At 68.7% G+C, this 54,033-nt stretch carries 61 protein-coding genes (2 of these 61 only partly in view); 19 read left to right on the top strand and 42 right to left on the bottom strand.

The features are described 5' to 3' along the window. The 3 genes in view from AB0I34_RS18435 to AB0I34_RS18425 are tightly spaced (at most 36 nt apart) and all read right to left on the bottom strand, a layout consistent with a single transcriptional unit that may run on beyond the window. Positions 1-780 carry the 5' portion of a DUF5937 family protein gene (locus tag AB0I34_RS18435; protein WP_360446472.1) on the bottom strand. Its footprint begins 276 nt before the window's first position, so only the first 780 of its 1,056 coding nucleotides appear in the window; its start codon is at positions 778-780; its stop codon lies beyond the left edge, outside the window. A 26-nt stretch (positions 781-806) separates the two neighbouring features. Further along, positions 807-1,280 (bottom strand): GyrI-like domain-containing protein, encoded by a 474-nt coding sequence (locus AB0I34_RS18430; protein WP_360446470.1) that lies wholly within the window; start codon positions 1,278-1,280, stop codon positions 807-809. Positions 1,281-1,316: 36 nt separating this feature from the next. Then, on the bottom strand, positions 1,317-1,712 hold the full coding sequence (locus AB0I34_RS18425; RefSeq protein ID WP_360446468.1) for a nuclear transport factor 2 family protein: 396 nt from the start codon (positions 1,710-1,712) through the stop codon (positions 1,317-1,319). An 87-nt stretch (positions 1,713-1,799) separates the two neighbouring features. On the opposite strand from AB0I34_RS18425, the gene AB0I34_RS18420 reads away from it, so the two are divergent. Next, positions 1,800-2,309 (top strand): helix-turn-helix domain-containing protein, encoded by a 510-nt coding sequence (locus tag AB0I34_RS18420; protein WP_360446466.1) that lies wholly within the window; start codon positions 1,800-1,802, stop codon positions 2,307-2,309. Between the two features lie 42 nt (positions 2,310-2,351). Next, positions 2,352-3,650, top strand: a complete 1,299-nt coding sequence (locus AB0I34_RS18415; protein ID WP_360446465.1) for a glycoside hydrolase domain-containing protein — start codon at positions 2,352-2,354, stop codon at positions 3,648-3,650. A gap of 1 nt (position 3,651) precedes the next feature. Here AB0I34_RS18415 and AB0I34_RS18410 read toward each other — a convergent pair whose 3' ends face one another. Beyond that, positions 3,652-4,023, bottom strand: a complete 372-nt coding sequence (locus AB0I34_RS18410; protein WP_360446463.1) for a cupin domain-containing protein — start codon at positions 4,021-4,023, stop codon at positions 3,652-3,654. A 64-nt stretch (positions 4,024-4,087) separates the two neighbouring features. Between AB0I34_RS18410 and AB0I34_RS18405 the strand changes: the two genes are divergently transcribed. Beyond that, the gene (locus AB0I34_RS18405) at positions 4,088-4,552 is read left to right on the top strand and encodes a MarR family transcriptional regulator (RefSeq protein WP_360446461.1); all 465 of its coding nucleotides are present in this window, start codon (positions 4,088-4,090) and stop codon (positions 4,550-4,552) included. A gap of 9 nt (positions 4,553-4,561) precedes the next feature. On the opposite strand, the gene AB0I34_RS18400 is transcribed toward AB0I34_RS18405, so the two are convergent. The 4 genes from AB0I34_RS18400 to AB0I34_RS18385 form a co-directional block, all read right to left on the bottom strand. Beyond that, positions 4,562-5,068: a hypothetical protein gene (locus AB0I34_RS18400; protein ID WP_360446459.1), complete on the bottom strand. Its 507-nt coding sequence runs from the start codon at positions 5,066-5,068 to the stop codon at positions 4,562-4,564. Positions 5,069-5,186: 118 nt separating this feature from the next. Then, positions 5,187-6,458, bottom strand: a complete 1,272-nt coding sequence (locus AB0I34_RS18395; RefSeq protein WP_360446458.1) for a serine hydrolase domain-containing protein — start codon at positions 6,456-6,458, stop codon at positions 5,187-5,189. Positions 6,459-6,530: 72 nt separating this feature from the next. Then, a complete protein-coding gene (locus AB0I34_RS18390; RefSeq protein ID WP_360446456.1) occupies positions 6,531-9,350 on the bottom strand; it encodes a DEAD/DEAH box helicase in 2,820 nt (939 codons plus the stop codon). Positions 9,351-9,359: 9 nt separating this feature from the next. Beyond that, positions 9,360-10,250: an alpha/beta hydrolase gene (locus AB0I34_RS18385; RefSeq protein ID WP_360446454.1), complete on the bottom strand. Its 891-nt coding sequence runs from the start codon at positions 10,248-10,250 to the stop codon at positions 9,360-9,362. Positions 10,251-10,345: 95 nt separating this feature from the next. On the opposite strand from AB0I34_RS18385, the gene AB0I34_RS18380 reads away from it, so the two are divergent. Then, positions 10,346-10,819: a MarR family winged helix-turn-helix transcriptional regulator gene (locus tag AB0I34_RS18380; RefSeq protein ID WP_360446452.1), complete on the top strand. Its 474-nt coding sequence runs from the start codon at positions 10,346-10,348 to the stop codon at positions 10,817-10,819. Here the strand turns inward: AB0I34_RS18380 and AB0I34_RS18375 are convergent. Continuing rightward, on the bottom strand, positions 10,816-12,168 hold the full coding sequence (locus AB0I34_RS18375) for a DHA2 family efflux MFS transporter permease subunit (RefSeq protein ID WP_360446450.1): 1,353 nt from the start codon (positions 12,166-12,168) through the stop codon (positions 10,816-10,818). The two genes, AB0I34_RS18380 and AB0I34_RS18375, sit on opposite strands and share 4 nt — an antisense overlap. A 96-nt stretch (positions 12,169-12,264) precedes the next feature. On the opposite strand from AB0I34_RS18375, the gene AB0I34_RS18370 reads away from it, so the two are divergent. Further along, entirely contained in the window at positions 12,265-12,864 is a 600-nt protein-coding gene (locus AB0I34_RS18370) for a TetR/AcrR family transcriptional regulator (protein WP_360446448.1), read from the top strand. A gap of 95 nt (positions 12,865-12,959) precedes the next feature. Here the strand turns inward: AB0I34_RS18370 and AB0I34_RS18365 are convergent, their stop codons facing one another. The 5 genes from AB0I34_RS18365 to AB0I34_RS18345 form a co-directional block, all read right to left on the bottom strand. Beyond that, entirely contained in the window at positions 12,960-13,784 is an 825-nt protein-coding gene (locus AB0I34_RS18365) for a chitosanase (protein ID WP_360446446.1), read from the bottom strand. 96 nt (positions 13,785-13,880) lie between these two features. Further along, complete coding sequence (locus tag AB0I34_RS18360; protein ID WP_360446444.1) at positions 13,881-14,753, bottom strand: YegS/Rv2252/BmrU family lipid kinase; 873 nt, start codon at positions 14,751-14,753, stop codon at positions 13,881-13,883. Continuing rightward, positions 14,753-15,577 carry a twin-arginine translocase subunit TatC gene (gene tatC / locus AB0I34_RS18355; protein WP_360446442.1) on the bottom strand — a complete coding sequence of 275 codons (825 nt, stop codon included), beginning with the start codon at positions 15,575-15,577 and terminating at the stop codon, positions 14,753-14,755. Before tatC ends, AB0I34_RS18360 begins: the two co-directional genes overlap by 1 nt. Before the next feature lie 22 nt (positions 15,578-15,599). Beyond that, the gene (locus AB0I34_RS18350) at positions 15,600-15,905 is read right to left on the bottom strand and encodes a twin-arginine translocase TatA/TatE family subunit (protein ID WP_360446440.1); all 306 of its coding nucleotides are present in this window, start codon (positions 15,903-15,905) and stop codon (positions 15,600-15,602) included. A 60-nt stretch (positions 15,906-15,965) separates the two neighbouring features. Continuing rightward, the gene (locus AB0I34_RS18345) at positions 15,966-16,157 is read right to left on the bottom strand and encodes a hypothetical protein (protein ID WP_131356273.1); all 192 of its coding nucleotides are present in this window, start codon (positions 16,155-16,157) and stop codon (positions 15,966-15,968) included. 141 nt (positions 16,158-16,298) lie between these two features. Between AB0I34_RS18345 and AB0I34_RS18340 the strand changes: the two genes are divergently transcribed. Beyond that, the gene (locus tag AB0I34_RS18340; RefSeq protein ID WP_360446438.1) at positions 16,299-17,525 is read left to right on the top strand and encodes a winged helix DNA-binding domain-containing protein; all 1,227 of its coding nucleotides are present in this window, start codon (positions 16,299-16,301) and stop codon (positions 17,523-17,525) included. Between the two features lie 547 nt (positions 17,526-18,072). On the opposite strand, the gene AB0I34_RS18335 is transcribed toward AB0I34_RS18340, so the two are convergent. Next, positions 18,073-19,044: a WYL domain-containing protein gene (locus AB0I34_RS18335; protein WP_360446436.1), complete on the bottom strand. Its 972-nt coding sequence runs from the start codon at positions 19,042-19,044 to the stop codon at positions 18,073-18,075. Continuing rightward, positions 19,041-19,997: a WYL domain-containing protein gene (locus AB0I34_RS18330; RefSeq protein ID WP_360446435.1), complete on the bottom strand. Its 957-nt coding sequence runs from the start codon at positions 19,995-19,997 to the stop codon at positions 19,041-19,043. The genes AB0I34_RS18335 and AB0I34_RS18330 overlap by 4 nt, the downstream gene beginning before the upstream one ends. 87 nt (positions 19,998-20,084) lie before the next feature. On the opposite strand from AB0I34_RS18330, the gene AB0I34_RS18325 reads away from it, so the two are divergent. Together AB0I34_RS18325 and AB0I34_RS18320 are read left to right on the top strand one after the other, a co-directional pair. Then, positions 20,085-21,185, top strand: a complete 1,101-nt coding sequence (locus AB0I34_RS18325; RefSeq protein WP_360446433.1) for a DUF3866 family protein — start codon at positions 20,085-20,087, stop codon at positions 21,183-21,185. A gap of 31 nt (positions 21,186-21,216) precedes the next feature. Continuing rightward, entirely contained in the window at positions 21,217-21,663 is a 447-nt protein-coding gene (locus tag AB0I34_RS18320) for a hypothetical protein (RefSeq protein WP_360446431.1), read from the top strand. 53 nt (positions 21,664-21,716) lie between these two features. On the opposite strand, the gene AB0I34_RS18315 is transcribed toward AB0I34_RS18320, so the two are convergent. Both AB0I34_RS18315 and pafA read right to left on the bottom strand, forming a co-directional pair. Then, positions 21,717-22,682 (bottom strand): FKBP-type peptidyl-prolyl cis-trans isomerase, encoded by a 966-nt coding sequence (locus AB0I34_RS18315; protein WP_360446429.1) that lies wholly within the window; start codon positions 22,680-22,682, stop codon positions 21,717-21,719. 169 nt (positions 22,683-22,851) lie between these two features. Then, on the bottom strand, positions 22,852-24,213 hold the full coding sequence (pafA, locus tag AB0I34_RS18310; RefSeq protein WP_360446427.1) for a Pup--protein ligase: 1,362 nt from the start codon (positions 24,211-24,213) through the stop codon (positions 22,852-22,854). A 230-nt stretch (positions 24,214-24,443) separates the two neighbouring features. Here pafA and AB0I34_RS18305 point away from each other — a divergent pair, with 230 nt between their 5' ends. Further along, positions 24,444-25,124 carry a DinB family protein gene (locus tag AB0I34_RS18305; RefSeq protein ID WP_360446425.1) on the top strand — a complete coding sequence of 227 codons (681 nt, stop codon included), beginning with the start codon at positions 24,444-24,446 and terminating at the stop codon, positions 25,122-25,124. Positions 25,125-25,144: 20 nt separating this feature from the next. On the opposite strand, the gene AB0I34_RS18300 is transcribed toward AB0I34_RS18305, so the two are convergent. From AB0I34_RS18300 to ald, 7 genes are all read right to left on the bottom strand, one after another. Further along, a complete protein-coding gene (locus AB0I34_RS18300) occupies positions 25,145-25,879 on the bottom strand; it encodes a pseudouridine synthase (RefSeq protein WP_360446569.1) in 735 nt (244 codons plus the stop codon). Next, positions 25,869-27,602 (bottom strand): SMC-Scp complex subunit ScpB, encoded by a 1,734-nt coding sequence (scpB, locus tag AB0I34_RS18295; RefSeq protein WP_360446423.1) that lies wholly within the window; start codon positions 27,600-27,602, stop codon positions 25,869-25,871. The genes AB0I34_RS18300 and scpB overlap by 11 nt, the downstream gene beginning before the upstream one ends. After that, entirely contained in the window at positions 27,599-28,549 is a 951-nt protein-coding gene (locus tag AB0I34_RS18290) for a segregation/condensation protein A (RefSeq protein ID WP_360446568.1), read from the bottom strand. Before AB0I34_RS18290 ends, scpB begins: the two co-directional genes overlap by 4 nt. 2 nt (positions 28,550-28,551) lie before the next feature. Then, positions 28,552-28,917 (bottom strand): hypothetical protein, encoded by a 366-nt coding sequence (locus AB0I34_RS18285; RefSeq protein WP_131356301.1) that lies wholly within the window; start codon positions 28,915-28,917, stop codon positions 28,552-28,554. After that, on the bottom strand, positions 28,902-29,912 hold the full coding sequence (locus tag AB0I34_RS18280) for a ParA family protein (RefSeq protein WP_360446421.1): 1,011 nt from the start codon (positions 29,910-29,912) through the stop codon (positions 28,902-28,904). The genes AB0I34_RS18285 and AB0I34_RS18280 overlap by 16 nt, the downstream gene beginning before the upstream one ends. A gap of 193 nt (positions 29,913-30,105) precedes the next feature. Then, the gene (gene xerD, locus AB0I34_RS18275) at positions 30,106-31,038 is read right to left on the bottom strand and encodes a site-specific tyrosine recombinase XerD (protein ID WP_360446567.1); all 933 of its coding nucleotides are present in this window, start codon (positions 31,036-31,038) and stop codon (positions 30,106-30,108) included. After that, positions 31,035-32,150, bottom strand: a complete 1,116-nt coding sequence (gene ald / locus AB0I34_RS18270) for an alanine dehydrogenase (RefSeq protein WP_360446419.1) — start codon at positions 32,148-32,150, stop codon at positions 31,035-31,037. Before ald ends, xerD begins: the two co-directional genes overlap by 4 nt. Positions 32,151-32,507: 357 nt before the next feature. Here ald and AB0I34_RS18265 point away from each other — a divergent pair, with 357 nt between their 5' ends. The 3 genes from AB0I34_RS18265 to AB0I34_RS18255 all read left to right on the top strand — a co-directional run bounded on the left by AB0I34_RS18265 (position 32,508) and on the right by AB0I34_RS18255 (position 35,014). Beyond that, positions 32,508-33,254 carry a phosphotransferase gene (locus AB0I34_RS18265; protein WP_360446417.1) on the top strand — a complete coding sequence of 249 codons (747 nt, stop codon included), beginning with the start codon at positions 32,508-32,510 and terminating at the stop codon, positions 33,252-33,254. Positions 33,255-33,361: 107 nt separating this feature from the next. After that, positions 33,362-34,192: an LLM class F420-dependent oxidoreductase gene (locus tag AB0I34_RS18260; RefSeq protein WP_360446415.1), complete on the top strand. Its 831-nt coding sequence runs from the start codon at positions 33,362-33,364 to the stop codon at positions 34,190-34,192. Positions 34,193-34,318: 126 nt separating this feature from the next. Next, positions 34,319-35,014, top strand: coding sequence for a DUF4386 family protein (locus tag AB0I34_RS18255; RefSeq protein WP_360446413.1), 696 nt, complete (start codon positions 34,319-34,321; stop codon positions 35,012-35,014). A 4-nt stretch (positions 35,015-35,018) separates the two neighbouring features. On the opposite strand, the gene AB0I34_RS18250 is transcribed toward AB0I34_RS18255, so the two are convergent. Together AB0I34_RS18250 and AB0I34_RS18245 are read right to left on the bottom strand one after the other, a co-directional pair. Next, complete coding sequence (locus AB0I34_RS18250; RefSeq protein ID WP_360446411.1) at positions 35,019-35,438, bottom strand: cupin domain-containing protein; 420 nt, start codon at positions 35,436-35,438, stop codon at positions 35,019-35,021. Positions 35,439-35,442: 4 nt separating this feature from the next. Beyond that, positions 35,443-35,790 (bottom strand): BlaI/MecI/CopY family transcriptional regulator, encoded by a 348-nt coding sequence (locus tag AB0I34_RS18245; RefSeq protein WP_360446409.1) that lies wholly within the window; start codon positions 35,788-35,790, stop codon positions 35,443-35,445. Between the two features lie 140 nt (positions 35,791-35,930). On the opposite strand from AB0I34_RS18245, the gene AB0I34_RS18240 reads away from it, so the two are divergent. Next, positions 35,931-36,584 (top strand): hypothetical protein, encoded by a 654-nt coding sequence (locus tag AB0I34_RS18240; protein ID WP_360446407.1) that lies wholly within the window; start codon positions 35,931-35,933, stop codon positions 36,582-36,584. Here AB0I34_RS18240 and AB0I34_RS18235 read toward each other — a convergent pair. The 3 genes from AB0I34_RS18235 to AB0I34_RS18225 are packed head-to-tail and all read right to left on the bottom strand — an operon-like array spanning position 36,578 to position 39,425. After that, the gene (locus tag AB0I34_RS18235; protein ID WP_360446405.1) at positions 36,578-37,546 is read right to left on the bottom strand and encodes an AAA family ATPase; all 969 of its coding nucleotides are present in this window, start codon (positions 37,544-37,546) and stop codon (positions 36,578-36,580) included. The genes AB0I34_RS18240 and AB0I34_RS18235 overlap by 7 nt on opposite strands. A gap of 3 nt (positions 37,547-37,549) precedes the next feature. Continuing rightward, positions 37,550-37,975, bottom strand: coding sequence for a ribulose bisphosphate carboxylase small subunit (locus tag AB0I34_RS18230; RefSeq protein ID WP_360446403.1), 426 nt, complete (start codon positions 37,973-37,975; stop codon positions 37,550-37,552). Between the two features lie 13 nt (positions 37,976-37,988). Further along, entirely contained in the window at positions 37,989-39,425 is a 1,437-nt protein-coding gene (locus tag AB0I34_RS18225) for a form I ribulose bisphosphate carboxylase large subunit (RefSeq protein ID WP_131356326.1), read from the bottom strand. Positions 39,426-39,523: 98 nt separating this feature from the next. Here AB0I34_RS18225 and AB0I34_RS18220 point away from each other — a divergent pair, with 98 nt between their 5' ends. Together AB0I34_RS18220 and AB0I34_RS18215 are read left to right on the top strand one after the other, a co-directional pair. Beyond that, entirely contained in the window at positions 39,524-40,423 is a 900-nt protein-coding gene (locus tag AB0I34_RS18220; protein WP_360446401.1) for a LysR family transcriptional regulator, read from the top strand. 35 nt (positions 40,424-40,458) lie between these two features. Beyond that, positions 40,459-41,454: a class I fructose-bisphosphate aldolase gene (locus AB0I34_RS18215; RefSeq protein ID WP_360446399.1), complete on the top strand. Its 996-nt coding sequence runs from the start codon at positions 40,459-40,461 to the stop codon at positions 41,452-41,454. Here the strand turns inward: AB0I34_RS18215 and AB0I34_RS18210 are convergent. Both AB0I34_RS18210 and AB0I34_RS18205 read right to left on the bottom strand, forming a co-directional pair. Continuing rightward, entirely contained in the window at positions 41,451-42,617 is a 1,167-nt protein-coding gene (locus AB0I34_RS18210; protein WP_360446397.1) for a GAF domain-containing sensor histidine kinase, read from the bottom strand. The two genes, AB0I34_RS18215 and AB0I34_RS18210, sit on opposite strands and share 4 nt — an antisense overlap. Further along, a complete protein-coding gene (locus tag AB0I34_RS18205; RefSeq protein ID WP_360446396.1) occupies positions 42,614-43,270 on the bottom strand; it encodes a response regulator transcription factor in 657 nt (218 codons plus the stop codon). The genes AB0I34_RS18210 and AB0I34_RS18205 overlap by 4 nt, the downstream gene beginning before the upstream one ends. 138 nt (positions 43,271-43,408) lie before the next feature. On the opposite strand from AB0I34_RS18205, the gene rpe reads away from it, so the two are divergent. From rpe to AB0I34_RS18190, 3 genes are read left to right on the top strand one after another with little or no spacing between them, the layout of a single operon-like run. Beyond that, entirely contained in the window at positions 43,409-44,119 is a 711-nt protein-coding gene (rpe, locus tag AB0I34_RS18200) for a ribulose-phosphate 3-epimerase (RefSeq protein WP_360446394.1), read from the top strand. After that, entirely contained in the window at positions 44,119-46,038 is a 1,920-nt protein-coding gene (gene tkt / locus AB0I34_RS18195) for a transketolase (protein ID WP_360446392.1), read from the top strand. The genes rpe and tkt overlap by 1 nt, the downstream gene beginning before the upstream one ends. Then, positions 46,035-46,721, top strand: a complete 687-nt coding sequence (locus AB0I34_RS18190; protein WP_360446391.1) for an HAD-IA family hydrolase — start codon at positions 46,035-46,037, stop codon at positions 46,719-46,721. Before tkt ends, AB0I34_RS18190 begins: the two co-directional genes overlap by 4 nt. A gap of 48 nt (positions 46,722-46,769) precedes the next feature. On the opposite strand, the gene AB0I34_RS18185 is transcribed toward AB0I34_RS18190, so the two are convergent. The 7 genes from AB0I34_RS18185 to nthB all read right to left on the bottom strand — a co-directional run bounded on the left by AB0I34_RS18185 (position 46,770) and on the right by nthB (position 50,963). Beyond that, the gene (locus AB0I34_RS18185; protein WP_360446389.1) at positions 46,770-47,258 is read right to left on the bottom strand and encodes an MSMEG_0572/Sll0783 family nitrogen starvation response protein; all 489 of its coding nucleotides are present in this window, start codon (positions 47,256-47,258) and stop codon (positions 46,770-46,772) included. Between the two features lie 73 nt (positions 47,259-47,331). Further along, positions 47,332-47,589: a hypothetical protein gene (locus AB0I34_RS18180; protein WP_360446387.1), complete on the bottom strand. Its 258-nt coding sequence runs from the start codon at positions 47,587-47,589 to the stop codon at positions 47,332-47,334. A 10-nt stretch (positions 47,590-47,599) separates the two neighbouring features. Beyond that, the gene (locus AB0I34_RS18175; protein WP_360446385.1) at positions 47,600-48,922 is read right to left on the bottom strand and encodes an FAD-dependent oxidoreductase; all 1,323 of its coding nucleotides are present in this window, start codon (positions 48,920-48,922) and stop codon (positions 47,600-47,602) included. Then, positions 48,919-49,377: an OsmC family protein gene (locus tag AB0I34_RS18170; protein ID WP_360446383.1), complete on the bottom strand. Its 459-nt coding sequence runs from the start codon at positions 49,375-49,377 to the stop codon at positions 48,919-48,921. Before AB0I34_RS18170 ends, AB0I34_RS18175 begins: the two co-directional genes overlap by 4 nt. Continuing rightward, positions 49,358-49,711, bottom strand: coding sequence for a nitrile hydratase accessory protein (locus tag AB0I34_RS18165; RefSeq protein WP_360446381.1), 354 nt, complete (start codon positions 49,709-49,711; stop codon positions 49,358-49,360). The genes AB0I34_RS18170 and AB0I34_RS18165 overlap by 20 nt, the downstream gene beginning before the upstream one ends. Further along, positions 49,708-50,304 (bottom strand): nitrile hydratase subunit alpha, encoded by a 597-nt coding sequence (nthA, locus tag AB0I34_RS18160; protein WP_360446379.1) that lies wholly within the window; start codon positions 50,302-50,304, stop codon positions 49,708-49,710. The genes AB0I34_RS18165 and nthA overlap by 4 nt, the downstream gene beginning before the upstream one ends. Beyond that, positions 50,301-50,963: a nitrile hydratase subunit beta gene (nthB, locus tag AB0I34_RS18155; RefSeq protein ID WP_360446377.1), complete on the bottom strand. Its 663-nt coding sequence runs from the start codon at positions 50,961-50,963 to the stop codon at positions 50,301-50,303. The genes nthA and nthB overlap by 4 nt, the downstream gene beginning before the upstream one ends. A 150-nt stretch (positions 50,964-51,113) precedes the next feature. Here nthB and AB0I34_RS18150 point away from each other — a divergent pair, with 150 nt between their 5' ends. Next, entirely contained in the window at positions 51,114-51,770 is a 657-nt protein-coding gene (locus AB0I34_RS18150) for a helix-turn-helix domain-containing protein (RefSeq protein WP_360446375.1), read from the top strand. On the opposite strand, the gene AB0I34_RS18145 is transcribed toward AB0I34_RS18150, so the two are convergent. The 3 genes from AB0I34_RS18145 to AB0I34_RS18135 form a co-directional block, all read right to left on the bottom strand. Beyond that, the gene (locus AB0I34_RS18145) at positions 51,771-52,838 is read right to left on the bottom strand and encodes a glyceraldehyde 3-phosphate dehydrogenase NAD-binding domain-containing protein (protein WP_360446373.1); all 1,068 of its coding nucleotides are present in this window, start codon (positions 52,836-52,838) and stop codon (positions 51,771-51,773) included. It abuts the gene before it with no gap. Between the two features lie 18 nt (positions 52,839-52,856). Then, positions 52,857-53,105 carry a hypothetical protein gene (locus AB0I34_RS18140; RefSeq protein WP_360446371.1) on the bottom strand — a complete coding sequence of 83 codons (249 nt, stop codon included), beginning with the start codon at positions 53,103-53,105 and terminating at the stop codon, positions 52,857-52,859. A 143-nt stretch (positions 53,106-53,248) separates the two neighbouring features. After that, positions 53,249-54,033, bottom strand: the 3' portion of a protein-coding gene (locus AB0I34_RS18135; RefSeq protein ID WP_360446369.1) for a lyase family protein. Its footprint extends 730 nt past the window's final position; the window shows 785 of its 1,515 coding nt (coding positions 731-1,515); its start codon lies off the right edge, out of view — the gene reads right to left on this strand; the stop codon is at positions 53,249-53,251.

Raw genomic sequence — 54,033 nt, 5'->3', positions numbered from 1 at the left:
AGCGGTCCCGACGCCCACCACCGGGTAGATGACAGTCAGCGGCTCCCCAGGGATCTCCCCCAGGAACAGATGCGGCGCGATGTAGTTGCTAGGGACAAGCAACAGCGACCGCTCCGACAGATCGATCCGTTTGCTCTGCACCTTCTGCACCACTGCGCTGTCCGGATCGCGCACGGAGACAGACCCATCCAACGACCGCAGCATCGCCCGTACGCCGTCCCGCATCGCCAGATCCCGGTCCTGCCGCCCACGCGCCGCCAGGGCGTCCCGCGACTCCTCCCACACCGCAGCGAACCACTCCGCCCAGCAAGCATCGAGTAAATCGAGAAACCGACGTACCGGCTCCTCCGGATCACTCAGCAACGAATCAACCAGGGCAGCGACAGCGCGACCCCGGCTGCGGGCCCAGTGGCGTACGGCGTCCGTGTCTGTGGTCCGACTGCTCAGCGGACGCCCACGCAACGGCCGCACCAACTCAGCCGCGAGCTCCTCCGGCGCCCGAGCCCGCAGTGCCGCCAGTTCGTCCTGCCACGACGGCATCCCGGTCCCACTGCTCGTCGCGAAGAACCGCGCCCGGACAGCCCGCACGGTCCACGTCCACTGCGACAATTCAGACCGCAGTACGTCGGGCAGCCGTACGTCGGCCGCCCACTCGACGCGATCGTGGTGGGCGGGCTCGGCGAGCACGTGGAGGGCGCAGCCGAGCTCGATCAGGGGTGAGGCGACGTGGCGGATCCGCTCAGGGTCGAGACGGCTCAGGCCGGCGAGAACGGTGGGCACCTAGTACCTCACCCAGGAACGGCCCACTAATCCTTCAGCTTGAACTGCAGTTCGGTGTCCCAGTCGGCCATGTCCGGGACCTCGCGCGGGTCGGACTTGTAGACCTCGAGCCGCGCGGTCCACCGGTCGCCGTCGGCGTCCCACTCGAGGCCCTTGTCGTCCGCCCAGGCCAGCAGGTCGCGGGTGGCATCGACCAGACCGTCCGGGTGGCCGTGGTACGTCGTACTGGCGTAGCGCCCGGCCGGGAGGACGCCGGTGACGATCTCGCCCTCACCGCTGTGCAGATCGTCGACCGGGAACCCGATCTCCAGGACCAGGCCGGCTTCCATGTCGACCACGTCGTACTTGAAGAACGGCGCGTCGTTCGGCGCGATCTCCCGGGCGGCGAGCCAGTCGATCACCTCGCGCATCCGGTCCGCGAACGCACTGATCTCGTTCATGGCGACCTTGCCCCGCAGCGCGACGTACGGCCGCTCCCCCAACTCCACGATGTCCGGCATTCCACAGTCCTCCCGGCTCGGCAACGCGATACAGACTCAACCTAACGCCTGCTGGATCGCAGCGGTGTTCTGATACTCGCGCCAGCCCGCGATCTTCCCGTCCCGGACCCGCAGTACGCCGATGAAGCGGGCGGCACCGCGTTGCCCGGTGGCGGTGATCTCACCGGCCAGTTCGTACTCGACCACCGCGACCTCGGGATCGAGCGTCTCGTGCAACGCCAGCAGGGTGAAGCGGTCGAACCGCACCGGGAACCCGGCCCGCGCCGGTCCCGCGAACGCGAGCCACTCCTCCCGCCCATCCCACCGCATCGGCCCGCCTGGTGCGAACGGCACCTCCATCACCACGTCGTCGGCCAGCAGGTCGTCCATGGCGCCCGGATCGCCCAACCACCCCTGGCCCATCCGCTCGATCACCGCGTGCAGTTCGGGCATGAACACCCCTCCAGAAAGTGAGTCATCACTCAGGTTCAGCACCGACTATAGTGAGTGGCCACTCAGGTTTCTAGTCCCGGAGGTCGGATGGCGCGGGCCGATGCGCAGCGGAACCGTACGGCGATCCTGGCCGCCGCAACCGAGGCGTTCGCCGAGCACGGACCGAGGGCGACCACAGAACAGGTGGCAATCCGGGCCGGTGTCGCAGTCGGCACCGTGTTCCGGCACTTCCCGACCAAGGACGCGTTGCTGGTCGCGATCATGAAGGAGTCGCTCCGGCGACTGACGGACCTGGCGGCCGAGTCCACACTCTTCGAGTTCCTGACCGCGGTCGTCGACGAAGCCATCCGAACCCGGACGGTCGTAGCCGCGCTCGCCGGCCCGGAGCTCGACATCGGCGACGCGTTGCGCGGGTTGACTGACGAGGTCGAACGGCTGCTCGAGCAGGCGAAGGAGGCGGGCGAGGTACGGCCCACTGTCCGGGTGGACGAGGTGATGGCCTTGCTGACAGCAACTACACAGGCCGCGCAGCACAGCACGTGGTCTACAGACCTTCAAGAGCGGACGCTGGCGATCATCTTCAGAGGTCTTGCCTAGGCCGACCCCGCGGCCGTCTACTGAGACCGGGGGGTGCCGCTCATGACGCGGATCAGATTCAAGGTGGCCGCCGCGGCGGTTGCCGTACTACTACTAGGCCCGTCAGCGTCGGCCATGGCTGAGCCCACGACGCCGCTCACCTATGGAGCCGGTACGACGGCCACCCGGTTCACCGGACTCGCGTTCGACACCTGTACGGCGCCGACTGTTGCGCAGATGACTGCATGGAAAGCATCGCCGTACAAGGCGATCGGGATCTACGTCGGCGGGGTGAACCGGAGCTGTGCACAGCCGCAGCTCACCCAGAGCTGGGTCAGCAGTGTGACCCGCATGGGCTGGCGCCTCATCCCGATCTACCTCGGCTACCAGGCTCCCTGCACGTTCCGCCCGAACACGGTGAAGATCACCGCGGTGTCGGCGGCCGCACAGGGAGCACTCCTGGCTGGTGACGCGGTCACCAAGGCCAGAGCGATCGGACTACTGGCGGGCAGTGCGATCTACGCCGACCTGGAGCACTACAACGCAGCCGACGCGACCTGCCGGGCCACAGTGCTGCGGTTCCTGTCGTCGTGGACGAAGGAACTGCATCGCCGCGGCTTCCTCTCCGGCGTCTACGCACACCAGGACTCCGGCGCTCGCCACTTGGCCGAGGTCTACAACTCGACCGCGTACGCCCGGCCGGACGCCGTCTGGATCGCCCGCTGGGACCTCAGCTCGTCGCTGACGAACTGGCCGCGGATCTCCAACCGCTACTGGCTCATCGGCCAGCGAGCCAAGCAGTACCGGGGCGATCACACCGAGACGTACGGCGGTGTCACCCTCAACATCGACAACGACCGTTTCGACGCACCCGTCGCCTCGGTCTGGTACTCCTACACGGTCCGAACCACGATCCACACCTACAGCGGTCCGGGGACCTCCTATCCGGTGCGGGGGACCATCGCCCTGAACGCGGGCGTGCGGATCGTCTGCCAGACGTTCGGCCCGAAGATCGGCGTCACCACGGTGTGGGACAAGCTGATCGACGGGACCTACATCACCGACTACTACGCCAGGACACCGACCAAGCCCGGCTACAGCGCACCGATCCCCGGCTGCAGCAACCCGTTCCAGACGACCGTCGACAACCTGAGCCGCCGGCACGGCCCGGGAACGTCGTACGCCACGTACCCAGGCCTGCTGCCGATCGGGTCGCTGGCATGGGTCACCTGTCAGCGCCCTGGTTCCAAGGTCGGGACGACGTCGGTGTGGAACCGGCTGAGCGACGGCTCCTACGTCACCGACTACTACGTCGCCACGACGAGCAACACCACCTACTCGGCACCACTGCGGCGGTGCTGACTCACTGAGCCCATGGCGGCTGGATCGTCGTACCGTCGGCCATGGTGCCGGTGAAACCGGCGGTGATGGCGACGTGCAGCTCGGCGATGTCCTCGCCGAGGTTGGTCAGCGAGATCGGCTCGCCTGCCGGTACGACGACCGCGTCACCGGCCGCGAGCTTCTCGCCATCCGGGGTGACCTGGACGGTGCCGGTGAGCACCATGAACACCTCGTCGCGGTCGATGGTGTGCGGCGCATCGCCGCGGACACCGGGATCGACCGTCAGCTTCCACGTGCACAGACCAGTGGACCCGCGGCTCGGCGCGGCCAGTCCGGTGAACTCGACCCCGGGCAACCGGAACCGCGGCGCCTCGGCAGCACGAATGACCTGCATCGCTTCCCCCTATCAGAGATAGTCAAGCCAACTTGACCAAGTCGGCTTGACTATCATGGCGGTCATGACGCGTTCGGGCAAGCCTGATTTCGGGATCCTGCTGGTGCTGGCGGACCAGGAGTTCGTCGGCGCACTGCGGGCGGCGACGGCGGAGCAAGGGTTCGACGACCAGGGCCGGTCGGACGGTTTCGTACTGCGCACGCTCGGTGCCGGACCGACGACGATCAGCGGGCTGGCGGCGCGGCTGGAGATCACCAAGCAGGGCGCGAGCCAGATCGTCGACGACATGGAACGGCGCGGTTACCTCGAACGCCGCGCGGACCCGTCCGACGCGCGGGCCCGCCTGCTGCACCTCACCGACCGAGGCGAGGCCGCACTTCAGGCGGCCCGGAAGTTCCACCAGGCCTACGAACGCAAGCTCCGCCGCAGGTTCGGCGACGAAGCGATCGACACAGTGCGCGGCGTACTGACCGAGATGGCCGGCGAGGCCCAGGTCAGTACGCCGCATTTCAGAGCATTGATGTTCTAGTGCAGGGCACTAGCAGCCCGAGGCGGTGAGCCTGACCCGCCAGACGGGGTTCCAGTTGACGTTCTTGCCGGTTCCGGCCGCGACGCAGCCGAGCTGGCCACCGTTCACGTTGTCCCACTTCGCGCCGGCGCCGCCGGTCTGGTTGTTGAGGAACGGGCCGACGTTCAGCCAGTTGCTCACCGAGTAGCCGTCGTAGTGCACGAACTTGAAGACGTAGAAACCGTTGCTGTACGGCACGAAGGCGCAGGCATAACCCGACTTGCAGATCGTGCTCCCACCCGGCGCGAGGAACACGTGCTCCACGGCCGGCGACGTCGACGGCACGGCAGCGATCGCGTTCGACGCCTCGTTGCCGGTGACACCTACCCGGACGGATCCGTCGGCCAGCCGTGTCTGCGTCACCCTAGTGCCCGCCGGGGCCGCGTCGACAGCCTCTGCAGCCGGCACGGTCGCCGCAACAGTGCACACGGCGGCGAGTACGCCCGCGGCCGCGAGCAGCTTACGCGTTCCGATCATTGTGACTTCCTCCCCAGAGAATGTGCCCACCGCCTGGCACGGCGGGTCACATCCCTGACGCTAGGAGTCGTCTGTTCGGACCGGCAACGCTATTCGGCCTCGGCCGAAACGCCGCAACTCAGGGGAAGTAGGTCGGGAAGAGGTCGTTGGTCGGCCAGGTCTTCACACTGTTGGCAGCGGTCCACAGCGCCGCGTCGATGTCGCCGTACGACTTGCCGCTGGGGTCGTCACGGCGGTTGAACAAGGCGGCCCAGCTCATCCCGTTGTAGGTGCGGACCACGATGCTGAAGGTGCCGGGCATGCTGCCGGTGTGCCAGGTGTTGCGGCCGGTGCCCCCGCTCGTGGTCGGACGGATCTGCCAGCCGAGGCCGTAATACCAGCCGTCGGGCTGGATGCCGATCTCGGGCTTGGCCCAGACGCTGTTCAGTGACGTGGTGTTCAGCACGCTCGACGACGCGTCGAACATCTTCGCGAACCGGACCAGGTCGGGAGCGCTCGCGATCCAGCCGCCGTTCGAGTCCTGGATGCGCATGCTGAACGATCCGTACGGCGCGGCAACGATCTTGCCGGTGTTGTCGAGCACCGTCGGTCCGGTGTACTGCGACTCGTACGGCACCTCGCCGGTGTGCTTGGCGATGGTCCAGCCCTGCGCCATCCGGGTGATCTTCAACGGAGCGAGCAACTTCTGCTTCACGTACGTCTCGTAGCTCAGCCCGCTGACCTTCTCGATCACGCGGCCGGCCAGCACATACCCGAAGTTCGAATAGGCGTACTTGCTGCCCGGCGCGAAGTCGAGCTTCTGCCCGGCCATGTACTTGATCTCGTCGGCGTGCTGGAGCTCCATCGGGACGCCCAGGGCCTTGGCGATGATGGCGTCCTTGAAGTTCGGGTCGCCGGAGACGTCGCGGTCGAACCCGCCGAGATGCTGCAGCAGCCGCTTGATCGTGACCGCGGACCAGCGGGTGTCCTTGGTCTGACCGGTCGGCGGCGTGATCGCGATGATGTTGCCGACCGGCGTGGTCAGGCTCAGCTTGCCGTCCTGCACGAGCTTCATGATCGCGGCCGCCGTGAACATCTTCGACACGCTCGCGACGCGGAACAGCGAGGTCGGCTGGACCGTCAGCGTGGTCGACGTACTGTAGCCGCGGGCAAGCACCAGCCGGCCCTTGTACGTCACCGCGAGCTGCCCGCCGGTCACCCCGCGGGCCTGCATGAAGGCCTTCATCTGGTTGTCGAAGCCGGCCAACGCCGACACGGCGGTGCCGGTGGTCTTCCAGGTCGCGGCGGCATCGGCCGAACGGCTCAGAGCCGTCCCGGCTCCGGTGCCGACGGCGGCGACCGCCCCGGTTGCGAGCGCAAGCTTGCCGAGATTCCGGCGCGTCAGCTCCACGAACGTGTTCTCCTTCGGGTGTTCAGGGCAAGGATGTAGTGCCCGTGAAGTCTGTCACCGCAAAGGTTCGTTCTAGGGCTCGTCGACCATCGAGGCGTACGAGATCACACCACGACGGATCTGGTCGACGACGGCCCGCGCCGTACTGCGCAGCGGCGTCGGGCCGGCCGCGTCCGCGACCTGCTCGGTCAGATCGATCAGTTGCTTCACCCAACGAACGAAGTCGCCCGCGGCCAGGTCGGACTCGTACAGCACCTCGGCCAGCGACGCACCGGACGCCCATCGGAACGCCGGCCAGCAGAACCCGAGATCCATCGACCGCAGGAAGTCGACCCGCATGTCCCGCTCCAGGGCCGACAGGTCCCGCCAGATCGACCCCATCCGCTCCAGCGCCAGTCGTACGTCGCCGCGCGGCAACCGTGGCGACGTCGGCTCGTCCTTCGACCGCGCCTCGTAGACGAGCGCGGCCAAACACGCGGCCAGCTCCGGGACGGTCAGGTCGTCGAACACTCCTTGCCGAAGGCACTCGGCGGCGACCAGGTCGAGCTCGGTGTAGATCCGGGCCAGTCGATCGCCGGCCTCGGTGGTCTTGTCACCGTCCAGGTAGTGCAGCGCGTCCAGCACCTGGCAGACCCGGTCGAACTGGCGGGCGATGGTGTTCGTCCGCTGCTCGATCTTGCGCTGCACCTCGCGGTTCTCCCGGTCGAGCCGGAAGTACCGCTCGGCCCAGCGGGCGTGGTCCTCCCGGTCCGAGCACCCGTGGCACGGATGCGCGCGCAACTGCGCCCGCATCTCCTGCAACTCCGGATCGTCGGCGTGACTGACGACGTCTCTGCCGCGGGCGCGCGACGGCGGCCCGTCCTCACCGAGCATGTCGGAGCGGGTGCGCAGTACCTGCGCGAGCTCGCGCCGTTGCTGCGGGTTGCGCGGGTTGAACTTCTTCGGGATCCGCAGGCTGCCGATCGCCTCGACCGGGGTCGGGAAGTCGATCATGGACAGCTTGCGGACCTGCCGGTCGAGCGTCAGCACGGTCGGCCGCGGGCCTTCGCGCTCGGACCGCATGCCCGGGTCGAGCACCAGCGCCCAGCCCGCACTCCGGCCGGCCGGGATCCGGATGATGTCGCCGATCCGCAGCTTCTCGATCGACTCCTGCGCCTCGACCCGGCGGTCCAGCTTGCGCCGCTTCGATCCGGAAGCCTCGCGCTCACCGATCCTGCGGCGCAGATCGGCGTACTCGAGGAAGTCGCCGAGATGGCAATCGATGGACTCCTTGTAGCCCTCCAGCGCCTCGGTATTGCGCTGCACCTGGCGGGCCAGACCGACGACGGCCTGATCGGACTGGAACTGCGCGAACGACAGCTCGAGCATGTCGCGCGCCCGCGTCCGCCCGACCTGGCGGACCAGGTTCACCGCCATGTTGTACGACGGGGAGAACGACGAGCGGAGCGGATACGTACGGGTCGACGCCAGACCGGCGACCGCGCGCGGATCGAACCCGGGCTGCCACAGCACGACCGCATGCCCCTCGACGTCGATGCCCCGGCGACCGGCCCGGCCGGTGAGCTGCGTGTACTCCCCCGGCGTGATGTCGACGTGCGCCTCGCCGTTCCACTTCGAAAGCTTCTCGAGGACGACGGTGCGCGCCGGCATGTTGATGCCCAGGGCAAGCGTCTCGGTGGCGAACACGACCTTGATCAGGCCGCGCGCGAACAGCTCTTCGACGACCTCCTTGAACGCCGCCAGCATGCCCGCGTGGTGCGCCGCGATGCCACGGCTGAGCGCCTCGGAGAAGTCGTGGTACCCGAGCACGCCGAGGTCCTCGTCCGGCAGGTCCGCCGTCCGCTCGGCCAGCACCCGCTTGATCTCGTCCCGCTCACTCGGCTTGGTCAGCCGCAGGCCGGACCGCAGGCACTGCAGCATCGCGTCCTCGCAGCCCTTGCGGGAGAAGATGAAGTAGATCGCCGGCAGCAAGGCGCCCGCGTCCAGTTCCTCGACCACATCGGACCGGTACGGCGTGAAGTGCGTCCGGGTCGGCCGGCTCTTCGGGAGATCCCGGCGCCGGCGGGGTTTGCGCGAGTCGTCGCGAAAGATCCGGTTGTCGTCGCGCGCGATCCGGACCAGCTGCGGGTTGACCAGGTCCTTGATGTCGACCTGGTTGGCTTTCGCAGGGTTGCCGGACTTCGCGGGCTTGGGCGCACCGACGCGCGCGGTCGGCGCCTCGCCGGCGAACAGGTCGTGCAGCCGCTTGCCCACCATCACGTGCTGGAACAGCGGCACCGGCCGCTTCTCCTCCAGGACGACGACCGTGTTGCCGCGGACGGTCTCCAGCCAGTCGCCGAACTCCTCCGCGTTGCTCACGGTCGCGGACAGCGACACCACCGAGACCGAGTCGGGCAGGTGGATCAGCACCTCTTCCCAGACCGCGCCACGAGCCCGGTCGGCCAGGTAGTGCACCTCGTCCATCACGACGTACGAGAGTCCGAGCAGGGTGGTCGACGCGGCGTACAGCATGTTGCGCAGGACCTCGGTCGTCATCACGACGATCGGCGCCTCGGAGTTGATCGAGTTGTCGCCGGTGAGCAGGCCGACCTTGTCGGAGCCGTAGCGGCTGACCAGATCGGCGTACTTCTGGTTGCTCAGCGCCTTGATCGGGGTGGTGTAGAAGCACTTCTGCCCCCGCTGCAGGGCCAGATGTACGGCGAACTCGCCGACGAGCGTCTTCCCGGAGCCGGTGGGCGCCGCCACCAGCACCTGGTGACCGTCCTCGAGGGCGGCACAGGCGCGCAGCTGGAACTCGTCCAGCTCGAAGTCGTAGAGCGCCCTGAACTCCTTCACCGCAGGATGCTCCTGGTCCGAGCGGAAGACAGCATATTTCTCGGACGGGGTGCTCATACCCCCAATCTATGCGACGCCACCCACAGGAAGGCGCACGGTCAGGAAATGAGCGGCCCGGTCCAGGGCTTCGTCGGCCTCGTCCATGACGCCGGCCATCAGCGGGTAGACGTGCGGTGCGCCGGCGACGACGTCCAGGCTGACGTCGACGTCGTGCTGCGCCGCGCGGACCGCCAGGCGGAGTGAGTCGTCGAGCAGGACCTCGGCCGAACCGACCTGGATCAGCAGCGGTGGCAGACCGGTCAGATCCGCAAGCAGCGGGCTGGCCAGCTCGTCGCTCGGATCGTGACCGGCGAGGTAATGCTCGGCGTAGCCGGCCATGTGTGCACGGCTGAACAGCGGGTCGAGGTCCCCTCGCGCGTCCATGCTCTCGCCGGACAACGTCAGGTCGACCCAGGGCGAGAAGACGGCGGCAGCCACCGGCAGCGGCAGACCTTCACGGCGTGCAGCCACCAAGGTGGCGAGCGCGGCTCCTCCACCGGCCGAATCACCCACGATGACAATTTGCCGCCCACTCCCGAGCAGTTCCTTGTACGCCGCCAACGCGTCGTCGACCGCCGCCGGGAACGGATGCTCCGGCGCGAGCCGGTACTCCAGCGACACCGCAGGCAGACCGGTACGCCGTGCGAGCGGCGCGGCGAGGTTGGCCCCGGTCCGGGCCGAACCGACCACATAGCCGCCACCGTGCAGATAGAGGATCACCGCGTCGCCATCGGCACCCGCGACCTGCACGTCCAGAGCGGGCCGGCGGCCCAGTGTGCGGGGAGTGAGCGTGACGTCGTCGCCCAGCGGACGGTCGGCGAAGATCGCGTCGAAGTCGGCCCGCTCCTGCGCCGGGGTCCGGTCGGGGTCCCGCTTGGTCATCATCGATCGCGCCGCAGCGCGTTGGTCCTGGCTCATCGTCGGTCTCCGTCGCTCAGTGATAGATTCCAGGGAATACAGTTCCTGATAACTACATTCCAAGGAACCTAATTCCCACGAAGCAGGATTTGGCTGTGACTGATCTCACATCATTGTTCACGGACCTGGTCCGGCTGGAGACGCGGCTCTACAACGTCCTCGACGCCCGGCTGAAGGCCGAGCACGGCCTGCCGCTCGGCCAGTTCGAGTTCCTCCGCTTCCTGGCGTCCCGCGGTACCGCCCGGGTCTACGACCTGGCGCAGTGGGCGGCCATCACGGTCGGAGCCACCAGCAAGGCGGTCGACCGACTCGAGGCCGCGGGCCGCTGCCGGCGGATCGCGAACCCCGGCGACCGCCGTTCCTCCCTGATCGAGCTCACCCCCGCCGGCACGGAGATCCTGACCGCGGCGACACCCACTGTCGACGCCGAGCTGATGACCTGGGTCGGCTCGGTCCTCCCGGCCGAGAACCTCGAACAGCTCGCCACCATGGTCTCGATGCTCCGCCAGCGCGCGGAGGCCGACCCGCGGACCGACCGCGCCGAGCCCAAGGCGATCCCCGGCAGCTAGGCGGTGCCTCGCGCCGGAAGCATCGTTGCCGGGAGCAACGTCACGGCCGTGAAGACGAGCACCCACCAGAACGTGTCCGCGAACGCCGCGGCGGGATCGCCGGCGTGGTGGCCGAGACGCGACTGCAGGATCGCTGTCACCACGGCGGCTCCGGCCGAAGCGCCGAGGGTCGTCACTGTGGTGATCAGACTCGTCGCGCCGGGGATGGCCGTGGGGTCAAGACCGTGATAGGCCGCGACCGACACCGGCACGGTGGCCGCCGCGATCCCCATCCCCCAGACCAGCAAGGCGATCGCGAGGACGACGAACGAACTCGTGTCCGTCACCTGCGTGAAGGCGAATGTCGCGACGACGGTGATCCCCACTCCGGCGAGAGCCACGGGCCGGGCGCCGATGCGGTCGGTCAACCTGCCGACGTACGGCAGGGCAACCATCGTGCCCAGACTCTGCGGGGCGAGCAGCAGCCCCGCCTCCAGCGCACTGTGACCACGAACCTGCTGCAGGTACAGCGGCATCAGGAGCATCGCGCCGAACACCGAGAAGCGGGACAAGAAGTTCAGCACTGTCGCCACGGTCACCGGACGGTGGCGGAACAGCCTCAGGTCGAGCAAGGGCATCGGCGACCGCAGCGCATGCACCGCGAACGCCGCGAGCAGCAGCAGACCACCGATCGCCGACGGCCACGTGGCCGTACCGCTCAGGGACAGGACGACGAGCGCGATCGCCGGTGCAACGAGCGCCAGCCCGATCAGGTCCAGCCCGGCCGAGCGGCGTACGGCGTCGGCCGGAACGGTCCTCCAGGCGAGTGCGATCGCGGTCAGCCCGATCGGCAGGTTGACCAGGAAGATCCACCGCCAGCCGATCGTGTCCACCACCAGGCCACCGAGCGGTGGACCGGCGATCGGCGCGAGCTGGGCGGGAATCGCGACCAGGCTCATCACCCGGCCACGACGGTCGGGACCGGCGGCCTTGGCGAGGATCATCATGGTGAGCGGGATGATCATGCCGCCACCGAGCCCCTGCAGGACGCGGAACGCGATCAGACTGCCCGCCGACCAGGCCGTGGCACACAGCGCCGACCCGGCACAGAAGACAGCCAGCGCCGTCAGCCACATCGCCCGGGCACCGAACCGCTCCACCAGCCGGCCAGTCGTCGGGATCGTGATCGCGATCGACAGCAGGTACGCCGCACTGACCCATTGGACGGTGACCACGGACGCGCCGAAACCGGCCGCGATCCGGGACAGCGCCACGGTCACCATCGTCATGTCGAGCAGCGGGGTGAGGGCTCCGACCATCACCACGCCGCCGAGCTTCAGAATCGATCGATCCAGGGCAACTTCGGTCATCCCCAGCACACTACACCGTGCAGTGTAGTAGCGCTACACCGTGCAGTGTAGTAGCGCTACACTGCACGGTGTAGTCGATCGGGAGGAGCACCCGGGGTGGTCAGGGAAGGGTCGCCGGCCAAACGGGCCTCGATCGTGCGCGCGGCGTTGAAGGTCTTCCTCGCCGAGGGCTACGCCCGCGCCGGCGTCGACGCCATCGCCGCCGAGGCGGGTGTCTCCAAGCGCACGATCTACGACTACTACGGCGACAAGGAGCGGCTGTTCCTGGCGGCGATCGCGGAGACGCGCGCGGGCCACGAGAAGGGCTTCGAGGCACTGCTGCAGGAGACCATCGACGACGTCACCGATCTCGAGGACGCGCTCTTCCGCTTCGGGCGCGTGTTCGCGACCGAGGTGGCGAAGTCGGCCGAGCGGACCGAGATCCTGCGGCTGATGATCGCCGAGGCGGCCCACTTCCCCCGCTTGCTGGCGGACCGGCCGACCAGGACCGCCCTGGCCGACCGGCTCGAGGCACTGCACCGGCGCGGCCTGCTCGACGTACCGGATCCGGTCGAGGCGGCCGAGTTCCTCGGCGTGCTCGTCACCGGACCCGTCCAGAACCGGACCTGGTACGGCGCGGTCCCCGTCGATCAGGACGAGATCGATCACCTGGTCCGCAGCGGCGTACGGATCTTCCTGGCCGCCTACGGCAGATAGCAGAGCCGGACGCCCAGGCCATCACAATCGGCGCAAACCCTGCGGTCCACGCTGGGCGGGACGCGTCGGGCGCGATTGTGATGGCCTGGCGGTCCCTAGCCGATGTGGTACGGGTCGCCGTACACCTTCCAGTCGAGTGGGGTGTTCAGGTCGAGGTTCCCGTTGCGGAGCCAGACTCGCTGGGCGGTGTCGACGCGGCTGGTGTCGCTGTGCGCTTCCTCCTGCTTCATCGCCCAGACGCGGGCATCAAGGAAGGCGTTCAGGTACGTCGTCTCGTTGCCACCCTGCGCCGGCGGCTTGGCCGTCTGCAGCGCGCGGCTGCGGATCCCGCCGAAGCTGGTGCCGCCGTTGCCGGGACCGTGCATGACGATCGCGTCGTAGTAGCAGAACTGGCCGAGGGTGCGCAGTCCGTCGGACTTGCCCCGCGACACCGACGGGTTGAAGTAGACCCGGTCACGCTCGTCGTTCTGGCACTGCTGGAACGCGGTGTCGTTGGCTGCCGTCTTCCAGTCCTTGGTGTAGTTCGGGTCCAGCCCGTCGTGCGAGTCGCTGCCGTCCACGTCACGCAGGGCGGGCAGGTACTTCTGCAGCACGTTGCCCGGCTTGCGGTCGGCGTACAGCTCGACGAGTTCGAGCATGTCACCGGTGCCCGAGCAGAACCCGATGATGCCCGCGGTGTAGCCACGGCCGTCGTCGATGTCCTCGATGTACTTGTACTGCGCCTTCCAGTCCAGCGAGGAGTTCTCCGCGCTGCAGACGATCTGCATCGCGATCTCCTTCTTCGCCGGATCGTCGAGGCCGGTCGCCTGGACCGCGGCGTCGGCGGACGAGGCGTAGCGGGAGACGAGGGCGGTCGCCGGGGCGGCCGCGAGGGTCAGTCCGAGCAGCAGCGCGGTCCTGCGCGTGGGGCGGGTCTGCATGATTCCTCCGAGGGGCGTCCGAGGATTACTGTTAGGAAGCTTTCCTATCAGACCAGAGGCAGAGATGAGAACACTTCACTCCGTGAAGATTGTGTCTCAGGCGAAAACGGTCAGTGCACCGGGAGCGATGCCGATGTCGACCGGGAGCGGGCCGAGGACCTCGCCGTCGGCGTACGCCGTGATTCCGGGCGACTCGATCCGGACCGAGCGGCCGCGCGCCGTTCGCAGCATCGGGTGGCCGACGTGGGTTCCCTTGGCCAGCTTCGGGAACATCTGCAGCAGGGTGAACCGCCCGACCGGCTGGATGATCGTGACGTCGAGCAGTCCGTCGTCGATCTCCGCGCCGGCACAGATCTGCAGTCCCCCGCCGTACGTCGGCCCGGTGCCCACCGCGACCAGCATCGCCTTGGTCTCGATCACCTCGCCGTCGACGGTGACGACGTACTCCAGGGGTTTGAACGTCCGCAGTTCGGCAAGGGTGGCGACGGTGTAGCGAGAGTTGCCCTTCGGCCAGCTCATCGCGTTGGCGCGCTTGTTCACCAGCGAATCGAAGCCGCCGGCTACGACCGTGGTGATGTACTCGTCCTTGGCCACCGCGAGGTCGATCGCGCGGGTCTTGCCGGCCACGATCAGGTCGGCCGCCGCGGCCGGATCCTTCAGCGGTACGCCGATCCCGCGGGCGAAGTCGTTGCCGGTGCCGGCCGGGATCACGCCGAACGGCATCCCGGACTTCGCCAGCACCTGGGCGCCGAGATGGACGGTGCCGTCGCCACCGATCAGCGCGACGGCGTCCGCACCGGACGCGACCACCTCGGCAGAGATCCGGCCGACGTCCTCCGCGCAGGTGGTGGCGTGCACGTCGACGGTGATCCCCGCCGCCGCGAGGCGTTCGCGGACCACCGGAGCTACACGGGCACCGAGGCCGCGGCCGGAGGTGGGATTCACCACCAGCGCGATCCGTCTGGTCATCAGTCGGCCAGCAGTTCCTCGGCCCTGCGGGCCTTGCGCTTGTCGAGGATCCGCGTGATCACCTCGGCAATGAAGAACAGCAGACACATGGGAATAGCCAGCAGGCACATCGTGAACGGATCACCCGACGGTGTGGCGACCGCGGCGAAGACGAAGATCACCAGCACGATGTACGGCCGGAACCGGCGCAGCGCGGACGACGGCACCACACCGAGCATGTTCAGCAGCACGACCACGAGTGGGATCAGGAAGGCGACACCGAACACGATCATCGTGCGCAGCACGAAGTCGAGGTAGTCGGGCAGCTCGACCAGGTTCTGGATGTCGAGTGGGGTGAAGCCCAGCAGGATCTCGATGCCCTTCGGCAGGGTCCAGTACGCGACCCAGATGCCGGCCGCGAACAGCGGAGCGGCGATCCCGGAGAACAGGTAGGCCCACTTCCGTTCGTTGCGGTGCAGGCCCGGCGCGATGAACGCCCACAACTGGTAGAGCCAGACCGGCGAAGCCAGGATCAGCCCGAACAGTGCCGAGATCTTGATCCGGAACGTCAGCGCGTTTCCGACGCCGGGGAACGTCAGTTGCGGGGTCTTCACGTTTCCCGCGTCGTTGGCCATCTCGGCGACGCTGGTCAGGAACGGCTTGGTCAGGAACTCGAAGGCCTGGTTGTAGAAGACCCAGCCGACAATGGTCCCCACCACGATCGCGAGCACGCTGATGAGCAGGCGGTTGCGCAGCTCGATGATGTGCTCGCGCAGGGTCATCCGACCCTCGTCGTCCTTCGGGCGGCGCTCCTTCTTCTCCTTACGCCGCCCGAACTTCACCATTGACACAGCTGGGGCGCTCGGCTCAGTTGGCCGTGTGCGTCGGCGGCAAGCCGTCGCCCGGCGCCTGGCCGTTGACCTGGTTCGGCTGCTGCGCCGGCTGGGCCTGCGGGGCCGCCTGCTGTGTCGGAGCCTGGGCGGACTCGTTGCTGCCCTCGGTCAGCTCCGCGTCCTTCTTCTTCGGGCCGACCTCCTCTTCCCAGATCTTCTTCGACTTGCCGAGCTGCTTGACCAGCGCCGGCAGCTTGGCCGATCCGAACAGCAGCACGACGATCGCGAGGATGACGAGCCACTCCGCGCCCTGCGGCATACCGATGAGCGGTGCTGCCATGTCGATCTCCCTTTCACACACACTTGCCTGGTGGCTCAACGCTGAGTCGTGGGCCGAATACTACGCCGGGGCGTGCTCGCCCCGATGGGTCTGTCCGGACCCGGCCGCGGACTGCGCTGCCTCCAGCTTGGACTGGGCGGCGACCAACTCACGCGTCAGCGCCTTGGCCTGGCCCCATACCTTCTTCGCAAGCAGAGCGAGGACGGATAGCCACACCGCCACGACTGCGAGAAAGAGCAGGAACCAGTACATACCCAGGAGCCTAGCCGGTTCCCGGGCATCGCCCACGCCCCGCGTGGCGTCTCGGCGGACAACGGTGTCGGAACGTGATGGTAAAACCGAGTGTCTCCAGCGGGACATGCGCGGCCCGGCGAGTGGGCAGGCTCCGCGGGGATGAGGCTGCGGTACGGCGAGATGAGGGGGCGGTTGATGTTGCGGATCGGGGTCGAGGAGCGGCGGACCCGGCTGGGCCGGCGGCACCGGCTGCTGTCTTCGTGCCATGCGGCGGATCCGGTCGAAGCTGCGGCCGCGATGGTCGCCTTGCACGCCACCGATCCGGCCACCGTGCACCTGTCCGTGGCCGCTCGCGTACCGGGGAGTGACGTGCTGGGCACGGAGCGTGCACTGTACGACGACCGCACGCTGATCCGGATGCTCGGCATGCGCCGGACCGTGTTCGTCGTACCGACGCCGTTCGCGCCGATCGTCCAGGCGGCGTGCACCGACGACATCGCGGTCAAGCAGCGGAAGCTGCTGGTCAAGCACCTGACCGAGTCCGGGGTCGGACCCGACACGGACGCGTCCGGGAAGTGGCTGCGGGCGGTCGAAGAGTCAGCCGCGACTGCGCTGACGCTGCGCGGATCGGCGACGGCGCAGGAGTTGTCCGCCGACGAGCCGCGGCTGCGGACCCGGCTGAACCTGGCGGCCGGCAAGGCGTACGCCGCTCAGCCGTATGTGACGAGCCGAGTGTTGTTCCAGCTGTCGGCCGAAGGGCGGATCGTGCGCGGACGGCCGCTGGGGACCTGGCTGAGCGGCCAGCACCACTGGTCGCCGGCGGAGGACTGGCTGCCTGGCGGACTCGGCGACAAGCCCGCGGCCGAGGAGGCCCGGGTGACGCTGGCGCGGGCGTGGCTGTCGACGTTCGGACCGGGTACGGCGGCGGACCTGCAGTGGTGGAGTGGGTGGACGGCCGGCCAGACGAAGAAGGCGCTGACCGCGGTCGAGGCGATCGCGGTGGATCTGGACGGCCAGGTCGGGTACGTGCTGCCGGGCGACGAGGCGCCTGAGGTGCCGGTGGAGCCGTGGGTCGCGTTCCTGCCCACGCTGGACCCGACGCCGATGGGCTGGAAGGACCGCGACTGGTACCTCGGCGAGCACAAGGCGAGGCTGTTCGACAACACCGGCAACATCGGCCCGACCATCTGGGCGGACGGCCGCATCGTCGGCGGCTGGGGGCAGCCCGAGTCCGGCGAGGTCCGCTTCCAGCTCCTCGAGGACGTCGGCCGTGAAACCACCCAACTGATCGAGGCCGAAGCCGCCCGCTGGACCAAATGGCTCTCCGGCGTCCGAGTCACCCCACGCTTCCGAGCTCCATTGGAGAAACAGCTGAGCCAGAGCTAGTCGTCGAAGACCTCCGACTCCGCGCACCGCCCGCGAACGGCGTCCACAACCACCGCATGCTCAGCACCGATGCCGATCGCCCCTCGAGGGGAGATCCCCTCGGGTTACGCCTCCTCCCCTGCCATATGAACGGAGAAGGCACCGTTTGAGGGGATATCCCTCAAACGCAGTCGGGCAGAGCAGGGATAGCCGGGGGTGGGTGGCGTTGTATGCCGCGAGCTCACGCTCAGCATTCGGTGCCTGGCCGCACCTGAGGGATGCCCCGACTTTCTGGCGATGTGTGGCTGGGTCGAAGCGAGATCGGGGAGTTCTGCCTGCCGAATCCGGTACACCGCGCTCCCCGGTCCGGCCCTGCAGCTGTTGATGTGCAGATGGACAGGTAGTGCACCGGCCATACACCGTACGCGCGAGGCGTTTCAGCTCAGGTGCACTGCGGGGCTGCTTGACACCTCCTGTCCGAATGCACAGTCCGCTGTCCCGGTGCCTCCTCCGGACGCGCTCAAACGCGCTCGGGCAGGCCGGGACGGGCGGGGCGGGTGGCGGAGGGTTAGTCGTCGTAGGCCGCGAGGGCTTCTCGGGCTGTGGCGGCTATTTGGGTGGTGAGGTCGGGTGGGTCCAGGACTGTGGCAGCGCCGCCCAGGCGGAGGACGAGGCGCTGGAGCCAGCCGGTGTCGGCGACGCGGAGCTTGACGATCAAAGAGTTGCCGGGGCCTTCTTCGACGGACTCGTTCGGGTAGTACTCGGCGACCCAGCGCGCCGGCGGGTCCAGCTTCACCGTCGCCAGCAGATCGCACTCGGACGGCTGGAACATCCCGTTGGACAGGTCACGTGGCGTCGCCTCGGGCGGCGGTTCGCTCGGCAGGTCCAGCAGCTTCACAGCCGCGATCCGGTCGAGGCGGAACAGCCGCACATCCTCGGCCAGCCGGCACCACGCCTCGAGGTACGTACGACCCTCCGAGACGACCAGGCGCATCGGGTCCACGTCCCGCTCGGTGGTCTCGTCCCGCGACGGTACGTCGTACGTGAGGTGCAGGCGGCGCTTCCCGGCCAGGGCGCGGTTCACGGTGTCGGCGATCCCCGGGTCGGCCGGCTCGACGTGCACATGAGCGGCCGCGCCCTCGCTCGCCGCGGCGGCCTCTCCTGCCGCGCGCTCCAGCTTGCCGATCGCGCGGTCGACCGCGTCCCGGTCGCTTCCGGCCGTCACCTCGCGCAACGTCCGCAGCGCGGTCAGCAGCGCCAGCGCCTCGTCCGCGGCCAGCCGCAGCGGGCGAGCCAGGTAGTCGGCGTTGTTGATGTGGATGACGCCGTCGCCCTCGGCGGCCTCGATGTCGATCTCGATCAGATCGCCCATCTGCGCGCCGGGCAGACCGCAGAACCACAGCACCTTCAGGTCCGCGATGATCTGCTTCGGCCGTACGCCGAACTCCTTCGCGACATCGTCGACGCGGGCCCCGTCGTTCTCCCGCAGATAAGGCACCAACGCCAGCAACCGCTGCACCTGATCCCGAGCGTTACTCATACGCCCGCCACCGTCCGCAGCCTCCAGAGGACACCGTCCAGCACGTCTCCAGGGCCTTCGACGACCGCGTCCGGGCCGTACGACGCGATCTCCTCGGCGAGCACGCCGGAGTCGGCGTACGGGACGTGCAGCAGGTCCCAGCCCTCCTCGTACGGCTCGATGGCGTTGGCGCGGCGGCGCAGGCTGACACAGGAACCGGTGCGGGCGCGAACCTTCGCCTCCGACGTCGGACGCGGCGGACCCAACTCGGACACCAGTGAACGCAGGTCGGTGCCCTCGGGCACGGTGAACGCGCGCGGCTCGCCGACCGTCTTCACATCCCCGCCGATCCGGGACAGCCGGAACATCCGGGTCGCCTGACGGTCGCGATCCCGGCCGACGACGTACCAGCGGCCGTGCCAGGAGACGATCCCCCACGGCTCGAGAGTCCGAGTGGTCGGCTCCGAGGCGCCGCTGCGGAGGTGCTGGAAGCGCACCACGGTCCGGCTCACGACCGCCGACCAGAGTGGGTCGAAGGCCGGCTCGGACGCGCCGACGTGCGGCTCGATCGCGCTCAGCGCGGACTGGTCGGTCTGGATCCCGGCGGCCTTCAGCTTCAGCACCGCGGAGGTCGTCGCCTCGGCCAGGCTGGCGTGCTGCCAGACGCGGGCGGCAACGCCGAGTACGGCGGCCTCGTCCGGCTCCAGGTGGACCTCGGGCAGTTCGAACACGTCCCGGCGGATCCGGTAGCCGACCTCGTCGGAGAAGAACTTGTCGATCGTGCCCATCTCGATCGGGATGCCGAGGTCGCGCAGTTCGTCCTTGTCCCGCTCGAACATCTTCTCGAAGGCGTCGTCGGTCTGGCCCGCGTACCCCTCGACGACCTCGCGGATGCGTTCCTTGGTCACGTAGGTGCGCGCGACCAGCAGGCAGATGACCACATTGAGCAGTCGCTCACTCTTGCGCGCCGACACCCGACCACCTTACGGCCTGAGAGCGTCAAATCCCGCCCTCCCGCACCGAAATCTTCGAACACCGGTTCGACCCGATACTCTCGCCCTGTGATTCGGTGGCGGGACGGTGTGGTGAGTGCGGTCGGGCGGAGCTGGGCCGGTGCGGTTGAACTGACTGTGACGGTCGGCGGACAGTCTGTGCGCGCTCTCGCCTACCCCGACCTGGTCGGTACGCCGGAGGCCGGGGAGCGCGTGCTGCTCAACGTCGGCGCGCTCGACAAGGGCCTCGGGACGGGCGGCTACGCGCTGGTGGTCGCCGTACCGGACCGGCTGCCGGCCGACCCTCCGGAGCACGGTCACCTGGTGAAGGCCCGGTACACGCCGCTGCAGACCATGGTGCTCGGAGCGGACGAGCAGGATTCACCGGACCACGACGTACTGCGTGACGCTGACGACCTCTTCGGTACGCCGGTCGTGGTGGCGGACCTGCATTCGGCGCTGCCCGCCGTACTGGCCGGGGTGTACGAGGCACGGCCGACCACACGGGTCGTGTACGTGATGACGGACGGTGGGGCGCTGCCACTCGCCTTCTCGCGCACTGTGGCGTCGCTGCGAGACAGCGGGTGGCTGGGTGGGACTGTCACGGTCGGACAGGCGTACGGCGGCGATCGGGAGGCGGTCACGGTGCACACCGGGCTGCTGACCGCTGTACATGTGCTGGCGGCGGAGCTGGTCGTACTGACGCAGGGACCGGGCAACCTCGGGACCGGGACTCGCTGGGGGTTCTCCGGTGTGCAGTCCGGTGAGGCGGTCAACGCGATCGGGACGCTCCGTGGGCGGGCGGTGGCGTCACTGCGGATCTCGGAGGCGGACCCACGGCCGCGGCACCGGGGGATCTCACACCACAGCCTGACGGCGTACGGCCGCGTCGCCCTGCAGCCGGCGGACGTCGTCGTACCTGATCTGCCCGGTGACTTCGGGGACGCCGTACGGGACGCAGCCGAGCCGCTGAAGGCCCGGCACCGGGTCGTGCGGGTCGGACTGGACGGTCTGTACGACGCTCTGCGGGCCGCACCGGTGAAGTTGTCGACGATGGGACGGGACCTCGACGGCGACCGCGCGTACTTCGAGGCAGCCGCGGCGGCTGGGCGGCACGCGGCGGGTCTGGTAGACGTTCCACCACCTGGAGTGGGGTCTCAGTACTCCTGATCCGGGCGGCTGCGGCGGTCACGCTGGGAGCATGGCAATCATCGCTGCTCCTGAAGCCCCACTGACCGCTCGGTGGGCCACTCTGCTGTGGCTGCTCGCGGTCGGTGCCGGGGTTGCGGAATCGGTGGTCGGAGTCGCCGGGGCGATCGCAGATGGTGTGTCACCGTCGGCTCTGGTGATGCAGATCGCCGTCCGCAGCCTCATCTACGGCGCACTGTTCGTCGTCATCGACCGATTCTTCCGCCACGGTGTCCCCTGGTCGCGCTACCTCCTGGCCGGCCTGCTGGGCACGGTCGGTATCGCGTCTCTCGTCTATGGACCGGTGACCTGGCTGCTCGACGGCGGAGACTTCACGACGCTGCGGTGGTCTGTGGAGTTCGTGGCCTCAGTCGCGGTGCGCAGTGTGCACATCACCGCGGTGGTGACTGCCCTGGCGCTGACCTTCCACCCCGACACAACCCGCTGGTTCCGCCGTTGAACGCACCAAGGGCCGGTCCCCCACCTGGGGAGACCGGCCCTTGAGGTGAACGACTACTGGCCCTGCTGCTTCGGAGCCGGGAACGCGTTCAGTACGTCGATCACCGCGAAGGCGGAGATGGACTTGCCGGAGGCGTCCTTCGACGGGGGCAGCTCGACCAGGACGCGGCTGCCGACCGGCATACCGGCCAGGCCGTCGACCGGACCGGCCTGACCGTTCGGGCCGGGGCCGACCTGGAGCTGGTCGGTCGGGGCCGGCGGCTGCGCCGGCGAGGTCTGGGTGGCGGGCTGGCCGTCCCAGGTGCTGGCCTGCTTCTTGCCGGCGTAGTCGAACACGACGTACCGGGTGATCAGCTGGCTGCCCTTCTCGATCGGCTTGCCCTTGCCGAGCGCGATCACGACCGGCTTGCCCGGCTTGGCCGGCGCCTTGAACCCGGCCGGGACGGTCGCCTTCGGCTCCGCGTTCAGTCCGCCGGTGATCTTGATCTTGGTCGCCGCCGAGGTGGCCGGCGTCGCGTCCAGCGGGGTGTCGTTCCCGGCCGCGCCGACCAGGTCGACGACGAAGATCAGCGTGTCGTCGCCCTTGATCCCGGCCTGCTCGTTGCCCTGCTCCTTGTAGCCCTTGTCGGACGGGATGGACAGCATCACCCGGCTGCCGATCTTCTTCCCGACCAGACCCTCGTCCCAGCCGCCGATGACGCCGCCGACCCCGATCGGGAACGACGACGGCGCACCGCGGTCGTAGGAGTTGTCGAACACCTTGCCGTCGCGCCAGATCTGTCCGAGGTAGTTCGCGGTGAGCAGCTCGCCCTTCTTGACCTCGGGACCGTCGCCCTCCTTGAGGACCTGGGTCACCAGGCTCTTCTCCGGATCACCGTCGCGGTGGGTGACGGTCGGCTTCTGGCCGAAGTCCGAGGTCACCTTGATCCCGCCCGCCCCGAACTCGGGCTTATCCGATCCGCAGGCCACCAGGGAGGACCCCAGTACCGCCACAACGACCAGACTCAACAACTTGCGCACGAAACCAGCACCTCGAAACATCCCGGCGCGCTCCGCGCCGCTCGACACACAGGGGGCAACAACGCGGCCAACCCTAGCCTGCGCGACCAACCCCGCCACCGCCCGGCCGCGTCACCGTTCGGTCACGCCACGCACAGTCACGCGGCCCAGCGACGTACCTGACCTGCGACTACATGCTGGCGATGAGTTTTTCGACGCGCTCGTCGTGGGACTTGAACGGGTCCTTGCAGAGCACGGTGCGCTGGGCCTGGTCGTTGAGCTTCAGGTGCACCCAGTCGACGGTGAAGTCGCGGCGGCGCTCCTGTGCACGCTTGATGAACTCGCCGCGCAGCCGCGCCCGCGTGGTCTGCGGCGGCACCGACTTCGCCTCGAAGACGCGCAGGTCGTCGACGACCCGGGTGACCGCGCCCTTGCGCTCGAGCAGGTAGTACAGCCCGCGCGGCCGGTGGATGTCGTGGTACGCCAGGTCGAGCTGGGCGACCCGCGGGCTGGCCAGGCCGAGGTTGTTCTGCTGGCGGTAGCGCTCGATCAGGCGGTACTTGATCACCCAGTCGATCTCGCGCTCGATCCCGCTCAGGTCGCCGGACTCGATCGCCTTCAGCGTCCGCTCCCACAGCGACAGCGCCCGCTCGACGGCCGGCGTCCCGAGCTCGCGGCGGTCGACGAAGTCGCGCGCCTTGGTCAGGTACTCCGTCTGGATGTCGAGGGCACTGGCCTCGCGCCCGTTCGCCAGCCGGACCTCGCGGCGGCCGGTCATGTCGTGGCTGATCTCGCGGATCGCGCGGATCGGGTTGTCCAGGGTGAGGTCGCGCATCACGATGCCGGCCTCGATCATCCGGAGCACCAGGTCGGTACTCGCGACCTTGAGCAGCATCGTGGTCTCGGACATGTTCGAGTCGCCGACGATCACGTGCAGCCGGCGGAACCGCTCGGCGTCCGCGTGCGGCTCGTCGCGGGTGTTGATGATCGGCCGGGACCGGGTGGTCGCGCTGGAGACGCCCTCCCAGATGTGCTCGGCCCGCTGTGACACCGAGTAGACCGCGCCGCGCGGCGTCTGCAGCACCTTGCCGGCGCCGCAGATCAGCTGCCGGGTGACCAGGAACGGGATCAGTACGTCGGCCAGCTTGGCGAAGTCGCCGTGCCGGCTGACCAGGTAGTTCTCGTGGCAGCCGTAGCTGTTGCCGGCCGAGTCGGTGTTGTTCTTGAACAGGTAGACGTCGCCGAAGATGCCCTCGTCGTGCAGCCGCTTCTGCGCGTCCACGAGCAGACCCTCGAGGATCCGCTCACCGGCCTTGTCGTGCGCGATCAGGTCGGTGACCGAGTCGCACTCGCCGGTCGCGTACTCCGGGTGGGAGCCCACGTCGAGATAGAGCCGGGCCCCGTTGCGGAGGAACACGTTGCTGCTCCGCCCCCAGGACACGACGCGCCGAAACAGGTACCGCGCCACCTCGTCGGGGGTCAGTCGGCGCTGACCGCGAAAGGTACAGGTGACGCCGTACTCGTTCTCCAGACCGAAGATTCGCCGGTTCACACACCCCACAGTACGGTGCCGCTCCGACAACCGGGCCATGTCTCAGGCGCGCCGTTCCCGGCGTTACCCCTTTGATGTCAACCAGCACGGGCCGAACGGACGTACGCACCTGCCTTTCCGCAAGCGACTGGCATCGGCCCAGGTAGGACAGTTGAACAATTTCCTAGGGGTAGAGAAGAAGTGCGCGGCGGCAGTCTGTTGTGTCCGAGCTCGTGGCTAGCATCCGGTGGGTGACGGACGTGCGGGCGTACGTCGAGTCCGGCGTACAGCTGGCGATGGACGACGGGACAGCCGCTTGGGTCTTCGAGCCCGAGCGGTGGGGGCGCTGCGGGCAGGGTGCCGACGAAGCTGCGGCGCTCCGCGATCTTGGTGCGGAGCTCGGAACTGATCCGCGGTTTGTGGTGGTGGAGAGGGTGGTGGGTGACGAGCAGGCGTTCGAGCGGGATCTGGCTCCTGCGGGTGAGGCCGAACGGGCCGCCACCTTGAAGATTCTCGAGGAGAGCCGGCGGGAGACGGTTGCGCTGATCTCGTCCTGCTCCCCCGCGATGCTCAACTTCGATGATGCTGTTCGGGTGCTGCCGTCGTTCGCCGGGTGGCGGACGGTGCGGCAACTCGCTTGGCACATTGTCGACACCGAGAGCCGGTACTACCTCCCGTCGCTCGGTCTCCCCTACCGGGAGCCGTTGGAGAACTTGGCCGACGAGTTGGAGCAGTCAGCTGAGCACGTCCGCCGTACCGTCGCCACGATGCCGGCGGACCTGGTACGGCGGGTCGACGGCGAGGTGTGGACGACAGTGAAGGTCCTCCGCCGCCTGGCCTGGCACGAGCGGTCGGAACTACGCACGCTCCGCCGGCTGATCGCACTCGCTAGCGCGATCTCCGGAAACAAAGGTGCACCCAGCGACGAATAGTTTCCGAGGCGCTCTGGGGATCAGAGGTCGACGAGGTCGAGGAGTTGGCCTAGTTCTTTGGGGTCGAGGGGGCGGAGTTCGCCGGTGTGCAGGTTGCCTCGGCGTACCGGGCCGATCGCCGTACGGGTGAGGCGCTTGACCGGGTGGCCGATCGCGTCGAACATGCGGCGGACGATGCGGTTGCGGCCCTCGTGCAGGCTGATCTGGATCAGGGTGCGGCCGCGGATGCTGGAGACGACCTTCACCGTGTCCGCCTGCGCCGGGCCGTCGTCGAGTTCGATGCCGTCGAGGAGCGTGCGGAGTACTGCCGGCTTGACGTTGCCCTCGACCTCGGCGACGTACGTCTTGGAGACCTCGTACGACGGGTGCGTGAGACGGTGCGCGAACTCACCGTGGTTGGTCAGCAGCAGCAACCCCTCGGTGTCGGTGTCGAGCCGGCCGATGTGGAACAGCCGCTCCGGCCGGTCCTGAACGTAGTCCGCGATACACGGCCGGCCCTGCGGATCCGCCATCGTGGTGACGACGCCGCGGGGTTTGTTGAGCACCAGGTACACGTGCGCACTGACCGGCGGGATCCGCTCCCCGTCGACCCGGATCACCGAGACCTCCGGATCCACCCGCACCCCGAACTCGGTCACCACCGCCCCGTCGACCTCGACCCGCCCCTGCTCGATCAGCAACTCGGCATTCCGCCGACTCGCCACCCCCGCCTGAGCCAAAACCTTCTGCAGCCGAACCCCGTCCTCACCCATCAGACCGACGAACCCCAACCACCCCAGAATCCAACCCACTCACACCTTCGCCGTCCCCGTCATCCTCAGCACCCGACCCACCAGCCCCCCACCCATCCTGACCCGAGGCCTCGTCCGCCCCCGCGGTCTCGTCCTGGTCCGCAGCGTCATCCTGCTCCGCGGTGTCAAGGTCCCCGTCGTCCGGCCCACCAGCCGCCTGCTCGTCCCCACCCACGCTCTCGTCCTGCCCCGCGGTCTCGTCGTGCCCCGCGGCGTCCAGGTCCCCGTCAATCCCAGCGTCCACCTCGTCCGCGGACTCCCGCTCACCCGCGCCCGCGGGACCCGCGTCGTACGCCGAGCTCGCACCAGCCTCCTGCTCGAGCTCACCCGGCTCGTCGGAAGCCTCCCACCCGTCCTCAGCCGAGGTCCCGTCTGGCCCCGCGGTCTCGTCCTGCTCCGCAGCGCCATCCTGCTCCGCGGCGTCCAGGTCCCCGTCAATCCCAGCGTCCGCCTCATCCGCGGGCTCCCGCTCACCCGCGTCCGCGAGACCAGCGTCGTACGCCGAGCTCGCGGCAGCCTCCCCCTCCAGCTCACCCAGCTCGTCGGAAGCCCCTTGGCCGGCATAGCCGGAGTCCTGATCATCCGCGCCCGCGGAACTCAGGTCCCCGTCGATCCCGGCGTCGCCAGACTCGTCTGGCTCCGCGGTGTTCATGTCCCCGTCAACCCCAAGGCCCCCGGCATCCGCAATATCCAGATCCTCGTCGATCCCCGGATCCGTCTGGTCTTCGGACTCCCGTTCACCCGTGTCCGCCGTGTCTGCGTCGGCTCCAGGTGGTTCGGTGGGGGCGGGGATGGTTTGGGCGGCCAGTTCTTCCTCGATGTCGTCCATTTCGGGGAGGTACGGCGCCAGTTCGGGGAGGTCGTCGAGGGACTGCATGCCCATGCGTTCGAGGAAGTACGTCGTGGTGCGGTAGAGCGTCGCCTGGGATTCGGTGTCGGCGCCGGCCTCCTCGACCAGGCCGCGGGCGACGAGGGTGCGCATCACCCCGTCGACGTTCACGCCACGGATCGCGGAGACGCGCGCCCGGCTGACCGGTTGCTTGTACGCGACGACCGCGAGGGTCTCGAGCGCGGCCTGGGTCAGGCGTGCTTGCTGACCGTCGAGGACGAAGCGCTCGACGTACGGCGCTGCCTCGACGCGGGTGTAGTAGCGCCAACCGCCACCCACCTCACGGAGATCGAACCCGCGGCCTTGCTCGGTGTACTCCTCGGCCAGGGTGTTCAGAGCTGCCGAGATGTCACCGGTCGGGCGGCCGACCGCACGAGCCAACGTAAGCACAGGCAACGGCTCGTCCGTCACCATCAGAATCGCTTCCAACGCCCGCCGCATGGTGTCGTCATCGACAACAACCTCGTCCTCCACCGGCACCTCAGTCTGCCCCGGAGGCAAGTACTCCTCGTCATCCCCCACCAGGTCGCCCTCGGCCGAACCGCTATCCCGGTCCGGCAGGTTCGCGTCTGCGATCTGGGGAGCGCCACTGCCCGACTCCGGCAGGTTGTCCTCCCCAGTCTCGGCTGAGTCGCTCCCCGAAGCGGTTTGGGGAGCATTCTGGCTACCGGAGTCAGCAGAGGTGGCGTCGTCCGTGGCGGCGGTGGGGTCTTCGGTGGAGGCGGTGGGGGTTTCGGTGGAGGCGGTGGGGGTTTCGGTGGAGGCGGTGGCCACGGTGGTGTCTTCGGGGTTGGTCACTGGGGCACCGTCTCGTCGTCGTCGGTGGGGGGTTCGGCGGGTTCCAGGAAGTCTGGGTCGTCGGGGACCTCGGGGGCTTCACCGTCTTCGGGGTCGGGTGGGTGGAGTTCGTCGAACTCGTCGCTGACGTCGATCTCGCCTTCGTCGGTGCCGGTCCAGCGAATGGTGAGTTCGCCGAGCGGGGTGACCTGGTCGAAGGCGACGGCGGCTTCGCGGAAGAGTTCCAGCAATGCCAGGAAGCGGCAGACAGTGGTGACGGTGTCCGGCGAGTCAGCGACCAGCGCACGGAACGTGGTGCTGCGCTGCCGACGGAGGCGGTCGACGATGACGAGGGCCTGTTCGCGGACTGTGACCGTCGGCGCGTGCAGGTGCGCCAGCGAGACACCCTCCGGCAGGTTGTCCTTCCGAGCCAGCGCACGAGCAGCCAGCGCAGCCAGCCCGGCCGGATCGATCCCCAGCAGCACCTCGGGCAGCAGCTCGGCGAACCGCGGCTCCACCCCGACCGCCCGCGGGAACCGCCGCGACTCGGCCGCCATCCGGTCCTTCACCAGCGCCGCGATCTGCTTGAACGCGCGGTACTGCAGCAGACGCGCGAACAACAGGTCCCGGGCCTCGAGCAGCGCCAGGTCCTCGTCGTCCTCGACCTCGCCCTTCGGCAGCAACCGCGCCGCCTTCAGGTCCAGCAGCGTCGCCGCGATCAGCAGGAACTCCGACGTCTGGTCCAGGTCCCACTCCGACCCGAGCGCCTTGATGTGCGCGATGAAGTCGTCGGTGATGACCGACAGGGCGATCTCGGTGATGTCGAGCTTGTGCTTGCTGATCAGCTGCAGCAGCAGGTCGAACGGCCCTTCGAAGTTGACCAGGTGAACGCTGAACCCCTTGCCCTCGGCAACAGCCGGGGCAGCGTCGTCCGCGCCCAGGTCGAGAGGCAGCGAGTCCGGCGCCACGGTCACTCCGAGGCCTTGAGCCGCCGTACCAGCACCGAGTCCGGTCCGTGGTCGACGAAGTCGGCCAGCAGCACGTCGATCGCCTCCCGGACGATCCGGCCGCGATCGGCGTTCAGGCCGTGCTCCTCGCGCAAGGCGAGTCTGGTCTTCTCCAGGCCGATCAGCTCCTCCTCCGTCACGTACACGGTGATCTTCGTGTCGTGCCGGATCCGACCGCTGGACTTGCGGTCGTCGACGACAGCCGTGCGCGACCGGACTCCGGCCGGCGTCGGGCTGTCTGTGGTGGTGCGCTTCTCGGGTCTGGTCTGCTTCGGTGCCGCACCCCCGAAGAGTTCACTGGCACCTGGCAGGCTCACCCGGCGGGACAACGCGCCAGCACCTCCTTGGCAAGGTCGCGGTACTGGGTAGCCGCTTGGGACGAGGGAGCGTACGTCGTGATGGGCTCGCCGACGACCGTGGTCTCGGGGAACTTCACGGTACGCCGGATGACGGTGTGGAAGACGCGTTCGTCGAAGGCCTGGACCACCCGGTCGAGGACCTCCCGGGCGTGCGTCGTACGCCCGTCGAACATGGTGCCGAGGATGCCGACGATCTCCAGCTTCGGGTTGAGCCGGTCCTGCACCTTGCCGATCGTGTCGGTCAGCATGGCCAGGCCGCGCAGCGCGAAGAACTCGCACTCCAGCGGTACGACGATGCCGTTCGACGCGGTCAGCGCGTTCACCGTGAGCAGACCGAGCGACGGTGCGCAGTCGATCAGGATCACGTCGTAGTTGGGGATGATCGGTTCGAGCACCCGCTGCAGGGTGTACTCCCGGGCGACCTCCTGGACCAGCTGCACCTCGGCCGCGGACAGGTCGATGTTGGCCGGCAACAGGTCGAGGTTCTCCACCCGGGTCGGCCGGATCACCTCGTTCGGGGTGATGTCGCGCTGCATCAGCAGGTTGTAGACCGACAGCTCCAGGTCGTGCGGCTGGACGCCGAGGCCGATCGAGGCGGACCCCTGCGGGTCGAAGTCGATCAGCAGCACCTTGCGCCCGGTCTCGGCGATCGCCGCGCCGAGGTTGATCGTGGTAGTGGTCTTGCCCACGCCACCCTTCTGGTTGCACATCGCGATCACCTGGGCCGGGCCGGTCTTGTCCGGCCGCGGCGGCACCGGCAGGTCCGGCAGTGGCCGGCCGGTCGGCCCGATCTTGTTCCTCGGGCCGTGCGCATCAGTCACAGGTGCGATGTCCTCCGCGGTGAGCTTGGCCGTCGGCCTGGGCATCTCCGCATAGTTGTCGGGTACGGTCAGATTCCGCTGCGGCGCGATCGGTTGGGCAGGCGTCGGCAGCTGCTCGGTGCCCGGGAATGTCGACTCGTTCATGACTCGTCAAACCTTTCAACCGATACGGGCGATCCCAGCGACTGTAAGCGTGCATTCAAGCACTCTCAACCAGCCACTCCGCACCGGGGTGGGGTGGTTTGTCGACATGCCTCCAGACACGGTCGATCACCGCGCCAGGATGACCAACCGTAGTCAGATGATCGCACACCGTCCGCGGTTCGACCGCATCGGGTCAGGACGACAGGGCACGGGGATGTGATGTCGCGTAGACCTCGCGGAGTTTGTCGACGGTGACCAGGGTGTAGACCTGCGTGGTGGTGACCGACGCGTGGCCGAGGAGCTCTTGGACCACGCGGACGTCGGCGCCGCCGTCCAGCAGGTGGGTGGCGAAGGAGTGGCGCAGCGTGTGCGGTGAGATCTCCTTCGCGATCCCCGCGCGCTGTGCGGCCCGGCGCAGTACGGTCCATGCACTCTGCCGCGACAGCCGACCGCCTCGCGCGTTGAGGAACAGAGCCGGCGTACCGCGGCCGCGCTGCACCAGATCCGGACGTCCACGGACCTGGTACGCCGACAACGCGTCCCGGGCGTAGGACCCGACCGGGACGACTCGCTCCTTGCTGCCCTTGCCGCGCAACAGCACCGCACCGGCTTCCAGATCGATGTCGTCGACGTCCAGTCCGACCGCCTCGGAGATGCGGGCGCCGGTCCCATAGAGAAACTCCAGCAACGCCGCGTCCCGCGTTGCGAGTACGGCGGGTTCCGCTTCGGCTCCCGCGGCCGCGGCGAGGATGCGCGTGACCTCGTCGACGGAGAGTGCCTTGGGCAACCGCTGCGGTGGCGCCGGCGGCTTCACCGCGGCCGCCGGATCCACCATGGTCAGCCCTTCACGCAGACAGAACCGATGAAACCCCCGGACCGCGACCAGCGTGCGGCCCGCACTCGACGCGGTGAGCGGCGGGTGGTCCGCGTCGCCCTCCCGCAGCCGCATCAGGAAGTCGCTCACCACGGCCTCGGTGACGCGGCCGAGATCGTCGATCCCGGCCGCGGCGAGGTAAGCGTCGTACCGGCGCAGGTCACGCCGGTACGACGCCAGGGTGTTCGCGGCCAGGCCGCGCTCGACCGTGAGGTGGTCCAGGTACGCGCTGACCGCCCGGCCGATGCTCAGACCAGCACCTCGTCGAGCTTCAGTTGCGGCAGGTCGTGCGCCTCGGCGACCGGGCCGTAGGTGACCTGACCGTCGAAGGTGTTCAGCCCGAGGGCGAGGCTGTGGTCACGCCTCAGCGCTTCCCGCCAGCCCAGGTTCGCCAGCTCGACGGCGTACGGCATGGTCACGTTGGTGAGTGCGTACGTCGAGGTGTTCGGGACCGCGCCGGGCATGTTCGCGACGCAGTAGAACAGCGAGTCGTGGACCTGGTACACGGGGTCGGCGTGCGTCGTCGGGTGCGAGTCCTCGAAGCAGCCGCCCTGGTCGATGGCGATGTCGACGAGCACGCTGCCCGGCTTCATCCGGCTGACCATGTCGTTGCTGACCAGCTTCGGTGCCTTCGCCCCCGGCACCAGCACCGCGCCGATCACCAGGTCCGCCTCGAGCACAGCCTTCTCGATCTCGAACGCGTTCGCCGCGATCGTCAGCAGGTGCCCCTGGTAGATCCGGTCGGCCTCGCGCAGCCGCGCGATGTTGCGGTCGAACAACTGCACCTGCGCCTGCATGCCGAGGGCGATCGCGGCCGCGTTCATCCCGGCGACACCCGCGCCGATGATCACGACCCGCGCCGGGTGCACGCCGGAGACGCCACCCATCAGCACGCCGCGGCCACCGCCGCTGCGCATCAGGTGGTAGGCCCCCGCCTGCGGGGCGAGCCGGCCGGCCACCTCGCTCATCGGGGCGAGCAGCGGCAGCGACCCGTCCGAGAGCTGGACCGTCTCGTACGCGATACCGGTGATCCCCGATGTCAGCAGCGCGTCGGTGCAGTCGCGGCTGGCGGCCAGGTGCAGGTAGGTGAACAGGACCTGGTCCTTGCGCATCCGGTGGTACTCCTCGGCCACCGGCTCCTTCACCTTGAGCACCAGCTCGGCCTCGGCCCAGACGTCGTCCGCTGTCGGCAGGATCCGTGCCCCGGCCCCCACGAACTCGTCATCGGGGATCAGCGAACCGGCCCCCGCATCCCGCTCGATCAGAACCTCGTGCCCGCTGCGCACGAACTCGTGCACACCGGCCGGGGTGATGGCCACCCGGTACTCGTGGTTCTTGACTTCCTTCGGAACTCCGACCTTCACAACTCGCCCTTCTTTCACATTCCAGGTGTGCGGCCCACGTCGTTGTGTCCGCGGCCCGGCGGTGAGGGGTGTGCTGCCAGGTCGCTGCCGAGTGTAAGCCCGCGAAGTTCATACCACCTGATCGGATGGTCTGATCGTGACACGACTCGCTGAATCATTGCCCGGAGGTTCGGTTACACTCTTGTATGACGCCGTAGCGGGCCGTGACGTTTACGCCGGAATCCCTTATCCCGCAGGCTTTGCGCAATCTTGACGCAATCTCCATTTCTGTCTTAACGCCAGTTTTGCACTGCCCGAAAGAGCAGCGTCCGCCGCTCGTCCGGTGCCCCGTTTGAAACGCTTGAGGAAGGTCCTGACATGGAGCAGGAGTTCGCACTGCCGGGTGGCAACGTCGGTGGCGCCGTCCGCGTCGGCGACACGGTGCGGCGGGCCACCGGGCCGTGGACGCCGGCCGTTCATGGACTGCTCGATCACCTGGCCGCCGCCGGACTGACCGGCGTACCGCGGGTGCACGGTTTCGACGACAGCGGACGCGAGATCCTCGACTTCCTGCCGGGTACGTCGTACGGCCCCGAGGTGCCCGACGATGTGCTGGCCGATGCGATGCACTGGCTCGCGCAGTACCACCGTGTAGTCGCGTCGTACCGGCCTGTGGGCGAGGTCGTCTGGCGAACGAGCCACGGTGAACTCGCGGCCGGCCAGATCATCTGCATGCACGACTACGGGTACTACAACTGGATCGGCACCGAGGACGGGTTCAGCGGCGTGATCGACTGGGACATGGCCGGCCCGGGTGTGCCGCTGGACGACATCGCCTTCACCGCCTGGAACACAGCGCCGCTCGCGATCCCGATGGATCCCGCCTACCAGGCCGGCCGACTGCGGCTGATGGCCGAGGCGTACGGCGGTGACGTGTTCACGCCACTGCAGATCCTCGAGGGCGCTCCGTTGCGCGCGCAACGGTCTGCTCGCGTCATCCGCGCCGGTCAACTGGCCGGCGATCCGGGCATGCTCAACCTCGCGACCGTCGGTGAACCCGAGCGCACCGAACACCGGTTGAAGGACCTGCAACGACGGGTCCCGGAGATCGCCGCCCACCTTTGACGTGACAACGATCATTGACGCCCCCTCCGCGTCGTCGGGGATGCTTGTCCGTGGAGCCCGCCCGCCCCGGGTTGCACCCTGAGATCGGTCGACGAGAGGAGAACGACGTGGCGGTCGAACTGGGACGGTTCGGGGTCTGGCACGGATCGCCGCACTGGGGCCCGGAACTGGCGGCCGGGCTGGAGCAGGCCGGATACGGCACCCTGTGGCTGGGGGCATCGCCCGAGGCAGACCTGCGCGACGCGGAAGTGTTGCTCGCATCAACGAGTTCGGTTGCTGTCGGCACCAGCATCGTGAACATGTGGAAGTCGCCGGCGGCCGAGGTGGCGGCGTCGTACCACCGCCTGGAGGACGAGCATCCGGGGCGGTTCCTGCTCGGGGTCGGCATCGGCCACCGGGAGCGGACCGGCGAATACCGGTCGCCGTACGAGACGATCGTGAGCTACCTCGACGAACTGGACGACGCGAAGGTGCCGGCCGACCGGCGAGCGCTCGCCGCGCTCGGCCCGAAGGTGCTGCAACTGTCGGGCAGCCGGACTGCCGGCGCGCTGCCTTATCTGACGACGCCGGAGCACACCCGCGAAGCGCGCCGGAGTCTCGGCGGCGGGGTGCTGCTCGCGCCGGAGCAGATGATCGTGCTGGAGACCGACGAAGAGATCGCGAGGTCCACGGCTCGCGACCGGCTGGCGTCGTACCTGCAGTTGAGCAACTACACCTCGAACCTCAAGCGGTTCGGGTTCACCGACGACGACATCGCCGACGGCGGCAGTGACCGGCTGGTGGACGCGATGGTGCTGCACGGTTCGGCGGTGGAGGTCGCCGACGGTCTGAACGCACATCTGGAGGCCGGTGCGGACCACGTCGCGATCCAGTTGCTGGGGCCCGAGGGGGTCGATCTGCTGCCCGGCTACGAGGCGTTGGCAACGGTTCTCGGATAGGGGTCGGCGGAGCCGTCCGACGACGCGCCTGTTCGCCGGACGGCACCCCTTGAATCCCCGCCGGAACGAGGGAACATCGGCAGTAGACGCACCACATCGTGCGGTGCGCTGTGGAGGTGTTTCCCCATGACTGAGCGACATGAGTTGCGTTGGGGCGGCTTCGCCGGACTGGCCTTCGTCGTCCTGGCTCTCCTGGGCAGATTCCTGCCCGGCACCCCTCCGACGGTCGGCGATTCGGACGGAACCATCACCGGCTGGCTGACCGACCACCGGAACTCGATTCTGATCGGCTCGCTGATGTGGTGCGCTGCGGCGGGGTTGATCATCTGGTTCGCCGCCGCGTTCGCCGAGGCGATGCGGGAGCGGGCCGAACGCAGTGACGTCCACCTCGCCCTGCTGGCCGGCTCGGTGCTGGTCGGTAGCGCGATCTTCGTGAACGCCGCCCTCACCGGCGCGACCGCCTTCGGCGTCGACCGCCTGGACGCCGGGTTCTCCTTGATGCTGTTCGAGGTGACCGCGGTGATGAGCACGATGATCGGCTTCGCGGCCGCTCTGCCGTTGGCCGCCGCAGGCATCGGCGTACTGCGGACCCGGCTGATGCCGAACTGGCTCGGGTACCTGGGCCTGCTGGCCGCGGTGGTGTCCTTCGCCGGTGCCTTCGGGGTGTTCGTCTCCGACGGCACGTTCGTTGCCGGTGGCACCTTGATGACCACGGTCCCGTTGCTGCTGTCCTCGGTCTGGCTGGTCTGCGCCGGCGGCTACATGGTGCGCGAACATCTTCCGGAGGTGACCACCGGCGAGGCCGCCGTACCGCAGACCTGAGTGCCTAGAGCATCCTGAAATCCGCGAAGTCGAACCCTGGTGAGACCACACAGGACACCAGGACGGGTTCGTCATCGGCCGGACGTGCCGCTTGCCACGCGTTGGGTGGGATCACCACCTGGGGTTGCTGGCCGGCGCGCACGTCCGGTCCCAGGGTGACCGCCTCAGCGGCTTCCGGGGTTTCGCCGTACTCGAGGGTCAACGGGCCGCCCGAGTGCCACAGCCAGATCTCCGCCGAGCGCACCTGGTGCCATCGCGACTCTTCGCCCGGCGCGAGCAGGAAGTAGATCGCGGTCGTAGTGGCGCGCGTTCCGCCGTACCCCGGGGGCTCGAACTCCACCTCCGACCGCCACGTCTCCCGGTACCACCCGCCCTCGGGGTGAGACTCCAGGCCCAGCACATCCGCCAACGCAGGCTTGTCCATGCGTTCATTCTCGGGCCAGCAAGGCTCGCACCGCGGCCACGTCGGCTCCGTCCAGCGATCGGACGAAGCGCCGGAGGACCTCGGCCTGATCCGCTCCGAGTTCCAGAGCCGCGCGCATCTGCTCCGCGACGAGTTCCGCGGCGTCCTTGGTCGGGTGATAGCGGGCCTGCACGCGGGCGACCAGGCGCTTGCGGCCGAGCCGGGTCAGGATGGTGTGAACCGTGGTGTAGGCGAGGTCGCCGGCCATCGCGGCATGCACTTCGACCGGCGACAACGGTCGCTCGGCGGCCCACAACGTGGCGAGCACCGCACCCTCGAGTTCGCCCGCGCCGCGTCTGGTCCTGATGTCCACCACCTACATCTACAAGCGTTCTCCCCGCTTCCCTTCCGCCTGACGGGTGAGTACGGGGGTGAGTCGAAGATCAGCCTTGTGCGCTTGTGAACCGAGCCGGAGACTCGGTGCTCCCAGCCCCCAGCTCGCGAGGTGCACCGATGCGAACACTCTTGAGTGAAGTCGAAGAACGCCACGCTGCCCTGCTGAATCTGCTGCACACCGCCGCACATCGCGGATCACCGGGCCAGCCCGGCGAGGCCCGGATGAACACCGACAGGTTCCTCGCCGAAGCCAGCCGCCACACGGCGGCGGCCACCCGGGTTCTGCTTCCGTCGATCGCAAAGCATCTCCCGGCCGGCCGGACCGAGGTCCGCGACCACCTGCGGGCGATCCGGCGCCTGGAAGTGACGCTGGTGAAGGCCAAGGCGAAGGAGTACGGCCAAGCCCAGACAGTCCCCCTGCCGTGGGCTTCGGTGTGGGCCGGGGTCCGCACTCACCTCGCCCGGACCATCGCCGCCGAGCGCCGTCTCGCGGCGATTCTCGCCGAGCATCTCGAGTCCGGCGACGACGCCCGCCTGCGCGAACGGTTCACGCGGGCGATCGCCACCTCGCCGACCCGGCCGCACCCACACCTGCCACACACCGGCGTTCCGGGCTACTGCACGCGCGTGGTCTGGGCGAAACTCGACGCGCTCTGGGACGAGGTCGAAGGCCGGGTGACGTCGGCCGCGCCGACCCGCCGGGCGAAGCCGGCCGGCCGCCGGGCACTGGACACACTTCCCCGCCGGTGGCAGACCGGCACGCCCTACTGAGCCTCGCCGGCCGTCTCCGCCAGGAACACGCTGCTGCCGTAGATGTCCTCCGCCGTCAGCGTGATCAGATCCTCCTTACGCAACGGGCGCCGGAGCTCGACCAGCCGCCGCGCCTGCCGGAGACGGGACCGCTCGATCGCGTTGCGAACACTGCGCGCGTTGGAGAACCGAGGCCGTCGCATCCGCTTGGTCAGGTACTCCGAGAACGCGGACTGCGCGGCGTCGTCGAAACGGAAGTTCTCCGACGTCAGCATCAGGTCGGCGATCTGCACGAGTTCGGTGTGGTTGTAGTCGTCGAAGCCGATGTGGTGCGGAACCCGCGAACTCAGGCCGGGGTTGGCCGAGAAGAAGGTCGCCATCCGGTCCGGGTAGCCGGCGAAGATGACGACCAGGTCACCCCGCTCGTTCTCCATCTCGGTCAGCAGGATCTCGATCACCTCCTGCCCGTAGTCGCGTTCGTTGTCCGGCCGGAACAGGTAGTAGGCCTCGTCGATGAACAGCACCCCACCGGCCGCCCGGGCGATCGCCTCCTTCGTCTTCGGCGCGGTGTGGCCGATGAACTGACCGACCAGATCGTCGCGGGTGACGGTGTGCACCCGCGGCGCACGGATGTACCCGAGCGCGTGCAGGATCGCGGCCATCCGGAGCGCCACCGTCGTCTTCCCGGTCCCGGGTCCACCGGTGAAGCTCATGTGCAGCGTGGGCCGCGACGACGTCAGCCCGAACTGACGACGTGCGCGGTCCACCAGCAGGAGCGAGGCGATCTCGCGGACCCGGCGCTTGACCGGGGCGAGCCCGACCAGCTCCGCGTCGAGGGCGGCCAGAGTCTCCTCGACCCTGGCCGCGGCCTCGTCGACCAAAAGGTCGAGCTCGGCGTCGTCCGTCAGCACCTCCGGTTCCACGACCTCGGCGGCCGCCTCCGGCACCGGGCGAGGGACACCGAAGCCCTTCGGCGTATCCATCCGTCACCCGTCCCCGTAGCGTGCTCCGGCCGGTCGCGTCGTGGCGTACGACGAGAGGGCGTAGCGCTGGGTCCGGTCCGGCCCCTCGACCCGGGAGAGCAGGAATCCCGGCTCTTCGGCGGGCTTCTGGACGATGAAGTGCATGGCCGTGGTCTGCCGCCCGAGGCTCGCGTCGTACGCGAGCACCCGGACGTAGTGGTTCGGGTACGTCGCCCGGCACTCGTTGATCTGGGCAAGGACACCGTCGGGCTCGTCCAGGTCGAACAGTGGCAGCCCCCACATCTCCCAGTAGACGTTGCGCGGGTGCGGGTCGTCGGTGTACTCCACCGAGACCGGCCAGCCGTTGCGCAGGGCGTAGCGGATCTGGTCGGCGATCTCGTCGTCGGTCAGCGCGGGCAGGTAGGAGAAGGTCCCGTGACGCAGTTCCATGATCGTGCTCCCTTCAGTGACTTGCCGTGGCGGTCGGGACGATGTCCGGTGCGTCCGTGCTGGTGTAGTCGAAGGTGACGTCGCCCCAGGTGGACAGCGCGGCCTCCAGTGGTGCACAGGACTTGGCGGCGATCCGCAGTACGTCGGGTCCTTCGCGGAGCAGGTCACGACCTTCGTTGCGGGCCTTGACGATGGCCTCGAGCGCGACCCGGTTGGCCTCGGCGCCGGCCGCGATGCCGAACGGGTGGCCGATGGTGCCGCCGCCGAACTGCAGGATGACGTCGTCGCTGAACAGGTCGAGCAACTGGTGCATCTGGCCGGCGTGGATGCCACCGGACGCGACCGGCATGACTCCGGGCATCGAGGCCCAGTCCTGGTCGAAGAAGATCCCGTTCTGCAGGTTGGCCGGCACGTGGTCGTCCCGCAGCGTGTCGTAGAAGCCGCGGGTCGTGGCCGGGTCGCCCTCGAGCTTGCCCACGACGGTCCCGGCGTGGACGTGGTCGACTCCCATCAGCCGGCACCACTTCGAGATCACCCGGAAGCTCACGCCGTGCGTCTTCTGCCGGGTGTACGTCGAGTGCCCGGCCCGGTGCAGATGCAGGAGTACGCCGTTCTGCCGGGCCCAGTGCGCCATCGACTGGATCGCGGTGTAGCCGATGGTCAGGTCGATCATCACCACGACGCTGCCCAGCTCCTTGGCCAGCTCGGCCCGGTTGTACATCTCCTCCATCGTCCCGGCGGTGACGTTCAGGTAGTGGCCCTTGACCTCGCCGGTCTCGGCCACCGCCTTGTTCACGCCCTCCATCGCGTAGAGGAAGCGGTCCCGCCAGCGCATGAACGGCTGCGAGTTGATGTTCTCGTCGTCCTTGGTGAAATCCAGCCCGCCGCGGCAGGCCTCGTAGACGACCCGGCCGTAGTTGCGGGCGGACAGCCCGAGCTTCGGCTTGATGGTTGCCCCGAGCAACGGGCGCCCGTACTTGTTGAGCAGCTCGCGTTCCATCACGATCCCGTGGGCGGGGCCCTGGAACGTCTTGACGTAGGCGACCGGGATCCGCAGGTCCTCCAGCCGCAACGCCTTGAGCGGCTTGAAGCCGAACACGTTGCCGATGATCGAGGAGGTGAGGTTGGCGATCGACCCCTCCTCGAACAGGTCGATGTCGTAGGCGATGTAGGCGAAGTACTCGCCCGGCCGTCCGGGGACGGCGTCCACCCGGTACGCCTTGGCCTGGTAGTGGGTGTTCGCGGTCAGCCGGTCGGTCCAGACCACCGTCCAGGTCGCCGTCGAGGACTCGCCGGCGACGGCGGCCGCGGCCTCGATCGGCTCGACGCCGTCCTGCGGTGTCACCCGGAAGACCGCGAGTACGTCGGTCTCCTTCGGCTCGTAGTCCGGGTTCCAGTACCCCATCCCGGCGTAGCTCTGCACCCCCGGGTCCCAGCGTTCCTTGGTCATCGATCGCTCCTTCCAGCTGTCGAGTCACCAGCGTGCGCCCTGCGATACGTCAACTACAATTGAGACTTCTCCGATCACTGTTAAGCGATAGGTGCACAATGAACTTGCCGGCCGCCGCGACCTGGGGACGCCTCCAGACCTTCCTCGCGGTCTACGAAGGCGGCAGCATCCGTGTGGCGGCCGAGGCTCTGCACGTCACGCCTCCCGCGGTGTCGGCCGCGATCGCGGCGCTGGAGACGTCCTTGGGTACGGCGCTGTTCACCAAGTCGGGCCGTGGCATCGTCGCAACGGACGCCGGCGAGACGTTCGCGTCGTACGCGCGCAAGCTGCTCGGTCTTCTCGCCGAGGCGGCCAGTGCCGTTCACGACGCCGATCGAGGCCGGCTCCGGATCGGCGCGGTGGCGACCGCGAGCGAGTATGTCCTGCCGCGGCTGATGGCGTCGTTCGCCGAGGACCATCCGCAGGTCGAGCTGTCGCTGTCGGTCCTTCCCCGCGACGAGCTCTTCGCCCTCGCCCGGGACCACGCCGTCGATGTCGTCCTGGCCGGACGACCGCCGCGCGGGTCCGGCCTGGTCACTCGCGCCCGCCGGGCGAACCGCTTGGTGTTGGTCGGCCGGCCCGGTCGCGACGACGACCCACTCACCACCACGTGGTTGCTCACCGGCCAGGGGTCGGGCACGCGGGACACCACGCTCTCGTTGCTGAGCCGGCTCCAAGCGGCGCCACCGCTGCTGACCCTCGGGACGTCAGGGGCGGCGGTCGCGGCGGCTCGCCAGGGACTGGGCCTGACCTTGGTCCATGAAGAGGCCGTGCTCGGGCAACTCGACGCCGGCGAGCTCGCGCCGTACACCGTACCCGGGACTCCCGTCGACCGGCCGTGGCATCTGTGCACCACCGCCGACCCGACCGCCGCGAGCCGCCTGTTCCTGCGGCATGTCTGCGATCCCGAGCGGGTGGGGACGGCCGCGTTTCACACCCGGTCTCGCCCGAAGGGGTGAGTACGGCGCCGTCGTACGACCGCATGCTGCTCTGCATGACCACGACGCTGCGCACCGACCTCCCCACCCTCGCCGACACCGCCCGTCGGATGGCCCACGCCGGTCGCGGCATCCTGGCCGCCGACGAGTCCATCAAGACCATGTCGTCCCGGCTCGAGCAGGAAGGCATCCCGTCGAGTGAGAAGGCGCGACGGGACTACCGCGAGCTGCTGATCACCGCCGAAGGACTGTCCGACTCGGTCAGTGGGGTGATCTGGTGCGACGAGACGTTCGGGCAGGACCTGAGCGACGGCCGCCCGTTCCCGCAGGCTGCCCGCGAACTGGGCATCCTGCCCGGTATCAAGGTCGACACCGGCACGAGCAGGCTGCCGGGTGGTGGCGGAGCGCTGATCACCGAGGGGCTCGACGGTCTGGGTGACCGGCTCGCGTCGTACGCCGAGCGCGGAGCCGCGTTCGCGAAGTGGCGTGCGGTCTTCGACGTCGCCACGATCACGCCGTACTCGGCGCGGGCCAACGGTCACGCGCTCGCGCGGTATGCCGCTCTGTGCCAGCAGCACGGCATCGTCCCCATCGTCGAGCCGGAGGTTCTGTGCACCGGCGACCACAACCTGGGTGCGTCCGCACAGGCGTCGAGCCTGGCCCTGAGCGTCGTCTTCGACGAACTCGCGCAGGCCGACGTCGACCTGTCCGGCATCGTGCTCAAGCCGAACTTCGTCACGCCGGGTCTCGATGCCCCCGCTGCTACCGCACGCACAGTTGCCGCCGCGACCTTCGGCGTACTGTCCGACACAGTTCCGCCCGCGGTGGCCGGAATCGCATTCCTGTCCGGGGGTCAGCCGACGAGTCACGTCTGCGAGGCGCTTCGGGAACTGCACCGCCTCGGCGATCGCCCCTGGCCGGTCACCTTCTCGTTCGGGCGCGCGCTGGTCAGTGACGCCCTGAGCGCTTGGGGTGGCGACGTACGGAACGTGGCGACAGCCCAGCAGATCCTGGTGGACAACTGCCGTCAGGCCGGCCAGGCGATCCGCTAGAACGGCAGCTCGACCAGCACCGTCGTCCCCCGATCGGGCACCGATTCGATCCGGAGTGACGCCTCTATCAGGGCACAGCGTTCCGCGATCGAGCTGAGCCCGAAGTGCTGCGCACCGTCCGCGTCCCGTGCGCGGGCGGTACGCCGTTCCGCGGGGTCGAAGCCCTTGCCGTCATCGGCGCAGCCGAACACGATCGAGTCGCCGACCCGCCGCAGTGACAGGACGACGCGATCGGCCTCGGCGTGCTTGACCGCGTTGGCGAGTGCCTCCTGGGCGATCCGGTAGAGGGCCGCGGCGACGTGGTCGGGGATCACGTCCAGAGCCGCCGAGGGATCGACCAACAGGTCGATCGAAGGTGACTCCCCGCCGCTCGCCGCCGTCTGCACGAGGGACTCCATCGCCGCGACCAGGCCTAGGTCGTCCAGCACAAGACTGTGCAGACCGGAGATCGCGGCGCGCGTCTGATGGTAGGCAAGATCGGCAAGCTCCCGGGCACTGACGAGCTCCGCCCGGGCCCGCTCGAGCTCCTGCTTCGCCGGTGTCCCGGCCTTGGGGTCGCTGAGCTCGGAGACCGTCAGGTCGGCCGCCGAGAGGTGGAACGCCATCGACGCAAGGGCTGTCGTGACACCGTCGTGGAGATCGAAGGCGATCCGCCGGCGCTCGGCTTCCTGGGCCGAGATCGCCTGCTTGATCAGGCGGTCCCGTTCTGTCCGGTGGCGGTTCACCGCCAGCCACAGCTGCTCGGCATGCAACCGCAGCCCGAGCACGGCGGCGTACGGCTCGGCGAGGGCGAGGTCGTCGGGACCGAACGGCAAGCGTGGACTGCGATGTGCCGCCAGTACGCCGACGATGCGGTCCTCCAGACCGTGCAGCGGCAGAACCATCCTGGCGACGGTTTGCCGGGGCTCCAGCCGCAACAGCTGCCGGTGCAGCGCGTTGCGCGGCGAGTCGGACGCAAGGACGACCGGTGTGCCGTTGCGGGCCACCTGTCCGGTCACTCCGAAGCCGACCGGCATACTCAGCGCGGCGGCCGACGGGTGCGGCGGCCAGAGGTCCGCGACCGTGAGCTCCTGGTCGTCGCTGGCCAGCAGCAGTACGCCGTCGGCCCGCAGCAGGCTCGCGAGCTCGGCAGCCGTGGGCACGGCGCCTGTGGCGGTGGTCAACGGAACAGACCCTCGCGGAGCGCGACTGCGATCGCCCCGCTGCGGTCGGAGACTCCGAGCTTGCGGTACAGGCCACGGATGTGGGTCTTCACGGTGTCCTCACTGACGACGAGCTTGCTCGCGACGCCCTTGTTGGAGTGACCGGAGACGAGGAGCTCCAGCACCTCCGACTCGCGCTGAGTGAGGCCGAGGTGTGCGCCGGGCCAGAACTCCCCCGCGCTGAGCCGCGCCGCGGACAGTGCGACGCGGCCGGCCAGCGCATGGTCGATGACGGTCTCGCCGTCGCGCACCCGGCGCAGATGCGCCACCAGCTCCTGACCGTCGATCCGCTTCAGGATGTAGCCGGAGGCACCGACCCGCAAAGCCTGGTACAGGTAGTGCTCGTCGTCGTACACCGTCAGCAGCACGACCTTCGTCTCCGGGTACTGCGCGGTGATCTGACGGCACAGATCGAGCCCGCTCTCCTTCCCGATCCGTACGTCACACAGCACGACGTCGGGCCGCTCGTCGGCGACCAGCGTGAGAGCCGCCGCGGCCGTGGTCGCCTGTCCTGTGATGACCACCTCGGTGGCGAAATGACCGAGCATCGCGACCAGGCCGTGCAGCACCATCTCGTGGTCGTCCACCAGGACCAGTCGCAGCGGTGCCGTCATAGACCAAGACTAAGCGGAGCAGGTCCGGAAACCTTGTGTTCTCAAGGGGATTCACCCGCAGCTCCACCCGGCCGGGTGAGTGCCGGAAGGGGCCTGGCGCGGTCCGCTGGGAGTTCTCCGACCAGGAAGGCCGCACCCATGACCGAACCCACCCCTCGCGTTCCCCCGCCGCTGATCGTTCCGTCGGTCCTGCCCGCGGACTTCGCCCGTCTCGGCGACGAGATCCGCGCGTTGTGCGACGCGGGCGTCGACCGGATCCAGTGGGACGTGATGGACGGGGTGTTCGTCCCGAACCTCACCTTCGGACCGGACGTGATCGCGGCCGCCCAGCAGCACAGCCGGGTCGCCTTCGAGGCGCATCTCATGGTCGTCGAGCCGGACGAACTGCTGCCGCGGTACGTCGAGGCGGGCTGTGAGCTGGTCATCGTGCACGCGGAGGCCTGCACGCACCTGCATCGCACCCTGGGCCGGATCCGGGACCTCGGCGCCCGCAGCGGTGTCGCCCTGAACCCGCACACGCCCGCCGACCTGGTGGAGAACGTCCTGACCGAGACCGACCTGGTGCTGGCGATGACAGTCAACCCCGGCTTCGGCGGTCAGGCGTACATCCCTTCGACCGAGAAGAAGGTGGCGCGGCTGCGGCAGATGATCGACGACTCCGGCCTGCCGATCGAGCTCGAGGTCGACGGCGGGATCACCGCCGAGACCATCACCGGCGCAGCTGCCGCCGGCGCCGACGTCTTCATCTCCGGTTCCTGGATGTACGCCCACCAGGACGGGAAAGCAGCGGCGGTCCGCCAACTGCGCGCCGCCGCGGCGAGTGCTGCACGGAACGAGGAGGCTGCCTGATGACCGAACTCCTGCAGCGGTCCACACCGCCGTCAGTCGAGACCGACCGGCTCGCTGTCGACACCCTGCGGTTCCTCGCCGTCGACATGGTGCAGGCCGCGAACTCGGGGCATCCCGGTATGCCGATGGGCGCCGCGCCGATGGCGTGGGCGCTCTGGAGCCGGCACCTGCGCCATGACCCGGCCGCACCGGAGTGGGCCGATCGCGATCGCTTCGTTCTCTCGGCCGGGCACGGATCCGCGCTCCTGTACGGCCTTTTGCACATCTTCGGGTACGACCTTCCCGAGGCCGAGCTGCGCAACTTCCGGCAGCTCGGGTCACGCACCCCCGGGCATCCCGAGTTCGGTCATACGGCCGGGGTCGAGTGCACCACCGGTCCGCTCGGACAGGGACTTGGCATGGCGGTCGGGATGGCGCTGGCGGAGCGGATGGAACACGCCCGCTACCCGGAGATCACCGGCCATCACACGTACGCGATCGTCGGCGACGGCTGCCTGATGGAGGGAATCAGCCACGAGGCTGCCTCGCTCGCCGGGCACCTTGGCCTGGGCCGGCTGGTCGTGCTCTGGGACGACAACTCGATCACCATCGACGGAGCGGTCGATCGGTCCTGCAGCGATGACCAGGCAGCCCGCTTCGCGGCGTACGGCTGGCACACACAGACAGTTGCCGACGGCACCGATGTGGACGCCGTCGACACAGCGATCACCCGCGCCAAGGCCGACCCGCGTCCGAGCTTCATCGCCGTCCGGACCATGATCGGTCACGGCGCTCCCGGCGTGGCGGGTACGTCGAAGGCACACGGTTCGCCGCTCGGTGAGGAGCTGGCCGCGGAGGCCAAACGACTGGCCGGCTGGGAGCATCCGCCGTTCGCTGTTCCGGAGCAGGTGCGGGCGGTCTGCAATGAGCTGGCCGCGGCGGGTGCCCGCGAACATGACGCGTGGGACGCGGCGGTTGCGGCGTACAGGCCGGAGCGTGCAGTGGAATTCCACTGCAGTCAGGCGCGGCGACTGCCCGATGGCCTCGGGGATGCGTTGCTCGGGGTCGCCGGCGATGCGCCGCGGGCCACGCGGCAATCGTCCCAAGCCTGCCTCAAGGCGGTGACCGCGCTGATGCCGGAGTTGGTCGGAGGCTCGGCGGACCTCGCGGGTTCCACCGGAACCGCGACCGGGGGTGCCCTGGTGACGCGCGACGACTACTCCGGGTCCACGATCGCCTTTGGGATCAGGGAGTTCGGCATGGCCGCGGTCATGAACGGACTCAGCCTGCACGGCGGATTCCGGGTGTACGGCAGCACGTTCCTCGCGTTCGCCGACTACCTGCGCCCCGCGCTCCGGCTCGCCGCCCTGATGCGGCAGCCGGTCATCCACGTGCTGACCCACGACTCGATCGCGGTCGGCGAGGACGGTCCCACTCACCAGCCCGTCGAGCAGATCGAGTCGCTGCGCCTGATCCCCGGACTGCAGGTACTGCGTCCTGCCGACGACGCCGAAACCGCACGGGCCTGGCGCCTCGCGCTGGAGCGGACCGACGGTCCGACCGCCCTGATCCTGTCCCGTCAGACCCTCCCCCAGACCACGCCACTGGATGACCACGGCCCGCGCGCCGCGGTCGAGCTCGTGGCGACCGGATCCGAGGTCGGCCTGGGCGTGGAGGTCGCGAAGGCGCTGACCGCCGAGGGGTACGACGTTCGCCTGGTCTCGGCGATGGACCGGTCGACGTACGTCGCAGACCCGCACGCGACCACGGTCAGCCTGGAGGCCGGCAGCACCATGGGCTGGAAAGGCCTGGTCGACCTGGCCATCGGGATCGACGAGTTCGGCACCTGTGGTCCCGGGGACGAGGTGATGGCGCATCACGGCTTCACCGTGCCAGTGGTGGTCGAGCGGATCCGCGAACACCTGCGGTACCTGAGGTGAACCGGCTGGCCGCTGTCGTGTTCGACGTCGACGGAACGCTGGTCGACAGCGAACGCGACGGCCACCGGGTCGCCTTCAACGCCGCCTTCGAGGAGGCGGGACTTCCTGACCACTGGGACATCACGACGTACGGACGGCTCCTCCGGATCACCGGCGGAGCCAGACGCCTGGCGGTCTGGTTCGAGCAGACGGGTCGGTCGTCCGAGGATGCCCGGCGCCTGGCCGAGCGCTTACATGCTCGCAAGACCGCGATCATGCGGGACTTGATCGAGGACGGACAGGTGCGGGCGCGGCCAGGAGTGCACCGCTTGCTCGACGAGCTCGAGGCGGGCGGCGTACCGGTGCATGTGGCAACGACTGGGACTCGGGCGTGGGTCGAACCACTGCTCGACCGGGTCTTCGGTCCCCGCTTCCAGATCGTTGTCACCGGCACCGAAGTACCCGACCTCAAGCCGAGCCCGGCGGCGTACGACGAGGTGCTGCGGCAGGCCGGCTGTCCGGTCGAGCAGACTGTGGCCGTCGAGGACTCGCAGAACGGCGTACGGGCGGCCGTCGCGGCGGGTCTGCCATGCGTTGCCGCCTACAACGACTACACCCGCGACGACGACCTGTCGGAGGCGGCTCTGGTCGCTCACGGGTTGGACGATCCCATCCTCATGGCTTGGTTTCAGCGGCAGATCTGACGATGCCCCGCAGCGCGAAGGCTGCGGGGCATCGATTCGTCCGGACGATCAGACCGTCCAGGTCGCCAGGACCAGGGCGCGGTCACGCCAGGCCTGGATGTTCGCGTCCAGTACGTCCAGCGGGTTGAACGGAGTGACGCCCTTGATCAGGTCGTCCTCGCGCATGCCGTAGAGGGCGCCCATCGCGAACCGGCACGCGTAGACCTTCGCGCCTTCGTCGATCAGCGTCCGCAACTGCTTGTTGTAGCCCAGGTTGCCCGGGAAGCCCTCGTTGCCGACGGCCGGGTAACCACGGGCCGCCGACGCCATCAGGACGCCGGGTCCGTAGAGGACGAAGGTGAGGTCGAACCCCTTCCGCTGCAGCCGGGTGGCCGTGAGCATGTTGACCAGACCCACAGAACCCTCGAAGGGAACGGTGTGCATGAAGACGTACGCCTTGTCGCCTTCGTTGGCCTGGTAGTCGGGGAATACCTTCTCCTCGACGTCGAAGAGGATGTCGCCCTCCTGGGGCGGTTCGATGGTGACCGTCTTCGGCATGATGCTGACTCCTTCGAGGTGTTGACGGTGCTGAGATGGTGGGAGGACCTGCGCCCGGGTCGGGTGCAGGGGTTCACTGGTCGCCGGGCGGGAGGTACTCCGGCTTCGGCCATCCCATCCGGTGGCTGCCGGGCATCGCCTGCATGGTGGCCCGGCGCAGGCCCCAGGGGAGGAACCGGTACACGGGGGCGAAGACCTGTCGCCACCACCGGTCCTTGAGTCCGTGTGGCCGGGCCGGCGGGTTGGCGTCGTACCTGGCGGCCACGCGGCGTTGTGCGTCGCTGAGCAGGGCGTGCTCGGAGTTCGAGCGGAGCCAGCGGAAGAAGGACATGCCGGCCGCCTCAGAGCTTCGCGACGAGCGCTTGCGCGGCCATCGCGATGGGTTCGTTCAGCGCGCCGATCGCCGGTGAGTAGACGTTCTCCATCGTCGCCAGCGTGTCGATGGTGACGCCGGTCCGGGCCACGATGCCGAGGAAGTCCGCGCGCTCCTTGATCCCTTCGCCGCCGATCATCTGGGCACCGATCAGCCGCCGGGTCTTCGGATCCGCCAGCAGCTTGACCTTGATCGGCTTCACGCCCGGGTAGTAGCGCGCCCGGGTGATGCCGTCGGCGACACCGGTCACGAAGGGCAGGCCGAGCGCGGTGGCGAGGGTCTCTCCGAACGAGACTCCGCCGATCATCCACTGCCCGGCGAGCATTCCCCAGGGCACGTAGACCGGGTTGTGCACCCGGTTGCCGCCGGCCGCGTTGATGCCGGCGGTCTTACCCTGCGCGTACGCGTGACTGCCCGACAGTCCCTGCAGCGGCACGTTCGAGACACCGTGCGGGATCTCGGCGCAGTCACCCGCGGCGAAGACGTTCGGGTCGGACGTGCGCATGCGTGGGTCGACCGCGATACCGCCGGTGCTGCCGAGCTTGATCCCCGCGGCGCCGGCCAGTGCGGTGTTGGCGACCTTGTGGCTGCCGATGACGGCGAGTTGCGCCGGTACGTCGCCGAACGTCGTACTGACGTGAGTCAGCGTATCCGTGCCGTGGAAGGCGGTCACCCGCTCACCGAACTTGAGTGTCACGCCCGAGTCGGCCCAGTCCTTGCGGACCGGTTCGACGATGTCCGGGTCGATCACGTCGGCCATCGGCCACGGACCGGGATCGACCAGCGTGACGTTGATGCCGCGGTGCTGCAGGGCCGAGACCATCTCCATCGCGATCGGGCCGGACTCCACCACCACGGCCGACTCGACCGTGTCCAGGTACTTGTCCCACTCCATCGCGGCGCGGATGTTCTTGACGTGGTAGATGCCGCCGAGCTCGACACCGGAGATGTCCGGGGTGTCGTAGTTCCAGCCGGTCGCGAGGATGAGCTTGTCGTAGCCGACCTCGCCCTCGCCGCCGACCTTGATCGTGCGGGACCGGGTGTCGATGCTCTCGACGGTGGTCTCGTAGTGCACGTCGATGCCCTGGGCAACGTACTGTTCCTTGGTGGCGAGGAACAGTTTCTCGAACGACTCGATCTCCTTGCCGTGCACGAACGGGATCCCGCACGGGCTGTACGCGACGTCCTCGTACTCGGTGTAGACCACGGTCTGCACCGACGGGTCCTGGCCCTTGGCGGCACCGGCCACCCCCAGGCCGGCGGCTCCGCCGCCGATCACAACGATCTTCACGAGTACTCACTTCCGTCAGTAGGAACAGCGGCGGTGGACACCGCCTGGGTGCTCACTCGCACACCGGAGCGAAGGGTGTTGGTCACGTAGCAGACCCGCTCGGCCACCTCGACCAGGCGCTCGAGCTCGGCCTCGGGTGCACCGATCCGGGCGTCGACCCGGATGGCGCCGAACTGCAACCCGTCGTACGTGCCGGTCGCGCGGACCGACAGCTCCGTCAGCTCGATCGAGCGCTTCCGCGCCGCATAGCTGAGCGCCAGCGTGAAACAGGAGGCGACCGAGGCGAGGAGCAGGTCGGTCGGCTGCGGTCCGAGGTCGGTGCCGCCGACGCTCAGGGGTTCGTCGACCTCGATCGTGAAGGACCCGGCCTCGACGGAGCAGTGGTATCCGCCGTGCCAGACACCTTCGACGGTGCGGTCGGCTGCCACCTGGCCGTCAGTGCGTGTGGTCGCCATGGCCGTCGTCGCGATGATCATGACCCGCGGGCCGATGACAGAGAACGTCGGCGCGAACGTCGATGTCGTCCGCGGACACCACACCTCGCTCGGACAGCAGCGCCTCGAGCGCACCGAGCCAACGGTCGTAGTAGCTGTACTCCCCCGGCTCCGCCTCGCGCCGGGACACCTCGGCGATCAGGTTCACCTGGAAGTCCTTCCAGGTGAACAGCCCTTGATCGGCCAGCGCCGCCGCGATACCGAAGGCCCTGCTCTCCCACGGTTGCGCGAAGACCAGCTCGCCGTTCGACCGGGGCAGCCCGGCAACGGCGTCTTCGAGTGAGTCCGCGGTCATGAGACCACCTCGGCGACGCCGACCATGGCGTCGCGGGTCACGAGGGCGGCGAGCTCCTCCTCGGACAGGGTTTCGGTGTGCGCCGGGCGGCGTGGCAGCACGAAGTACCTGTTCTCGGCGCTGGAGTCCCAGACCTTGATGCCGATGTCGTCGGCAAGTTGCAGCCCCATCTCCGCGAGCAGCGCCCGCGGCTCCCGGACAGCCCGGGACCGGTACGCCGGATCCTTGTACCAATCCGGTGGCAGCCCGAGCACCGGCCAGGGGTAGCAGGAGCACAGTGTGCACACGACGAGGTTGTGCACCTCCTCGGTGTTCTCCACCACCACGATGTGCTCGCCCTGCGGACCGGCGAAGCCGAGCTCCTTGATGGCACCGGTGCCGTCCGCGAGCAGCCGCTCACGGTAGTCGGGGTCGACCCAGGCCTTGGCCACGACCTTGGCGCCGTTCAGCGGGCCGACGTCGTTCACATAGCGATTGATGAAACCGTCGAGTACCTCGGTCTTCACCAGGCCGCGCTCGGTGAGCAGCTCCTCGAGCGCCTCGGCGCGCAGGGCGGCCGGCGGCCGGTCGACGGAACGTGGATCAGAACTCACTGGCTCTCCTCCAGGTAGCTCTCGAAGAGGTCGATGAGCAGGGTCGAAGGTTCGGCGTCCGGGCCCCACAGCTCGGTGGACTCGAAGCGAACGGTGTACACGTGCTGGGCGTCCTCGCCGGTGAAATGGGCCGTGCTGTCGGGCAGTACGGCGGCCGGACGGCGAGCTTCGACGGTCCCGGTGCGACCGCGGACATACGCGGGCATCCGGGTGTGGCCGGACTTGTAGAGCTCACGGGCCCGGACCCGCTGCCCGGTGTCGAAGGCCGGCTCGTCGTCGATCTGCCGCAACGAACCGGGCCCACCACGCTGGTACGACGGTTTGTTCACCTCGGTGCCGGCCGGTTCGGTGACGTCCTCACCGGCCAGGCGACGCGCACGGGCTTCGACCGCACCCGGCGCGAGCACACCGCTGTCGACCAGCAGCAGCTCGGCAGCGCTCAGCCAACGCCCGTAGTACCCGTCAGACAGGTAGTCGATCGGGTGCAGGCGCTCGAGCGCGTGCCGGAAGGCGTCCAGGTTGGTCCCCGAGGCGCCCATCGACGCGAGGCTGAGCGCGAACGTGCGGGCGTGCCAATCCTCGGCGAAGACAGGCTCGTCCGGGTCGACCGCGACCGTGCCCCAGCCGTGGGTGCCACCCATGTCGTGAATGCCGTCCACAAGCGGTTCTCCTCGCGCCCGGTGGAATGACTCCGAATCTCTTATCGGATAAGCTAGTACACTATGAGACACACAGACATCCGTCAACCATCGGATAGACTGCGTCTACTAAACGCCGGGGTCGACCGGCAGACGACGAAGGAGCGATCAGTGACACCTCCATCGCAGCGGGCCGCACGGGCCCGCGACGACGCGCCGGCCGAGCGACCCACCGGGCCCCCTCTGTCGGAGTCCGCAGTCTCCGAGGTCGTCTCCGGCATCGGCCCGAGGCTGCGCGCTCTGCGCGCCCGGCTCGGGCTGTCACTCCAGCAGCTGGCCGAGCGCTCCGACGTGTCGCCGGCCGCGATTCACAAGGTGGAGCAGGGCACGATGGTCCCGACCATCACCACGCTGCTCAAGCTGGCCGCGGCCTTCCAGGTGCCGGTCGCGCACTTCATCGACGAGACCGACGCTCCGGCCACGCCGGTGGCCTTCACCCCCAAGGACCAGCGGCGGATCCATACGTCACACGATGGAGCTGTGGTGCTCGGATCGATCTCCGCGGACTCAGGGCCCTTCGACCTGACGGCGAGTGTCAACGAGATCGCAGCGGGCGCACAGTCGGCCGATGACGAACGGCGCTCGGCGGGCGAGACCTTGGTGCATGTCCAGTCGGGATCGCTGGAGCTGACGGTGGGAGCTCAGACCTACCGCCTGACCGCGGGCGATTCGCTGCACTTCCGCTCCGAGGAGAGCCACTCCTGGCGCAACCCGTCCGGCCGCGCCACCAAGGCGGTCTGGGTGTCGCTGCCCGAACGCCGGAACTGATCACCGCACCAGAGCGGAGCGGGGTGTGCCCAGGTCGGTCACGGGGCGCCTGACGTTGGTGCGCAGCGTCACCATCTCGACCAGGTCGAGCAGCCGGTTGGCGTAGCCCCACTCGTTGTCGTACCAGCCGAACACGCGGACGGCGTCGCCGTGCGACTCGATGTCCTGCAGGGACACGACGCAGGACCGCGGGTCGCCGATCACGTCGCTGGAGACCATCGGCATGTCACTCACGCCGACGATGCCGGACCATCGCTCGGACAGCGCGGCCTGGATGAACGCGTCGCGCACCTGCTCTGTGCTGGCCCGGCCGCGGAGCATGCCCACGACATTGCTGAGCGAGCCGTCGGGCACCGGGACGCGCACCGCGACGCTGTGCACGCGGTCCTTCAGGTGCGGCAGTACACGCGCGAGCGCGGTGTCCGCACCTGTTCCGGTCGGGATGATGTTCTGACCCGCGGCACGGGATCGGCGCAGGTCGTGGTGCGGCAGGTCGAGCAGTTGCTGGTCGTTCGTGTACGCGTGCACGGTGTCGACCCAGCCGCCCTCGACCCCGAAGGCCTCGTCGAGGATCGCGAGGATCGGCGCGACACAGTTCGTCGTACAGGATGCGTTCGAGATGATCCGGTCCGAGTCCGGGTCGAGACTCGCCTCGTTGACGCCGAGGCAGATCGTCGCCTCCGCCGAGTCGGTCGGGGTGGAGATGACCACTCGCTTCGCGCCGGCCCGCAGATGCCCTCCGGCCCGGTCCCTGCTGGTGAAGTGCCCGCTGCACTCCGCGACCACGTCGACCCCGAGCGACGACCACGGCAGGTTCCCCGGGTGGTTCGCCCGCAGTACCCGGATCCGCCGGTCGCCGACCATCAGCTCGTCGTCGGTCGCCACCACCGGTACGCCGAGCCGGCCGTGCACCGTGTCGTGCTGGAGCAGGTAGGCCAGCGTCGACGCGGGGGTCAGGTCATGGACGGCGACGACGTCGACGAACGAGTCGCGGGCGATGATGGAGCGCAGCAGCGCACGGCCGATCCGGCCGAGGCCGTTGATCGCGATCCGGGGTGCATCGGTCATCGGGATTCCTCTCGGGTCTCACACCGAAACCAGCACGGGCACGGCTCTGGCGCCGGCCGTGGAGCGCGCTGGTGGCACCAGGGAGGCAAGTGCCACCAGCGCGTCGAACACGCGGTCACCATCGGTCCACGCGTGCGCTTCGGCGAAGTCGATCCATTCGCTCGGGGGGATCACCGGCTCGAACTCGCCGTACTCGATCTCACCCCAGGTGGCGGCCATCTCGATGAGCTCCACCAAGGAGGTCATCGGCTGCGCCTCCAGGGACATCAGGCGCCGATGGTGCGCCGGTGCACTCTGCTCGAAGCGGCATCCGCAGCAGTCAGGTCCAGCGATGTACGTGTCCATGAACGGATGCTGCCCCCTGCTGTTGCACAGGTGTTGCACGGCGTTGCAACGGGCCCGGACACGACCTAGTCGTTCCGTCCGGCGGCCACCTGTTCCGCCTCGGCGAGCAGCCGGGCCTCCGCAGCGGCGTACTTCTCGAGCGCGTGATTCGCCCGGTAGCCGAGGTCCACGGCCTTGGCCAGGTACTCCTCGCACATCGACTGGACGGCCTCCGGCGCGGCACCGCCGAGGGCGCTGCGGGTCGCGACGATCGCCCGCGGATCGAGGACGGTCCTGATCTCCTCGGGATCGAGATCCAGCGTGCGCCCGACGACCGACGTCGCCGCACGATCGAGGTCGTCGGAGCTGATGTCGACACCCCGGACCCCGCGCCGGCTGGCCTCGCGCACCACCTCGCCCACCACCAGGTACGCCGCCCGGTAGTCCAGGCCGCACCGAAGCATGACGAACTCGGCCAGATCCGTGGCCTGCGTGTACCCCTCCTCCAGCCGCTGCCACATCCGGTCCTCGTTGACGCTGAGCGTGTCCACCACGCCTTCCATCAGCGCGGTGATCCGGGTTGCGAACTCGACAGCCTTCGGGATCTCGCCGTACGCGAAAATCAGGTTGTCGCTGCGGGCCGACGGGCTCTTCACGACCGCCAGGAATCCGGTCAGCCGCCCGATCAGTACGCCGCCACCACCGCGAACGATCGACAACGCGTACGGGTTGCGCTTCTGCGGCATCAGCACCGAGGCACGGGTGTACGGGCCGGCCAGGTCGACGTAGTCGAACTCCTGACTGGACCAGATCTCGAGGTCCTCGGCGAGCTTGGACTGGTTGGACAGCAGGCTGACGCTGGTGGTCAGCA

Origin of the sequence: Kribbella sp. NPDC050281, from assembly GCF_040655855.1 — a bacterium.
Taxonomy (GTDB): domain Bacteria; phylum Actinomycetota; class Actinomycetes; order Propionibacteriales; family Kribbellaceae; genus Kribbella.
This window is presented reverse-complemented; position numbering and strand designations above follow the sequence as displayed.

What these genes read in the sequence shown, in the direction of transcription:
- AB0I34_RS18430 (WP_360446470.1), bottom strand. Translation starts at nt 1,280, where the DNA reads ATGCCGGACATCGTGGAGTTGGGGGAGCGGCCGTACGTCGCGCTGCGG.
- AB0I34_RS18425 (WP_360446468.1), bottom strand. Translation starts at nt 1,712, where the DNA reads ATGCCCGAACTGCACGCGGTGATCGAGCGGATGGGCCAGGGGTGGTTG.
- AB0I34_RS18420 (WP_360446466.1), top strand. Translation starts at nt 1,800, where the DNA reads ATGGCGCGGGCCGATGCGCAGCGGAACCGTACGGCGATCCTGGCCGCC.
- AB0I34_RS18415 (WP_360446465.1), top strand. Translation starts at nt 2,352, where the DNA reads ATGACGCGGATCAGATTCAAGGTGGCCGCCGCGGCGGTTGCCGTACTA.
- AB0I34_RS18410 (WP_360446463.1), bottom strand. Translation starts at nt 4,023, where the DNA reads ATGCAGGTCATTCGTGCTGCCGAGGCGCCGCGGTTCCGGTTGCCCGGG.
- AB0I34_RS18405 (WP_360446461.1), top strand. Translation starts at nt 4,088, where the DNA reads ATGACGCGTTCGGGCAAGCCTGATTTCGGGATCCTGCTGGTGCTGGCG.
- AB0I34_RS18400 (WP_360446459.1), bottom strand. Translation starts at nt 5,068, where the DNA reads ATGATCGGAACGCGTAAGCTGCTCGCGGCCGCGGGCGTACTCGCCGCC.
- AB0I34_RS18390 (WP_360446456.1), bottom strand. Translation starts at nt 9,350, where the DNA reads ATGAGCACCCCGTCCGAGAAATATGCTGTCTTCCGCTCGGACCAGGAG.
- AB0I34_RS18385 (WP_360446454.1), bottom strand. Translation starts at nt 10,250, where the DNA reads ATGAGCCAGGACCAACGCGCTGCGGCGCGATCGATGATGACCAAGCGG.
- AB0I34_RS18375 (WP_360446450.1), bottom strand. Translation starts at nt 12,168, where the DNA reads ATGACCGAAGTTGCCCTGGATCGATCGATTCTGAAGCTCGGCGGCGTG.
- AB0I34_RS18365 (WP_360446446.1), bottom strand. Translation starts at nt 13,784, where the DNA reads ATGCAGACCCGCCCCACGCGCAGGACCGCGCTGCTGCTCGGACTGACC.
- AB0I34_RS18360 (WP_360446444.1), bottom strand. Translation starts at nt 14,753, where the DNA reads ATGACCAGACGGATCGCGCTGGTGGTGAATCCCACCTCCGGCCGCGGC.
- tatC (WP_360446442.1), bottom strand. Translation starts at nt 15,577, where the DNA reads ATGGTGAAGTTCGGGCGGCGTAAGGAGAAGAAGGAGCGCCGCCCGAAG.
- AB0I34_RS18350 (WP_360446440.1), bottom strand. Translation starts at nt 15,905, where the DNA reads ATGGCAGCACCGCTCATCGGTATGCCGCAGGGCGCGGAGTGGCTCGTC.
- AB0I34_RS18345 (WP_131356273.1), bottom strand. Translation starts at nt 16,157, where the DNA reads ATGTACTGGTTCCTGCTCTTTCTCGCAGTCGTGGCGGTGTGGCTATCC.
- AB0I34_RS18340 (WP_360446438.1), top strand. Translation starts at nt 16,299, where the DNA reads ATGAGGCTGCGGTACGGCGAGATGAGGGGGCGGTTGATGTTGCGGATC.
- AB0I34_RS18335 (WP_360446436.1), bottom strand. Translation starts at nt 19,044, where the DNA reads ATGAGTAACGCTCGGGATCAGGTGCAGCGGTTGCTGGCGTTGGTGCCT.
- AB0I34_RS18320 (WP_360446431.1), top strand. Translation starts at nt 21,217, where the DNA reads ATGGCAATCATCGCTGCTCCTGAAGCCCCACTGACCGCTCGGTGGGCC.
- AB0I34_RS18280 (WP_360446421.1), bottom strand. Translation starts at nt 29,912, where the DNA reads ATGAACGAGTCGACATTCCCGGGCACCGAGCAGCTGCCGACGCCTGCC.
- AB0I34_RS18265 (WP_360446417.1), top strand. Translation starts at nt 32,508, where the DNA reads ATGGAGCAGGAGTTCGCACTGCCGGGTGGCAACGTCGGTGGCGCCGTC.
- AB0I34_RS18255 (WP_360446413.1), top strand. Translation starts at nt 34,319, where the DNA reads ATGACTGAGCGACATGAGTTGCGTTGGGGCGGCTTCGCCGGACTGGCC.
- AB0I34_RS18250 (WP_360446411.1), bottom strand. Translation starts at nt 35,438, where the DNA reads ATGGACAAGCCTGCGTTGGCGGATGTGCTGGGCCTGGAGTCTCACCCC.
- AB0I34_RS18240 (WP_360446407.1), top strand. Translation starts at nt 35,931, where the DNA reads ATGCGAACACTCTTGAGTGAAGTCGAAGAACGCCACGCTGCCCTGCTG.
- AB0I34_RS18235 (WP_360446405.1), bottom strand. Translation starts at nt 37,546, where the DNA reads ATGGATACGCCGAAGGGCTTCGGTGTCCCTCGCCCGGTGCCGGAGGCG.
- AB0I34_RS18230 (WP_360446403.1), bottom strand. Translation starts at nt 37,975, where the DNA reads ATGGAACTGCGTCACGGGACCTTCTCCTACCTGCCCGCGCTGACCGAC.
- AB0I34_RS18225 (WP_131356326.1), bottom strand. Translation starts at nt 39,425, where the DNA reads ATGACCAAGGAACGCTGGGACCCGGGGGTGCAGAGCTACGCCGGGATG.
- AB0I34_RS18220 (WP_360446401.1), top strand. Translation starts at nt 39,524, where the DNA reads ATGAACTTGCCGGCCGCCGCGACCTGGGGACGCCTCCAGACCTTCCTC.
- AB0I34_RS18215 (WP_360446399.1), top strand. Translation starts at nt 40,459, where the DNA reads ATGACCACGACGCTGCGCACCGACCTCCCCACCCTCGCCGACACCGCC.
- AB0I34_RS18205 (WP_360446396.1), bottom strand. Translation starts at nt 43,270, where the DNA reads ATGACGGCACCGCTGCGACTGGTCCTGGTGGACGACCACGAGATGGTG.
- rpe (WP_360446394.1), top strand. Translation starts at nt 43,409, where the DNA reads ATGACCGAACCCACCCCTCGCGTTCCCCCGCCGCTGATCGTTCCGTCG.
- tkt (WP_360446392.1), top strand. Translation starts at nt 44,119, where the DNA reads ATGACCGAACTCCTGCAGCGGTCCACACCGCCGTCAGTCGAGACCGAC.
- AB0I34_RS18185 (WP_360446389.1), bottom strand. Translation starts at nt 47,258, where the DNA reads ATGCCGAAGACGGTCACCATCGAACCGCCCCAGGAGGGCGACATCCTC.
- AB0I34_RS18180 (WP_360446387.1), bottom strand. Translation starts at nt 47,589, where the DNA reads ATGTCCTTCTTCCGCTGGCTCCGCTCGAACTCCGAGCACGCCCTGCTC.
- AB0I34_RS18170 (WP_360446383.1), bottom strand. Translation starts at nt 49,377, where the DNA reads ATGGCGACCACACGCACTGACGGCCAGGTGGCAGCCGACCGCACCGTC.
- AB0I34_RS18165 (WP_360446381.1), bottom strand. Translation starts at nt 49,711, where the DNA reads ATGACCGCGGACTCACTCGAAGACGCCGTTGCCGGGCTGCCCCGGTCG.
- AB0I34_RS18145 (WP_360446373.1), bottom strand. Translation starts at nt 52,838, where the DNA reads ATGACCGATGCACCCCGGATCGCGATCAACGGCCTCGGCCGGATCGGC.
- AB0I34_RS18140 (WP_360446371.1), bottom strand. Translation starts at nt 53,105, where the DNA reads ATGTCCCTGGAGGCGCAGCCGATGACCTCCTTGGTGGAGCTCATCGAG.